This window comes from Ottowia sp., assembly GCF_035325765.1.
In the GTDB taxonomy this organism is placed as follows: Bacteria; Pseudomonadota; Gammaproteobacteria; order Burkholderiales; family Burkholderiaceae_C; genus Ottowia.
This window is the reverse complement of record NZ_DAOKZG010000011.1, coordinates 1-57,671: the sequence shown is the minus strand read 5'-3', so window position 1 is coordinate 57,671 and position 57,671 is coordinate 1. Positions and strand designations below refer to the sequence as shown.

At 67.1% G+C, this 57,671-nt stretch carries 46 protein-coding genes and 2 pseudogenes (1 of these 48 running past the window's edge); 38 read left to right on the top strand and 10 right to left on the bottom strand.

Annotated features, from left to right (window positions below; all coding sequences use genetic code 11):
* The 5 genes in view from PKA16_RS06075 to PKA16_RS06055 are tightly spaced (at most 40 nt apart) and all read left to right on the top strand, a layout consistent with a single transcriptional unit that may run on beyond the window.
* On the top strand, nucleotides 1–522 hold the end of the coding sequence (locus PKA16_RS06075) for an alpha/beta fold hydrolase (RefSeq protein ID WP_324401409.1). The gene continues 570 nt to the left of window position 1, outside the view; only the last 522 of its 1,092 coding nucleotides appear in the window; the start codon falls outside the window, past its left edge; it ends in the stop codon at nucleotides 520–522.
* Nucleotides 519–1,118: a GNAT family N-acetyltransferase gene (locus PKA16_RS06070; protein ID WP_324401407.1), complete on the top strand. Its 600-nt coding sequence runs from the start codon at nucleotides 519–521 to the stop codon at nucleotides 1,116–1,118. Before PKA16_RS06075 ends, PKA16_RS06070 begins: the two co-directional genes overlap by 4 nt.
* Before the next feature lie 33 nt (nucleotides 1,119–1,151).
* Nucleotides 1,152–1,922: a glucose 1-dehydrogenase gene (locus PKA16_RS06065; RefSeq protein ID WP_324401405.1), complete on the top strand. Its 771-nt coding sequence runs from the start codon at nucleotides 1,152–1,154 to the stop codon at nucleotides 1,920–1,922.
* 40 nt (nucleotides 1,923–1,962) lie between these two features.
* Nucleotides 1,963–3,549: a wax ester/triacylglycerol synthase family O-acyltransferase gene (locus PKA16_RS06060; RefSeq protein WP_324401403.1), complete on the top strand. Its 1,587-nt coding sequence runs from the start codon at nucleotides 1,963–1,965 to the stop codon at nucleotides 3,547–3,549.
* A 36-nt stretch (nucleotides 3,550–3,585) separates the two neighbouring features.
* On the top strand, nucleotides 3,586–4,038 hold the full coding sequence (locus PKA16_RS06055; RefSeq protein ID WP_324401401.1) for a phasin family protein: 453 nt from the start codon (nucleotides 3,586–3,588) through the stop codon (nucleotides 4,036–4,038).
* A gap of 368 nt (nucleotides 4,039–4,406) precedes the next feature.
* Here PKA16_RS06055 and PKA16_RS06050 read toward each other — a convergent pair whose 3' ends face one another.
* On the bottom strand, nucleotides 4,407–5,618 hold the full coding sequence (locus PKA16_RS06050) for a lytic murein transglycosylase (protein ID WP_324401399.1): 1,212 nt from the start codon (nucleotides 5,616–5,618) through the stop codon (nucleotides 4,407–4,409).
* Between the two features lie 855 nt (nucleotides 5,619–6,473).
* Between PKA16_RS06050 and PKA16_RS06045 the strand changes: the two genes are divergently transcribed.
* From PKA16_RS06045 to PKA16_RS05995, 11 genes and pseudogenes are all read left to right on the top strand, one after another.
* On the top strand, nucleotides 6,474–7,751 hold the full coding sequence (locus PKA16_RS06045) for a nucleotide sugar dehydrogenase (protein WP_324401397.1): 1,278 nt from the start codon (nucleotides 6,474–6,476) through the stop codon (nucleotides 7,749–7,751).
* A gap of 160 nt (nucleotides 7,752–7,911) precedes the next feature.
* Nucleotides 7,912–8,943 (top strand): NAD-dependent epimerase/dehydratase family protein, encoded by a 1,032-nt coding sequence (locus PKA16_RS06040; protein WP_324401395.1) that lies wholly within the window; start codon nucleotides 7,912–7,914, stop codon nucleotides 8,941–8,943.
* A 42-nt stretch (nucleotides 8,944–8,985) separates the two neighbouring features.
* Entirely contained in the window at nucleotides 8,986–9,945 is a 960-nt protein-coding gene (locus PKA16_RS06035; RefSeq protein ID WP_324401393.1) for a Gfo/Idh/MocA family oxidoreductase, read from the top strand.
* Nucleotides 9,946–10,119: 174 nt separating this feature from the next.
* The gene (locus PKA16_RS06030; RefSeq protein ID WP_324401391.1) at nucleotides 10,120–10,704 is read left to right on the top strand and encodes an acyltransferase; all 585 of its coding nucleotides are present in this window, start codon (nucleotides 10,120–10,122) and stop codon (nucleotides 10,702–10,704) included.
* Between the two features lie 6 nt (nucleotides 10,705–10,710).
* Nucleotides 10,711–11,871 (top strand): DegT/DnrJ/EryC1/StrS family aminotransferase, encoded by a 1,161-nt coding sequence (locus PKA16_RS06025; protein WP_324401389.1) that lies wholly within the window; start codon nucleotides 10,711–10,713, stop codon nucleotides 11,869–11,871.
* A 138-nt stretch (nucleotides 11,872–12,009) separates the two neighbouring features.
* The gene (locus tag PKA16_RS06020) at nucleotides 12,010–13,293 is read left to right on the top strand and encodes a glycosyltransferase (RefSeq protein ID WP_324401388.1); all 1,284 of its coding nucleotides are present in this window, start codon (nucleotides 12,010–12,012) and stop codon (nucleotides 13,291–13,293) included.
* Nucleotides 13,294–13,296: 3 nt separating this feature from the next.
* On the top strand, nucleotides 13,297–14,700 hold the full coding sequence (locus PKA16_RS06015; protein ID WP_324401386.1) for a lipopolysaccharide biosynthesis protein: 1,404 nt from the start codon (nucleotides 13,297–13,299) through the stop codon (nucleotides 14,698–14,700).
* Nucleotides 14,701–15,236: 536 nt separating this feature from the next.
* Complete coding sequence (locus PKA16_RS06010; RefSeq protein WP_324401442.1) at nucleotides 15,237–15,419, top strand: hypothetical protein; 183 nt, start codon at nucleotides 15,237–15,239, stop codon at nucleotides 15,417–15,419.
* Nucleotides 15,416–15,625 (top strand): annotated as a pseudogene (locus tag PKA16_RS06005) (UDP-N-acetylglucosamine 2-epimerase); the annotation flags it as partial. The gene PKA16_RS06010 and the pseudogene PKA16_RS06005, both read left to right, overlap by 4 nt.
* Nucleotides 15,626–15,750: 125 nt before the next feature.
* On the top strand, nucleotides 15,751–16,353 hold the full coding sequence (locus PKA16_RS06000; RefSeq protein WP_324401385.1) for a hypothetical protein: 603 nt from the start codon (nucleotides 15,751–15,753) through the stop codon (nucleotides 16,351–16,353).
* Nucleotides 16,354–16,712: 359 nt separating this feature from the next.
* Complete coding sequence (locus PKA16_RS05995) at nucleotides 16,713–17,438, top strand: hypothetical protein (RefSeq protein ID WP_324401383.1); 726 nt, start codon at nucleotides 16,713–16,715, stop codon at nucleotides 17,436–17,438.
* Nucleotides 17,439–17,519: 81 nt separating this feature from the next.
* Here the strand turns inward: PKA16_RS05995 and PKA16_RS05990 are convergent, their stop codons facing one another.
* Together PKA16_RS05990 and PKA16_RS05985 are read right to left on the bottom strand one after the other, a co-directional pair.
* Entirely contained in the window at nucleotides 17,520–18,278 is a 759-nt protein-coding gene (locus PKA16_RS05990) for an HIRAN domain-containing protein (protein ID WP_324401381.1), read from the bottom strand.
* Nucleotides 18,279–18,300: 22 nt separating this feature from the next.
* Nucleotides 18,301–19,227: a hypothetical protein gene (locus PKA16_RS05985; RefSeq protein WP_324401379.1), complete on the bottom strand. Its 927-nt coding sequence runs from the start codon at nucleotides 19,225–19,227 to the stop codon at nucleotides 18,301–18,303.
* A 182-nt stretch (nucleotides 19,228–19,409) separates the two neighbouring features.
* Between PKA16_RS05985 and wecB the strand changes: the two genes are divergently transcribed.
* The 3 genes from wecB (at nucleotide 19,410) to PKA16_RS05970 (ending at nucleotide 22,978) form a co-directional block, all read left to right on the top strand.
* Nucleotides 19,410–20,504 (top strand): UDP-N-acetylglucosamine 2-epimerase (non-hydrolyzing), encoded by a 1,095-nt coding sequence (gene wecB / locus PKA16_RS05980; RefSeq protein WP_324401377.1) that lies wholly within the window; start codon nucleotides 19,410–19,412, stop codon nucleotides 20,502–20,504.
* On the top strand, nucleotides 20,501–21,613 hold the full coding sequence (locus tag PKA16_RS05975) for a glycosyltransferase (RefSeq protein WP_324401375.1): 1,113 nt from the start codon (nucleotides 20,501–20,503) through the stop codon (nucleotides 21,611–21,613). Before wecB ends, PKA16_RS05975 begins: the two co-directional genes overlap by 4 nt.
* Nucleotides 21,614–21,916: 303 nt before the next feature.
* Nucleotides 21,917–22,978, top strand: a complete 1,062-nt coding sequence (locus PKA16_RS05970) for a hypothetical protein (RefSeq protein ID WP_324401373.1) — start codon at nucleotides 21,917–21,919, stop codon at nucleotides 22,976–22,978.
* 109 nt (nucleotides 22,979–23,087) lie between these two features.
* On the opposite strand, the gene PKA16_RS05965 is transcribed toward PKA16_RS05970, so the two are convergent.
* Nucleotides 23,088–24,047 (bottom strand): IS5 family transposase, encoded by a 960-nt coding sequence (locus tag PKA16_RS05965; RefSeq protein ID WP_324401371.1) that lies wholly within the window; start codon nucleotides 24,045–24,047, stop codon nucleotides 23,088–23,090.
* Nucleotides 24,048–24,120: 73 nt separating this feature from the next.
* On the opposite strand from PKA16_RS05965, the pseudogene galE (PKA16_RS05960) reads away from it, so the two are divergent.
* The 4 genes and pseudogenes from galE (PKA16_RS05960) to PKA16_RS05945 all read left to right on the top strand — a co-directional run bounded on the left by galE (PKA16_RS05960) (nucleotide 24,121) and on the right by PKA16_RS05945 (nucleotide 27,778).
* Nucleotides 24,121–25,140, top strand: a pseudogene (gene galE, locus PKA16_RS05960) (UDP-glucose 4-epimerase GalE).
* Between the two features lie 6 nt (nucleotides 25,141–25,146).
* A complete protein-coding gene (locus PKA16_RS05955; protein WP_324401369.1) occupies nucleotides 25,147–26,289 on the top strand; it encodes a glycosyltransferase family 4 protein in 1,143 nt (380 codons plus the stop codon).
* Nucleotides 26,286–27,218: an NAD-dependent epimerase/dehydratase family protein gene (locus tag PKA16_RS05950; protein WP_324401367.1), complete on the top strand. Its 933-nt coding sequence runs from the start codon at nucleotides 26,286–26,288 to the stop codon at nucleotides 27,216–27,218. Before PKA16_RS05955 ends, PKA16_RS05950 begins: the two co-directional genes overlap by 4 nt.
* Nucleotides 27,219–27,223: 5 nt before the next feature.
* The gene (locus PKA16_RS05945; RefSeq protein ID WP_324401365.1) at nucleotides 27,224–27,778 is read left to right on the top strand and encodes a sugar transferase; all 555 of its coding nucleotides are present in this window, start codon (nucleotides 27,224–27,226) and stop codon (nucleotides 27,776–27,778) included.
* A gap of 462 nt (nucleotides 27,779–28,240) precedes the next feature.
* Here the strand turns inward: PKA16_RS05945 and PKA16_RS05940 are convergent.
* A protein-coding gene (locus tag PKA16_RS05940; protein ID WP_324401363.1) for an IS3 family transposase occupies nucleotides 28,241–29,376 on the bottom strand; the annotation gives its coding sequence in 2 pieces (ribosomal slippage) (nucleotides 28,241–29,121 and nucleotides 29,121–29,376; 1,137 coding nt in all).
* Between the two features lie 207 nt (nucleotides 29,377–29,583).
* Here PKA16_RS05940 and galE (PKA16_RS05935) point away from each other — a divergent pair.
* From galE (PKA16_RS05935) to PKA16_RS05920, 4 genes are all read left to right on the top strand, one after another.
* A complete protein-coding gene (gene galE / locus PKA16_RS05935) occupies nucleotides 29,584–30,633 on the top strand; it encodes a UDP-glucose 4-epimerase GalE (RefSeq protein WP_324401361.1) in 1,050 nt (349 codons plus the stop codon).
* A 386-nt stretch (nucleotides 30,634–31,019) separates the two neighbouring features.
* The gene (locus PKA16_RS05930) at nucleotides 31,020–31,529 is read left to right on the top strand and encodes a hypothetical protein (protein WP_324401359.1); all 510 of its coding nucleotides are present in this window, start codon (nucleotides 31,020–31,022) and stop codon (nucleotides 31,527–31,529) included.
* 125 nt (nucleotides 31,530–31,654) lie between these two features.
* A complete protein-coding gene (locus PKA16_RS05925; protein WP_324401358.1) occupies nucleotides 31,655–32,161 on the top strand; it encodes a hypothetical protein in 507 nt (168 codons plus the stop codon).
* Between the two features lie 103 nt (nucleotides 32,162–32,264).
* On the top strand, nucleotides 32,265–33,707 hold the full coding sequence (locus tag PKA16_RS05920; RefSeq protein WP_324401356.1) for an O-antigen ligase family protein: 1,443 nt from the start codon (nucleotides 32,265–32,267) through the stop codon (nucleotides 33,705–33,707).
* A 264-nt stretch (nucleotides 33,708–33,971) separates the two neighbouring features.
* On the opposite strand, the gene PKA16_RS05915 is transcribed toward PKA16_RS05920, so the two are convergent.
* Nucleotides 33,972–36,017, bottom strand: coding sequence for a nucleoside-diphosphate sugar epimerase/dehydratase (locus PKA16_RS05915; protein WP_324401354.1), 2,046 nt, complete (start codon nucleotides 36,015–36,017; stop codon nucleotides 33,972–33,974).
* A 233-nt stretch (nucleotides 36,018–36,250) separates the two neighbouring features.
* Nucleotides 36,251–36,706: a VanZ family protein gene (locus tag PKA16_RS05910; RefSeq protein WP_324401352.1), complete on the bottom strand. Its 456-nt coding sequence runs from the start codon at nucleotides 36,704–36,706 to the stop codon at nucleotides 36,251–36,253.
* A 457-nt stretch (nucleotides 36,707–37,163) separates the two neighbouring features.
* Here PKA16_RS05910 and PKA16_RS05905 point away from each other — a divergent pair, with 457 nt between their 5' ends.
* The 5 genes from PKA16_RS05905 to PKA16_RS05885 all read left to right on the top strand — a co-directional run bounded on the left by PKA16_RS05905 (nucleotide 37,164) and on the right by PKA16_RS05885 (nucleotide 44,695).
* Nucleotides 37,164–37,952: a polysaccharide biosynthesis/export family protein gene (locus tag PKA16_RS05905; RefSeq protein ID WP_324401350.1), complete on the top strand. Its 789-nt coding sequence runs from the start codon at nucleotides 37,164–37,166 to the stop codon at nucleotides 37,950–37,952.
* Between the two features lie 384 nt (nucleotides 37,953–38,336).
* Nucleotides 38,337–40,688, top strand: coding sequence for a polysaccharide biosynthesis tyrosine autokinase (locus tag PKA16_RS05900; protein ID WP_324401348.1), 2,352 nt, complete (start codon nucleotides 38,337–38,339; stop codon nucleotides 40,686–40,688).
* 250 nt (nucleotides 40,689–40,938) lie between these two features.
* Nucleotides 40,939–42,477 carry a DnaJ domain-containing protein gene (locus PKA16_RS05895; RefSeq protein WP_324401346.1) on the top strand — a complete coding sequence of 513 codons (1,539 nt, stop codon included), beginning with the start codon at nucleotides 40,939–40,941 and terminating at the stop codon, nucleotides 42,475–42,477.
* Between the two features lie 9 nt (nucleotides 42,478–42,486).
* On the top strand, nucleotides 42,487–43,728 hold the full coding sequence (locus PKA16_RS05890) for a hypothetical protein (protein ID WP_324401344.1): 1,242 nt from the start codon (nucleotides 42,487–42,489) through the stop codon (nucleotides 43,726–43,728).
* A 154-nt stretch (nucleotides 43,729–43,882) separates the two neighbouring features.
* A complete protein-coding gene (locus PKA16_RS05885) occupies nucleotides 43,883–44,695 on the top strand; it encodes a CpsB/CapC family capsule biosynthesis tyrosine phosphatase (protein ID WP_324401342.1) in 813 nt (270 codons plus the stop codon).
* A gap of 97 nt (nucleotides 44,696–44,792) precedes the next feature.
* On the opposite strand, the gene PKA16_RS05880 is transcribed toward PKA16_RS05885, so the two are convergent.
* The gene (locus tag PKA16_RS05880; protein WP_324401340.1) at nucleotides 44,793–47,471 is read right to left on the bottom strand and encodes a bifunctional acetate--CoA ligase family protein/GNAT family N-acetyltransferase; all 2,679 of its coding nucleotides are present in this window, start codon (nucleotides 47,469–47,471) and stop codon (nucleotides 44,793–44,795) included.
* 237 nt (nucleotides 47,472–47,708) lie between these two features.
* Here PKA16_RS05880 and PKA16_RS05875 point away from each other — a divergent pair, with 237 nt between their 5' ends.
* Nucleotides 47,709–48,293, top strand: a complete 585-nt coding sequence (locus PKA16_RS05875) for a YceI family protein (protein WP_324401338.1) — start codon at nucleotides 47,709–47,711, stop codon at nucleotides 48,291–48,293.
* A 353-nt stretch (nucleotides 48,294–48,646) separates the two neighbouring features.
* Here the strand turns inward: PKA16_RS05875 and PKA16_RS05870 are convergent, their stop codons facing one another.
* Nucleotides 48,647–50,959, bottom strand: a complete 2,313-nt coding sequence (locus PKA16_RS05870) for an NADP-dependent malic enzyme (protein WP_324401336.1) — start codon at nucleotides 50,957–50,959, stop codon at nucleotides 48,647–48,649.
* A gap of 112 nt (nucleotides 50,960–51,071) precedes the next feature.
* Nucleotides 51,072–51,644, bottom strand: coding sequence for a 5-formyltetrahydrofolate cyclo-ligase (locus PKA16_RS05865; protein ID WP_324401441.1), 573 nt, complete (start codon nucleotides 51,642–51,644; stop codon nucleotides 51,072–51,074).
* A 21-nt stretch (nucleotides 51,645–51,665) separates the two neighbouring features.
* On the opposite strand from PKA16_RS05865, the gene PKA16_RS05860 reads away from it, so the two are divergent.
* From PKA16_RS05860 to PKA16_RS05840, 5 genes are all read left to right on the top strand, one after another.
* Nucleotides 51,666–53,693: a transglycosylase SLT domain-containing protein gene (locus PKA16_RS05860; protein ID WP_324401334.1), complete on the top strand. Its 2,028-nt coding sequence runs from the start codon at nucleotides 51,666–51,668 to the stop codon at nucleotides 53,691–53,693.
* 347 nt (nucleotides 53,694–54,040) lie between these two features.
* On the top strand, nucleotides 54,041–55,009 hold the full coding sequence (locus tag PKA16_RS05855; protein ID WP_324401333.1) for a complex I NDUFA9 subunit family protein: 969 nt from the start codon (nucleotides 54,041–54,043) through the stop codon (nucleotides 55,007–55,009).
* Between the two features lie 272 nt (nucleotides 55,010–55,281).
* Nucleotides 55,282–55,980 (top strand): glutathione S-transferase family protein, encoded by a 699-nt coding sequence (locus PKA16_RS05850; protein ID WP_324401331.1) that lies wholly within the window; start codon nucleotides 55,282–55,284, stop codon nucleotides 55,978–55,980.
* A gap of 96 nt (nucleotides 55,981–56,076) precedes the next feature.
* Entirely contained in the window at nucleotides 56,077–56,679 is a 603-nt protein-coding gene (locus PKA16_RS05845; RefSeq protein WP_324401329.1) for an FABP family protein, read from the top strand.
* A gap of 111 nt (nucleotides 56,680–56,790) precedes the next feature.
* Nucleotides 56,791–57,671, top strand: an 881-nt coding sequence (locus tag PKA16_RS05840; protein WP_324401327.1) for a multifunctional CCA addition/repair protein, incomplete at its 3' end; no start/stop codon positions are given.

Genomic DNA, 57,671 nt, shown 5'->3' with positions numbered 1-57,671 from the left:
GCCATGTCCGACGAGGCCACGTTCGACGTCGACGCCTTCGTCGAGCAGGTCGGCGGCATCGTGCCGGCCAGCATCGTCTCGGCCGGCTTCGAGGCGCTGCGCCCGGCCAGCCGCCTGGCCGGCCAGATCCGCCTGTGGGACAACCTCTGGAACGACCAGTTCGTCGCCGGCTTCCGCATGATGGAGCGCTGGGGCAACGAGACCCTGCCACTGCCCGGCGCCTACTTCAAGGACCAGGTCAAGCTGCTGATGCGCCAGAACGCCCTGTACGAGGGCGAGCTGCGCCTGCGCGGGCGCCTGGTCGACCTCTCGCGCATCACCATTCCGCTGCTGCACGTGGTGGCGCAATACGACCACATCGTGCCGGCCGGCTGCTCCAGGCCGCTGATCGAGCGGGTCGGCTCGCGGGACAAGGAAGAAGTCGTCCTGCCCGGTGGCCACGTCAGCCTGGCCGCCGGCGCCAACGCCATCAAGCGCCTGTGGCCCCGACTCGACGCCTGGCTGGAGAGCCGTTCCCTATGACCGAAGCACCCCGCACCTACCCGCGCCACGTCGACTGCGGCGCCGCCGCCGTCGCCATCGACCGCATGACCCCGGCCGACCAGGGCGACCTGGTCCGCTTCATCGCCGCCCTGCCGCCCGAAGACCTGCTGTTCGTGCCGCGCGACATCACCCACCCCAAGGTGATCGACGCCTGGATGCAGGCGCTCCAGACCGGCCACATCGCCAGCCTCACGGCCCGCGTCGACGGCGTGCTGGTCGGCTGCACCTCCATCTACACCGACCGCATGAGCTGGTCGCGCCACGTCGGCGAGCTGCGCGTGCTGGTGGCCGCCGGCACGCGCGGCCAGGGCATCGGCCGTGCCCTGATCCAGGAGTGCTTCCTGCAGGCGCTCGAGCTCGGCCTGGCCAAGCTGGTGGCCCACATGACCACCAACCAGGCGCGCGCCATCGCCGTCTTCGAGGACCTCGGCTTTCGCCCCGAGGCCCTGCTGAGCGGCCACGTCGCCGACCGCGCCGGCGCCCTGCACGACCTCGTCATCCTCAGCCACGACGTGCGGGCCGTGGCGGCGCGCCACGCCGCCTACGGCCTGGGCGACTCGGTCGCCGCGGGCTGACACCCACCCGGACACCAGGAACGGAGCACGACCATGGACCTTGGCGCCATGCTGGCCGGCAAGCGGGTGCTGATCACCGGCGCCTCCTCCGGCCTGGGCGAGAACTTCGCCCGCCTGTGCGCGCGCTGCGGCGCCCACGTGGTGATCGGCGCGCGGCGCCGCGATCGCCTCGACGCGCTGGCGCCCGAGCTGCGCCGGCTCGGCGCGCCCTCGGTGCGCGTGCTCACCCTCGACGTCGCCTCCGAAGCCTCGATCGAGGCCGCCTTCGCCGAGCTCGACGCCGCCGGCGAGACGCTCGACGTCGTCGTCAACAACGCCGGCATCTCCGGCGGCGCGCTCGCGCTCGACGTCGCCACCGCCGACTTCGACGCCCTGATGGCCATCAACGTGCGCGGCGTCTGGCTGGTCTCGGTGCATGCCGCGCGCCGCTGGAAGGCCGCCGGCCGCGGCGGCGCCATCGTCAACATCGCCTCCATCCAGGGCGAGCGCGTCGCGCCCGGCATCACCCCGTATTCCACCTCCAAGGCCGCCGTCGTCCACATGACCCGGAGCCTGGCGCTCGAATGGGCGCGCTGGGGCATCCGCGTCAACGCCATCGAGCCCGGCTACATCGGCACCGAGATGACCGAGGAGATGTGGAGCACCGACTACGGCAAGGCCATGATCAAGCGCATCCCCATGCGGCGCCTGGGCAAGCCCGAAGAGCTCGACGGCCTGTTCCTGCTGCTCGCCACCGAGGCCGGCTCCTGGATGACCGGCGCCTGCGTGCCGGTCGATGGCGGCCACCTGTGCTCGGCGCTGTGACGTCCGTCAACGCCTCCATCCGCATTTCAAGGGCCACCCCATGCAACACCTGAGCAACCTCGACGCCTCCTTCCTGCACTTCGAGACCCCCGAAACCCCCATGCACGTCGGCAGCCTGATGCTGCTCGAGCTGCCGCCGGGCTTCCAGGGCGACTTCTACGAGCAGGTCAAGGCCATGATCGGCGAGCGCGTGCACCTGGCGCGCATGCTCACGCGCAAGCTCGCGCAGATGCCGTTCGAGCTCGCCGAGCCGGTCTGGATCGACGACGACGACATCGACCTCGACTACCACGTGCGCAGCCACGTGCTGCGCCGCCCCGGCTCCATGGAGCAGCTCCACCAGCTCGTCGCGCGCCTGCATTCCAGCCTGCTCGACCGCAGCCGCCCGCTCTGGGAGATGTACGTCATCGAAGGCCTCAAGGACGGCCACGTCGCCTTCTACACCAAGGCCCACCACAGCGGCGTCGACGGCAAGTCCGGCGTCGAGATGGCCAAGGTGCTCTACGACGTCTCGCCCGAAATCCGCAAGGTGCCGCCGCCGCGGCGCCGCTACCAGCGCCGCGGCTTCGGCTACCAGCTCGGCGTCACCGAGCTGCTGCAGGCCGCCGCCGCCAACGCCGCCTCGCAATACCGCAAGATGGCCGACCTGCTGCCCGCCGCCGGGCGCGCCCTCGAGGCCGCCGGCCGCGTGCTCGCCACCCAGCGCACCGCCCCCGGCGAGCGCCCGCTCAACCTGGGCCTGGCGCCCAGGACCATCTTCAACGACTCCATCACCAACCAGCGCTCCTACAGCACCATGGCGCTGCCGTTCGACGACCTCAAGGTGCTCGGCCGGCGCGTCGGCGGCACCGTCAACACCATCGTCATGGCCATGTGCAGCGGCGCCCTGCGGCGCTACCTGCAGGCGCGCGACCTGCTGCCGCGCGAATCGCTCATCGCCGCCGTCCCCGTCAGCCTGCGCGCCGAGGGCAACGACGAGATGAACAACCAGGTCACCTCGGTGCGCGTCGACCTCGCCACCGACCTGGACGATCCGGCCGCCCGCTTCAGGGCCATCCACGCCTCCTCCGAGGCCGCCAAGGCCGTGGTGCGCGAGCTGCGCCCGGTGCTCGGCGTCGACCTGCCCTCCATCGGCACGCCCTGGATCATGACCAGCCTGGCCTCGCTGTTCGGCCGCTCCGCCCTGAGCCGCGAGCTGCCGCCCCTGGCCAACGTGCTCATCTCCAACGTGCCCGGCCCCGCCACCACCCTCTACATCGCCGGCGCGCGCATGCTCTGCTTCTTCCCGGTCTCCATCCCCTACCACGGCAACGGGATCAACATCACCGTGCAAAGCTACGCCGGCTCGCTCGACTTCGGCATCACCGCCTGCCGCCGCATCCTGTCGCAGGCCGAATCCTACGAGCTCATGGGCTACCTGCGCGACGCCCTGCACGAGATCGAGCAACTGCCCAGCGTCGACGGCGCCGAGGCCCCGGCCGACGCCCCCGCCGCGCCGCGCAAGGCCGCGCGCAAGCGCGCCGCCCCGCGCGCGGCCGCCAGCGCGCCCCCGGCCGCCGGGCGCGCCAGCCCGCGCAAGACGCCCGCCCGCAAGGCCGCCGGCAAGCGCGCGGCCCGCGCCGCCTGATCGCAGTCTTTCCACCCCGCCGCAAGGAGAGCTTCCATGGCAACCAGCAAGAAGACCACCCCGCGCAGCAGCGCTGCCGACACCCCCAAGCTGCCCTCGCTGGACGACTTCGCCAAGATGGCGCGGCAGTTCAAGCTGCCCGGCGTCGACGTCGCCGCCCTGGTCGAATGGCAGCGCAAGGACATGGAAGCCCTGGCCGAGGCCAACCGCCAGGCCTACGAAGGCATGAAGGCCCTGGTCGAGCGCCGCAACGAGATCCTGCGCGAATCCGTCACCGCCTGGCAGGGCTCCATGAAGGACGCCATGGGCCCCGACGCCCTGGCCAAGCAGTCCAAGGCCATCGAGCAGGCCATGAAGAAGGCCATGGCCGACTTCAAGGAGCTCGCCGCCCTCGAAACCAAGGCCCGCACCGACGCCTGGAAGGTCGTGCAGCAGCGCATGCAGGACAACATGAAGAACCTGCAGCAGCTCATGCAGCCGAAGAAGTAGGCCCCGGCGGCATCGCCGCCCACCCCAGGGCGCCGGCGCCAGCCGCCCGTGCCCGGCCTTGCTGCACGCCGCTGCGAGGCGCCAGGGCCACGCCGCCTCACCCCGTCATTGCGAGGAATTAGCCTTCAGCCGCGAGCGCAGCGTGGCGGAGAAGGCGACGCGGCAATCCAGTTCGTCGGCTTGCTGCGTCGTTCTGGTTCGGACAAGCGCGAGGGTTGCGACGGAAAGACACAACGGCTGAAGGCCACCCGCAGCACTGGATCGCCGCACTTCGTTCGCGATGACGGATCCGGAGCGGATGCCGCAGTCCCGGTGGCTGCCTGCCCGCCGCCGCTCCAAGCCTCCGTCCCCACAAACCCCAACACCCCCTACCGCAACGCCTCCAGCAACCGCTGCCCCGCGCGCCCATCCACCTTCATGCCCAGCCGCTGCTGCTCCGCCTTGATCGCCGTGCGCGTCAGCGCCCCGATCATGCCGTCGGCGCTGCCGATGTCGTGGCCGCGCGCGATCAGCAGGATCTGCAGCTCGCGGTTCTCCGCGCGCGACAGGCCCGGGTCGTCGGTCGGCCAGGGCGTGACGAAGGCCAGCGGCGCATCCGCGTCCGCCACCAGGTCGGCCAGGTGGGCGATCGCCAGCGCGTAGTTCTCGCTCGCGTTGTAACTGTACAGCGCGTCGAAGTTGCGCCCCACCAGAAACGCCGGCCCGCCGCGCGCCGGCACCATCAGTCCGGCCGCCGGCAAGTCGTCCGGCAGGGGCCCGCCATCCGCCCGCGTCAGCCCCAGCCGGCGCCACTCCGCCATCGGCCGCCTGGCCTTGCGCCCCGTGCCGCTGGTGTCCAGGCCGCGTGGCAGGCGCACCTCGACGCCCCAGGGCTCGCCGCGCCGCCAGCCCGCGTTCTGCAGGAACTTCGCCGTCGACGCCAGCGCGTCCGGCACGCTGCCCACGATGTCGCGCCGCCCGTCGCCGTCGAAGTCCACCGCGCTGCGCAGGAACGTGCTCGGCATGAACTGCGTCTGCCCGAACGCCCCCGCCCACGACCCGGTGAGCTGCTCCGGCACCACGTGCCCCTCCTGCAGGATGCGCAGCGCCGCCGCGAACTCGCCCCGAAAGTACGTCTGCCGCCGGCCAAAGCACGACAGCGTCGCCAGCGACTGCACCAGCGGCCGCCCGCCCAGGTTCTGGCCGAAGTTGCTCTCCACCCCCCACACGCCCACCACGATCGGCGCCGCCACGCCCGTCTGCTGCTCGATCCGCGCCAGCGTGTCGCGCCATTTGGCATACGCCGCGCGCCCGTCCGCCACGCGCTCGGCATCCACCAGCACCGCCAGGTAGTCCCACACCGGCATCGTGAACTCCGGCTGCCGGTCCAGCAGCACCAGCACCGACGGGTCCGGCTCCAGCCCGGCCGTGTGCGCGGCAAAGGTCGCCGGCGTGATGGCACGAAACGCCGGCGCGTCCTTCAGCCCGTCCAGGCAGGCCCGAAACTGCGCCGGGTCGGTCGGCGGCGGCGTCTCCTGGGCCAGCGTCAGCGCGGGGGCCGCCAGCCACAGCGCGGCCAGCCAGGTCAGGGCAGGGTGCATGCAGTTCTCTCGGGTCATCGGCTCAGCCTAAAAATGGACACGTTCGCCAGTGCCGCAATCGGCGTGCCAGGCAAGACGTGGGGCGGCCGCACGCGGGTCTTACCGCGCGCCGCGTGGCAAACTCGCGCAGCCCCGCCCCAGGCCCCGATTCTCGCCGCACGCGCCGCCGGCCTGTCGGCGATCGCGGCGCCTTGCCCCACCCGCGCCCGCACCCCGTGCCAGCGCCCCGCGCCCCAACCCGTTGCAAACCCCCAACACGCACCCGGCCAGACCGCAACCCAGGTTAATTCAACCTGAAAACGGCAGTTGGACGCGTTCGCCAGTGCCGTAATCGGCGTGCCAGGCAAGGCGCGAGGACGCGGCAGGCGCGTGCCTGCAAGGACGAGCAACGCCGCATGGCGCGGCGAGTGCGGTGCTGGCGAGCGCGTAGCGCTCTTACCCAACAGGTGGAGGTGATCGAAGCAGCGGAAGTCAAGGTTCATGCGGCGCTCGTGAGCTCGTGAAGAAGGCAAGCGGTCAGCTGCCGTTTTCAGGTTCAGCGCCCCACGCCGCCCCGCGCACCATCCAAACGGCCAAACCGTGCGAAAAGTCCTTGTAAAATTCACACTCCCTCACAGGCCAGGCGCCAGCCGTTTTCGCGCAGGGGTGTGAAGGCGGCCCAGGAGCGTGTACGGCAGAAGGTGCGCCGGCTGCCGCCCACGCTCCTTGATCCCCCTTGGCTTTCGTGCAACCGCCCGCATGCGGCGGTTTGCAAGATATTTGCTCGGTCTGACTGACTACTTTCGTTTTTATTGACGCAACGCCACCGGCCCACCCCGGCCGGGCGGCGGGCGGCAGCTTTTCTCCCCTGTCTTGATGAACCTGGACCAAGCAACCATCGCCGTCATCGGCCTGGGCTACGTCGGCCTGCCGCTGGCGGTCGAATTCGGCAAGCAGCGCCCCGTGCTCGGCTTCGACGTCAACCCCGCGCGCGTCGCCGAGCTGCAGGCCGGCGTCGACCACACGCTCGAATGCACGCCCGAGGAGTTGCAGGCCGCCACCCACCTGCGCTACAGCGCCGACCCGGCCGACCTCAGGGCCTGCGGCGTCTTCATCGTCACCGTGCCCACCCCGGTCGACAGCGCCAACCGCCCCGAGATGGGCCCCCTGGTCGCCGCCAGCCGCACCGTCGGCGCGGCCCTCAAGCCCGGCGACGTCGTCATCTACGAATCCACCGTCTACCCCGGCGCTACCGAAGAGGTCTGCGTGCCCGAACTCGAGCGCGCTAGCGGCCTGGTCTTCAACCGCGACTTCTTCTGCGGCTACAGCCCCGAGCGCATCAACCCCGGCGACCGCCTGCGCCGCCTGACCAACATCAAGAAGGTCACCAGCGGCAGCACCCCCGAGGTTGCCGACGCCGTCGACCGGCTCTATGGCCAGATCATCACCGCCGGCACCCACCAGGCCAGCTCCATCCGCGTCGCCGAGGCCGCCAAGGTCATCGAGAACGTGCAGCGCGACACCAACATCGCCCTGGTCAACGAGCTCAGCCTGATCTTCGCGCGCCTGGGCATCGACACCCTGGAGGTGCTCGAAGCCGCCGGCACCAAGTGGAACTTCCTGCCGTTCCGCCCCGGCCTGGTCGGCGGCCACTGCATCGGGGTCGACCCGTACTACCTCACCTACAAGGCCGAGCAGGTCGGCTACCATCCCGAGGTCATCCTCGCCGGCCGCCGCGTCAACAACAACGTCGCCCGTCACGTTGCCAGCGAGACCATCAAGCTCATGGTGCAGCGCGGCCTGGTGTCGCAGGAGAGCCGGGTGCTGGTGCTGGGCCTGACCTTCAAGGAAAACTGCCCCGACCTGCGCAACACCAAGGTCGTCGATGCCGTCAAGGCCCTGGTCAGCTACAACGTCCACGTCGACATCTACGACCCCTGGATCGACCTGGCCGAGGCCGAGCGCGAATATGGCCTGCCCTGCCTGCGCGAGCTGCCCGCTCCCGGTCAGTACGCCGGCATCGTCCTCGCCGTCGGCCACGACCAGTTCCTGAAGCTGGGCGTGGACGGCATCAGGGCCCTCGGCCAGCCCGGCGCCGTCCTGTTCGACGTCAAGGGCATCCTCCCCCTGGGCGCCGCCGACGCGCGGCTGTAAACGCCACCATGCCCCTCACCGCGCGTTGCCGCCGCTCCGCCCCATCGTCATTGCGAGGCGGCAAAGCCGCCGCGGCAATCCAGCCCCACCGCCTGCCGCCCACCCGCCGCATCCACCCCTGCCCGCGCCACGCCAAGCCGGTAAACCCCCAGCTCAACCCGTGACCGTCTTCATCACCGGCACCGCCGGCTTCATCGGCTTCCACCTGGCCAAGCTCCTGCTCGACCAGGGCCACGTCGTGCACGGCTACGACGGCATGACCGACTACTACGACGTGCGCCTCAAGCGCGCCCGTCACGACCTGCTGCGCCAGTACCCCCAGTTCACCGCCACCGAGGCCATGCTGGAGGACGACGCCACCCTGCAGGCCGCCGTCGCCGCCGCCCGCCCAAGTGCCATCGTCCACCTGGCCGCCCAGGCCGGCGTGCGCTACAGCATCGACCACCCGCGCACCTACCTCGACGCCAACATCATCGGCAGCTTCAACGTCATGGAGGCCGCGCGCCGCCAGCAGGTCCGGCACCTGCTCATGGCCTCCACCTCGTCGGTCTACGGCGCCAACACCGACATGCCCTACCGCGAGACGCAGAAGTGCGACACCCAGATGTCCTTCTACGCCGCCACCAAGAAGGCCAGCGAATCCATGGCCCACGCCTGGGCCCACATCCACGGCGTGCCCATCACCCTGTTCCGCTTCTTCACCGTCTACGGGCCCTGGGGCCGGCCCGACATGGCCCTGTTCAAGTTCACCAAGGCCATCCTGGCTGGCCAGCCCATCGACATCTACAACCACGGCGACATGTGGCGCGACTTCACCTACGTCGAAGACCTGGTGCGCGCCATCGCCCTGCTGGTGGACGCAGTGCCCCCACAAGTCGCCGAGCGTGCCAATACCCAAGCGGTGGAAGGCGACAGCCTCTCCCCCGTCGCCCCCTGGCGCGTCGTCAACATAGGCAACTCCGACAAGGTGCGTTTGCTCGACTTCATCGACGCCATCGAGCAATGCCTGGGCAAGCCCGCCATCCGCAACTATGTAGACATGCAGCCCGGCGACGTGCCCGCCACCTGGGCCGATGCCAGCCTGCTGCAGCGCCTGACCGGCTACCAGCCCCAGACCAACCTGCGCGAAGGCATCCAGCGCTTCGTCGACTGGTATCACGCCCACTATTCTCCCGCCCAGGCGACAGTCTGAGTTCTTCCCTCGCTTTTCAGTCAACCAAGGAAATCGTCTCCCGTGACCGCCAAGAAGTTCGCCCTCATCGGCGCCGCCGGCTACATCGCCCCGCGCCACATGGCCGCCATCAAGACCGCGGGCCACCAGCTCGTCGCTGCCTACGACCCCAACGACTCCGTCGGCATCATCGACAGCCACTTCCCCGAAGCCGACTTCTTCACCGAATTCGAGCGCTTCGACCGTCACATCGACAAGCTGCGTCGTGCCAACGGCGGCACCGCCATCGACTACGTAGCCGTCTGCTCGCCCAACTACCTGCACGACTCGCACACCCGGTTTGCCCTGCGCAGCGGCGCCGACGCCATCTGCGAGAAGCCCCTCGTGCTCAACCCCTGGAACATCGACGGCCTGCTTGAAATCGAGCGCGACACCGGCCGCAAGGTCAACACCATCCTGCAGCTGCGCCTGCACCCGGCCATCATCGCCCTGCGCGACAAGATCCGCAGCGCTCCCGCCAGCAGCAAGCACGAGGTCGACCTGGCCTACATCACCAGCCGTGGTCACTGGTACCTGCGGTCCTGGAAGGGCGACATCAAGAAGTCCGGCGGCATCGCCACCAACATCGGCGTGCACTTCTTCGACATGCTGCACTACATCTTCGGCGCGCTGCAGCACAACCGGGTGCACCACGCCTCGGACACCAAGGCCGGCGGCTATCTCGAATACGAGCACGCACGCGTGCGCTGGTTCCTCTCGGTCGACGTGAACGACGTCCCGGCCGACGTGCTGACCAAGGGCCAGCGCACCTACCGCTCCATCACCGTCGACGGCGACGAGATCGAGTTTTCCGGCGGCTTCACCGACCTGCACAACCGCAGCTACGAGGAAATCCTCGCTGGCCGCGGCTTCGGCCTGGAAGAAAACCGCACCGCGATTGAAACCGTGGCCGCCATCCGCACCGCCCAGCCCGTGCGCGACGAGTCGGGCGAGGTCCACCCCTTCGTCGCCCGCCTGTCCTGAGGTGCCGCCCGTGCCTGCCATGCCGGTCATGACGTTGGATCGCTACCCGGCGGCGTCGTGCCCACCTCGTCATTGCGAGGCGCCGCAGGCGCCGCGGCAATCCAGTCCCGCCGCCTGCTGCCGAACCGCGGTATCCGCTCCGTCTGCCACACCCGACCGCCCCCGACAGCACCCATGACCGCCCCCACCATCCACCCCACCGCCATCGTCGACGAAGGCGCCCAGATCGGCCCCGGCAGCCGCATCTGGCACTTCGTCCACGTCTGCGCCGGCGCCCGCATCGGCCAGGGCGTGTCCCTGGGCCAGAACGTCTTCGTCAGCAACGATGTCGTCATTGGCGACAACTGCAAGATCCAGAACAACGTCAGCGTCTACGACGGCGTCACACTGGAAGAGGGCGTCTTCTGCGGCCCCAGCATGGTCTTCACCAATGTCTACAACCCGCGCTCGCTGATCGAGCGCAAGAGCGAATACCGTCCCACCCTGGTGCAAAGGGGCGCCACCCTGGGCGCCAACTGCACCATCGTCTGCGGCACCACCATCGGCGCCTTCGCCTTCGTCGGCGCCGGCGCCGTCGTCAACAAGGACGTGCCCGCCTACGCCCTCATGGTCGGCGTGCCTGCGCGCCAGGTCGGCTGGATGAGCGAATACGGCGAACAGCTCGACCTGCCCCTGCAGGGCAACGCCCGCACCACCTGCCGGCACACCGGCGCCACCTATGAGCTGAGCGGCCACACCGTCCGCAAGCTGTCCGCCTGAGTCCCCATGCAATTCATCGACCTCCAAGCCCAGTACCAGCGCCTCAAGGCCCAGATCGACGCCAACATCCAGAAGGTGTTGGATCACGGCCAGTTCATCCTCGGCCCCGAAGTGGCCGAGCTGGAAGAACGCCTCGCCGCCTACACCGGCGCCAGGCACTGCATCACCGTCGCCAACGGCACGGACGCCCTGCAGATCGCCCAGATGGCGCTGGGCATCGGCCCCGGTGACGAAGTCATCACCCCCGGCTTCACCTACATCGCCACCGCCGAAACCGTCGCCCTGCTGGGCGCCAAGCCGGTGTATGTGGACGTGGACCCTCGCACCTGCAATCTGGATCCGGCTCTGCTGGCAGCTGCCATCACCCCGCGCACCAAGGCCATCATCCCGGTCAGCCTGTATGGCCAGTGCGCCGACATGGACGCCATCAACGCCATTGCGGCTCGGCACGGCATCCCCGTCATCGAGGATGCCGCCCAAAGCTTCGGCGCCACCTACAAGGGCCGCAAGAGCGGCAACCTCAGCACCATCGCCTGCACCAGCTTCTTCCCGAGCAAGCCGCTCGGCTGCTATGGCGACGGCGGTGCCATCTTCACCAACGACGACGAACTGGCCACCGTCATGCGTCAGATCGCCCGCCACGGGCAGGACCGCCGCTACCACCACGTCCGCGTTGGCGTCAACAGCCGCCTGGACACCCTGCAGGCCGCCATCCTGCTACCCAAGCTGGCCGTGCTGGATGAGGAGATTGCGCTCCGCCAGCAGGTCGCCCAGCGCTACGAAGAGTTGTTCACGTCACTGCGAGGCACCGCAGCCGCCGCGGCAATGCAGACAACATCTCCAGCCAGGGCCGACTCTGCCATCCAGCTCCCGCTCGTCGAACCCCACAACACCAGCGCCTGGGCCCAGTACACCCTCCAGGTTCCCAACCGCGAACAGGTGCAAACCCACCTGAAGGCCGCCGGCATCCCCACCGCCGTGCACTACCCCATCCCCCTCAACCAGCAGCCCGCTGTGGCCGACCCTGCGGCGCACCTGCCGCTGGGCGACGCCGTCGCGCGGCGGGTGGTGAGCTTGCCCATGCATCCTTATCTGGACGTAACTGCCCAGCAGCGCATCGTGGATGCCGTGCAGCATTCCCTATCAGCGGTACCAACGCACGCCTGAAATGGGTTCACAACTCTGCCCAATGACGCTGTCCATACGCCAAACGGGCGCTTAACGACTGCGTGCCGCCATGTCGACATTGTCTTCACGCAACTTGGGCGAGCTGGCAAACAATTGGCCCGATCCAGAAATAGCAAGATGCACAAGGCAACGATCGCAATATTCACGAGCACCTTCCCCTATTACCCCGGAGAGCAGTTTATCGAACCGGAGATAGCGCACTGGTCGAATCTGGACTGGGCTCATGTCGTCCTCTGCCCTTATACAGCTCGGGGGGATGCGCGCAGCGTTCCTGATGACATCGAGATTTTCATAGGCCGTCGCGGTCAGAAGCTGCACAAGCTCTGGTGCGCTGCGCTGGCGTTGAAGTCGGCCCTGTTTTGGCGGGAGCTGCACTATCTTCGCTCAATAGGCAAGCTATCTCTCGCTACCGCAAGCCAGGCGATCCGCGCAGTAGCAAACACCTTGGCCGCAACGGCAAAGATGAGACAAATCAGTCATCACTTGGGACATATTGATATTGCATATTGCTACTGGAATGCTGAGCAGGCTTACGCAGCGTGTTTGCTGAAAAGGCAGGGGAAAATCTCTACGGTGCTGTCGCGAGCACATAGATTTGATCTATATGAACAGCGACGTCCCAGAGAATACATGCCGCTGAAGCGGCAATTCATCAGTGATTTTGATGTGGTTTACGCGATCTCGGAACAGGGGAGGCGATATCTTGCAGATACATATGGATTCTCCGAAGATCGCTTGTCAGTTTCTCGCCTCGGTGTGAATGTCGCAAAGCCACAGGCGCGGGCCAGCGGTGATGGCGTGAGCCGCATGCTCTCAGTTTCTTTCTGCGTTCCCGTGAAGCGCATTGATCTGATCATCGATGCTATTTACGTCGTTGCCAAGATGCAGCCAAACAGACGATTCGAATGGGCACATATTGGAGATGGTCCTCTGCGCGCGGAGCTCGAGACCTTGGCCAAAAAAAGATTGAGTACTCTGTCCAATGTCGACTGGCGGTTCACGGGGATGCTGTCGAACGAGAATGTTTTGTCCTTTTATGACGAAAATCCCGTGGATATTTTCATCAACTGCAGTGAATCGGAGGGCGTGCCAGTCTCCATTATGGAGGCAATGGCTCACGGTGTTCCGGCGATTGCCCCACGTGTTGGCGGTATTCCGGAGCTTGTGGACGCAACTTGCGGTGAATTATTGTCGCTGGATTTTAAATCGACCGATGTCGCAGCAGCGATTGCACGGTTGACGGGTGAAGAAGCACTCCATTACAGACTTGCTGCGCGCGGGCGAGTGAGCGATTTATACAACGCGAGCAAAAATTTTTCTGGTCTTGTGGCTGACGTTAAGAAGCTGTCGGAGGTGGCTTTGACGCGACGCAGTGACGAGACTGCGCTGGGGCGAGTCTGAGCCGTGGATCGTCGCACCATCCTCGGCTTTGCGGTCGGTCCGATCGGAGCAGCAGCCCTGAGTTTTATCAGCTTGCCATTGATGACGTGGATCTTCCCTCCCCATGCGATTGGCAAGCTTTCCATGTTGCAGGTGACGCTCCAGCTTTCTACACTGCTCTTCTGTCTTGGACTCGATCAGGCTTACGTGCGTGAATACCATGAAAGCACCAACAAGCCGAACTTGCTTCTGAACGCGACGGCACCTGGTCTTATGCTTCTGTCGCTTGCTCTGCTGGTGTTGTCTTTATTTTTTCCGACGGCCCTGTCCAATGTGCTCTACGGTGAAGATAAACCGATCTTGGCACTAGTCACTGCCGGTTGTTTGCTCATTGCATACCTGTCGCGCTTTCTATCTCTTATTCTGCGAATGCAGGATCGTGGACTTGCCTTCTCCATGAGTCAGCTCTTGAGCAAGGGGTTGTTGCTTGCAATCGTGATCACCTATGCATTTCTGCCAGTCACACGTAATTTTACCATGCTCTTGTTGGCGCAAGCAGCAGCGTTGTTGCTGACTCTGTTGGTGTTCGCATGGAATACAAGAGAGGATTGGTTGCCTGCACTGCAGAGAAGACTAGAGTACCCGCTCCTGAAGCAACTCCTTGGTTTCGGATGGCCGCTGATATTCGGTGGCATCGCATCATGGGGGCTGAATACGATGGATCGAATCTTCTTGCGCAGCATGTCTACCTACGAAGAATTGGCGATCTATTCCGTCGCTGCCAGTATTGCGTCAGGGGCGGCCATTGTAGCGGGAATCTTCAATACCATTTGGGCGCCGCTGGTGTTCAAGTGGGTGGCTGACGGTGTTGATACCACGAGGGTCGATGTGATTGCAAGGCAAGTTTCTGCGGTGCTCGTATCGCTCATTTGTCTGCTTGGCGCCTTCTCTTGGATCTTGCCGTACCTGCTACCTGACGACTATGCCAAGGTTATGTATTTGGTTGCGGGTTGTATGGTTGCTCCCCTTCTTTATACTCTCTCGGAGGTAACTGGCGTCGGTATTACTGTGAGCCGACGTACGGGATTTGCGTTGATGGCTTCCAGCGTTGCGGTTGGAGTAAACTTGATCCTCTGTGCATTGCTGGTTCGCCCGATGGGTGCTGTAGGCGCGATGATCTCGACCAGTTGCGCATTTTGGGTGTTCTATATAGTGCGGAGCGAATTTTCTGCGATTGCGTGGCGGCCGATCCGACGAGGAAGAGTCTATCTATATAGCACCATTGCTTTCTTGGCGACTGTGATATTTGGTCTGATTGGTAGCCAAGCGCCTGCGTACGCGATAGGGAGTTGGGTAGTACTTCTGATCTTGTTTATCTTTCTTGAGCGTCCAATATTGCTGGAAGTCTGGGCCTTGCTTAGACGTTAGATCAAGCGAGGCACCTTGGAATTGATACTAAAATCAGATTGGATATAGATATGGTGAAGTGAGTATTGATGGACGATTTGGCATCTTGTGCGGACGAATGGGGACGGCTTATTTTAAATGCGCCGGGGTGGCGTAGGTGACGTCTGCATTGGCCTTGGCGCTGGTGCCGAATTTCGTGGGAGTTTGCTCAGCGGTGGATTTTCGTTCATATTGCTCCTTTGAGACTGTAACTCAGAGGAAGCGCACATCGAAGGCGGCGTGTCATCCTCTTCCAAGTGGCTATAATCGAAATTTTGGCCGGGGCTTCGGGAGAATGGACGTGTTCGTTGGCATCTCCGACTTCCCGATGACTGGCATCATCCCCGGCAGGTTGCAGGGGCAGGACGCTCGTCCCCTCTCGATTCTGGGCTTGTCTCCAGCACGCACTGCGCAGTTGTGCCGCACCCTCGGCTTCGCCGCCCATGCCGCTAGCTATCTACCACCACCGCAATATGCCCGATTGGGCTGCGCGAGACTGCGCTCAGCAAGGCTGCAACGTGCACATCTTCGACCCGCGGCCGAGCCTGTGCTGCGGCGGCGCTTCCCAGGGCGCGGACTGCGAGGCGTCGCGCTATTACGACGACAACTACCTCTGCGAACCGGTCAAGCGGCAGCTGGTGCCGCTGTACATCGCCGTGCTGCAACCCCTGCCCACCAGCGCAAACCCGTTGGTGGTCTGAGCCCACCCACGAAGAAAATCCTCACCGTCCTGGGCGCGCGCCCGCGGTTCATCAAGGCCAGCGTCGTCTTTCATGCCATTGAGCAAACGCCCGGCTTGGCCGAGGTGCTTGCCCACACCGGCCAGCACTTCGACGTCAACATGTCTGACGTGTTCTTTGACGGACTGGGCATACGCAAGCCTGATCACCTCCTGGATATCCACGGTGGCACCAAGTTGCTGCAACTCAAGGACGCGTGCCGTGCCGTTGGCGGCTCCTTGACGCTGCTGTGGCACGATTCGGAATTTACCGACCAGGAAAAGAAGCGCTTGTATCAGGAGGTACCGGTAGCGTGACTATGACTGCGATCTGTGAACAGTCGGTGGACGATCGGCTCTGGCGTGCATTGACCATCGCGCCGTTGGGCAGCCTGTCAAAGCGGGAGATGGAGATTGCCATCATCCAGGCCGCGATCGACGCGGGCAAGGTCGAGAGCAGCCCTGCAGCGGTTGCAATGGCCTTTCGGATCACGTTGCGCGGGGCTCAGGCGTATCTCACGGACCTGGCGCTGCGCCGTCCGGCGCTGGCAGATGCCGAGGCGTTGATGCGGCTCCGCCGCCTGCTGGCCCAGATCGAGGTATCCGCAAGTGCAACATATCTCAGCTTTGCTGTCCATGATGCGGCGCTGCGCATCTGGCTGGAGCGCAAGATGGTCACATTACAACTGCACGGCGGCGATTCGCTGCGCCTGGAAACCGTGCGCCTGACGCCAAACGGCCTGGCTCGCCTGCTCGCCGCAACAGATGGTGCGCGCACGCCGTATGGCGCCTTGCGCGCCTTGCCGGCGGAGATGCACGGCCATCCGTGGTTCAAGGAGGCGAAGAAGACTTGGCGCAAAGACATGTCCTGGCCGGCCGCGCTTGATGCCTTGGCCAATGGAACTACGGTTGCCTAAGCGTTGTCGAGACTTGTTTCTTTGTTCTGATGGAATGGACGGCGGCGACTCGTCTGGTTCAGGATTCAGTGCGCGAGCAGGCTACGAATCTTCGAAGATGCCGTTCCCAGTGGCTCGATCCGGTGTCTCGTCCTGGAGCCGTTTCGTTCTGCCCGGCATTGCCGGGCTGCGCGTCTGGAAGCGTTTGCTGTGATGCTGGCTGACCCCGACGTGCACAGTCCCTTTGGCGGTCTGGGAGTGTCGAATAAATTCAAGCCCATTCTTGGCAGGCAGTGGTAGAGAACAAACTCTATGTCAGCGTGAGAGGGCACGATTTGTTTCGAGCCAAGGTTCAGCGGGCCGCGCGTGCAAGGAACCGCGTGACTTCCGGAGAGGTTGACGTCCTTCTGGATTTTTATGCGCCGCTGGACCATGCGACGTATTTTTATTCAAGCGATCATCTGCGCCGAATCGGACCGGAATTCAATGCCATTTCCTGGCATTCATTCGGGATTGAAAAAGATGGGCAGGTCAGCGTGCCGAAGGTGCATTTCAAGGACGGCAGTCGGCGCGTGTGCGTCGATAGCCATGATTACGTCAAGTCTGCGGATGTCATTGCTTATCCGGTGGTGAGTGCCGTCGTGTTTGGGCACGGAGAGCCTGGCCCATCTTCATTGCGCCATGGTCGGGAACGGATTGGCATCGAACTCGATGCCGAACCCCCTTATTGTGTGGATCTGTTCATACTGCCGAATGGTATTTCTGGAGGTGATTACCTCGGTTATGATGCCTCAATTTATCTGTTCACGGCAGACAATGGCATATTCATGCCGGCGCTTGGTCATGCTGATGAGCGATGTCGATACAGAGATAAACAATTCGGAGTCCTGACATTTGCCGAAGTCAATGGCTGGACGTGCTTTGTACGACTGACCGACCCTCCAAATTATGCGCGGCATCTCGCTTCGGATTTCGGCGTGATATCTTTTGATTTGCGTACTGTCGTTTCATCTCTGCTGGATCGGCGGATCATTTATTTGACGGACGATCCGAATGTCGTGCATGAGACGACTTTCCGTCAACGGTTGCGAGCAACGCCGCGCTGATCGGCCGGGCTCGGCAGTCAGTGGATGGGCCCGCACCAGCCGGTGCTTGCCATCCGTGGAGGTGGCGACGGCGACAGGTTGCTACACGGCGTACGCCGGTCGAGCCGGAGTTGCCGCCGAGTGATCATGATCGGGGGCACTGGAGTCATCGCTGCCGAACCGCAAGAACACGTAAACCAGTGGGCGCTCCGGCGTGCCGTTGACGCGCTCGACGTGGGCGGACAGGGTGCCCCGATCCATCCACCTGCGCACGCCCACGGCCTGCTGGCGCGGCACGTGACCGATCTTGCGGCCCTGCGTCAGCATGACCACGGCATTGCGATCATGCGGATTGTCGGGTTCGGCCACCAACTGCACCGGCGATCCGACCGTGATCTCGTCCAAAGGCACTTGCGACGTGTGGCGAAAGCCCGCCACCTCGATGATGACCTCGCTGGGCGCGGTCACCTGGTCGAGTGGGTCGATGATGCTGAAACCGTCGCCCGGGAGCTTGGCGCCGGTGTAGGCGAGCAGGGCGAAGTCGCTGATCTCGGCGCCCGGCCGCAGGCGAAACTGCTCCAGATAGCGTGCGTAGTCCCCGCGTGAGCGCGGTGGCAACCGGCGCATGAAGGTTTCCAGCACGCCTTGCTCATATTCCTGGTCAAGCTTGCGAAAGGCCGGGAACCCGATGAAGCCCTCAGCGCGCGCGCCTGCCACGTCGGTCAGATAGCGCAGGCGTACGCTGCCGCCCGGATGCCGCAGCAGCTCCGCCACCGTGTGCCGCACGCGCGACGATCCCTCCGGCCCCTGCCAGACGAGCAGCAGCCGGGCGGGCTCCCGAACGTGTTCAATGAAATTCATCGGTCAAAGTCCTGTCTCGACTTCAAGGGCGCAAGGCATCCAGTAGATGCTGCTGCCGTGCCGCAAGCAGACTCATCATGAACCGGGCGCGTCCCGCGTCAAGTGGCACCGCAAGCGCCAGGTCGCATAGAGGCATTATTGCTCGTTCCAGTTCCGGGGGGTCGAACCGCAGCACGGAGAGCATCGTCTGACGGCACTGCGGCGCCTGCTGCAGCAGCTTTTGCAGCAATTCGAGATGGCCGCAACGCTCCGCGTCGTGAAGCTGCCATCTCAGGTGGTGCCGGCCCTTGTCGATGTAGCGCTGGCGGTAAGCGGCCTGCGCGAAGCGCTCGAATTGGTTTGCCGGCCGCTCGTGACCCAGGCTGGTGCCGTTGTCGAAGGCGGGTGACAGGGCGAAGGCCCGGGGGGCACCCGCTTCGGTGCGGGTGTAGACGAAGCCCCAGTTTTCCTGGTGTCGGTCGGTGTTGCCGATCAGTGCGTCGAAGGTCAGCATGCGTGCCCAGTCCAGCAGCCAGTCGCCGTCAAGTAGTGGACTGGATGTGCTCGTGCCACGGGCTCGCGAAAACGCACGGCACAGAAGCTGGATGTGGGAAAAGTTGTGCTGTGTGCCCCGTTGGTAGTCGAAATCCTTGATCAGCGCCTTCATGAACAGCCCGCCGGACACGAAGCCCTGCGGCGGTCCGCCCGGGTAGCCCCAGAACCATTCGATCAAGGCAGCACAATCGCCACTGGCCGAATCCCAGGCCGCATAGGCCGGCGGCACCGGCACGCCGGTGAGTCGCCCCAGCCGGCTGGCCACGATTTCGGCCCAGAACTGGTCGGGGTAGACGGGCCGCGATTCCTTGAAAAGGTAGCGGTGGCCTGCGACCAGCCACGGCTGCGGGGGCGGATCAGGGCAGCGCAACAGCCGCTTGTCGCGCGAACCCTCGGGGAAATAGGGGTGGTCCACGTCCGGTGGCCACCGTGCGACGTCCAGCTCTTCGCCAGCGGTTTGCCAATGTGCGCTGCGCATGCAGGGAAGAATACACGGGCGCGCGCTTGGGTCGGCGACAATTGGGCCCTCGTCAAGCACGAAGTCATCCTCCCGCGCGCCCGCCTCGCCATCCTTGGCGCGGGCGACACATCTTATCGATGCCAAAGATCCTTACCGTCCTGGGCGCCCGCCCGCAGTTCATCAAGGCCAGCGTGGTCTCGCACGCCATCGCCCAGACGCCCGGCCTGACAGAGGTCGTAGTGCATACCGGGCAGCACTTCGACCCCAACATGTCCGATGTGTTCTTTGACGAACTGGGCATGAGCAAGCCCGACTATCACCTGGATATCCATGGGGGTACGCACGGCGCGATGACCGGGCGCATGCTGGAGGCGGTCGAGCAGGTGATGCTGAAGGAGCAGCCCGACATCGTGCTCGTCTATGGAGACACCAACTCCACCCTGGCCGGCGCCCTGGCCGCCGCCAAGCTGCACATCCCCGTGGCGCACGTCGAGGCCGGGCTGCGCAGCTTCAACATGCGCATGCCAGAAGAGATCAACCGCATCCTGACCGACCGCATCTCGCACTGGTTGTTCACCCCGACCCAGGCCGCCACCGACAACCTGCTGCGCGAAGGCGTTGCGCCCTCGCAGATCCACCAGGTCGGCGACGTCATGTACGACGTGGCCCTGCACCACGGCGCCCGCGTGCAAGCGGGTATGGGTCTGATGGCGGCACTGGGTCTGAAGGAGAAGGGCTACGTCTTGGCTACCGTCCACCGGGCCGAGAACACCGATGACCCGCAGCGTCTGGCGGCCATCGTGCAGGCGCTGGCCCACACCGCCTGGCAACTGCCCGTGGTCTGGCCCCTGCACCCGCGCACCCGTGGCGTGCTGCAAAAGGCAGGGCTGCTGGAAACCTTGGCCCAACAGGTCAAGCTGATCGACCCCGTGGGCTATATCGACATGGTGCAGTTAGAAAAATTTGCCGCCCTGATTGCCACCGACAGTGGCGGCGTGCAGAAAGAGGCCTTTTTCTATCAAGTCCCCTGCGTCACCTTGCGCGACGAGACGGAATGGGTGGAGCTGGTGGAGGCGGGCTGGAACCGACTGGCGCCGCCGGTGGATGCGGGGGCCTTGCAAGCGGCAATCAGTGGGGCGCTGGGTAGTCGGGGGCAGGATGTGCAGCCGTATGGTGCTGGGGATACGGCGCGGCGGGTGGTGCAAATGTTGAGCAAAGGCACGATCCAATGAGTAACGCAGATAAAAAACCACGGATATTGCACAGTGCCGCGCTGCTGTCGCCGCCATCGGGTATTTTGGCGCAAATGGATTGGGAGCAGGAGGCGGCTAATACGCTGGATATAGACTGGCAGGTGCGTATGTATTGTCCAAAAAATACCCCGAATACTGCAAGTGTATTACATCAGGACGCTGCAATAGACCACGAAAAAATGAAATCCTCTGCCAGTAAATTAATGGCTTGGATTCGGTTGCGAAGAAATTATCACCGCTGGCTCTTGCAGCAACAGGAAAAGGTGGATATCTATTTGCTGCGGTACTACGTGCACGACCCTTACCAACTGGAATTTGTGGGTGCATGTAAGAAGCCGGTTTATTTTATACACCATACCCTAGAAGTACCGGAATTGGCCCTGCCAGGAGGGGTTTCAGGGTTTGTGCGCTCCGGCTTGGAAAGCGCTATTGGCCGCTATTGCATACGCAAGGCAGAGGGCATTATTGGGGTGACACAGGAAATTGTGGACCACGAACTGAGACGGGCAGGCTGCCTGCAAAAGAAGTCCTATGTCTATCCCAATGGAATCATCTTTAAAGACCTGCCGCTGGAAGACAAGCGAAACCAGGATGTACCCGAACTGCTTTTCGTGGCCAATTTTGCCCCGTGGCATGGATTGGATATATTGCTGGAAGAGGTCGCCAAAAGTCAGGAAAATTTCATTCTACATTTGGTGGGCAAGGTACCGGATGATTTACTGGATTTTACCAAAGATTCCCGCGTCCGAATGTATGGTGCCATGAATCAGCAACAGATAATTGAGCTTAGTGCGCAATGTTGGGTTGGTCTTTCTTCATTTGCTTTGAAAAGAAAGGAAATGAAACAGGCTTGTCCGTTGAAGGTGCGGGAATACTTGATGCTGGGCCTGCCGGCGTATGGGGATTATCAGGATGTTTTTTCTGATGATTTCCCGTATTTCAAAAAGGGGTCGGAGGATTTGGCGGAGATTTTGGGGTTTTGTTGGGCCGTGAGGGGTTTTGATAAGAGCGTGGTTTCTGAGGAGTCTCGGGATTTTGTTGAAAAAATTGGTTTACTGAGAAGGGCGTATGAATTTTTTTTGAAATAGATATTGTGATTTTGCTCGGCGATTTTAATTATGTATGAATTTTTGATGCTGCTCTTGTTTTCTATAGGAGCGATTTTATTTTTTTTGTCGATAAATAAAAAAAAATATATAGGCATTATCGACTTTGGATTTTTATTAAGTTCTTTTTTCATATTTTATCGACCGATATTTCTGAACTATTGCGATAATTTCATAAATAAAAAAATTTATTTGTGGGATAACGGTGATTATATATACGGGACGGTTTTCTCTGCGATTGCAATCATTTTATTTTATCTGAGTTATAATTCATCAATTAAAAGAGTGAAAATTACCGATTCATTTTCTTTGATTGCCCTGAGAGAGAATCCGCAGTTGCTAGCGTGGTTTGTAAAGGTTAATCGAATTATTGTTCTACTCTATTTGGCATTGATGGTTTTTGTTTACGGTTTCATTGGTGCGTCGTGGGGTAGTGGAGAGCAGCTTTCTGGGGCGATGTCCGTGAGGATTCCGGGCTTCGAGTTCGTGTGGCCATTCATTAATTTCTTTTTATTTCTTGGTGTTTTTTTATCCGTGATACTGCTTTATATTAAGAGGAGACGGATTTATTTATTGCAGTTTTTGATTATTGTTGGTGTCGCTTTGCTCTTGGGGCGAAGGGGGGCGCTTGTGTCCCCAATTCTATTGTCGATATTTGTTGTTTCTATCGGGAGGGTGAGGATTTCTTGGCGCGCCATTCGTCATTTTAAGGGAAGAGGTCTTTTGTTCATTGGATTGTTGGGGTTCATTTTATTTTTTGGAAAGGGATTAACGAATTATTTGTTTGAAACCAGGGCTGTTAATTATGCGGCGACAGAAGATGATACTCCATTTGCATGTGTGATTGTTAAAAAAGGACACCAAGAATTTGATTTGTTTTGGCCGGCGGTGATTGCAGAGTCAAGCTTGAAAAATATTGCGGCAATTCCAGGGGCATTGTTGGGGAATTTTATATCTCACCAAGAACGCTTGGATAACTTTGAGAATTTCTACAGTAGCACGGATCATCTCATGATGAAATATAATGGGGGTGCATATCGCGACTTGAAATTCGGTATTTCTCCAAATTTTCATCAATATTATTATTATTATTTTGGCATCTTGTCTGTTCTAATAATAATTTTCTTGGGGAAGATTGGTTTCATCTTTGAAAAAAGAATAATTGCTTGCGTAAGGAGCGCGCAGATTTTTAAGATGTATTTCCTTTACATTTTCTGGATTTTGCTAAATTCCCCTTGGGATACGACTTTAAAATATTTTTTATTCAATTCATTTATTTTATTTGTTTTCTCATGGTTTGTGAAGATTGTTGTTGGCAAGCCTAAATTGAATAATTGCCATCATTAAGGAACCTCTGCGCAATGCACATTGAGGTGTGCTGATGCGGCCAGATCGGGCGAGCTTCCCAATTCGGCGCTCTGCACAGCCGATTTTTGGCGCCCGTTGGCAGGCGCACTCATGCCTCGGCTCCCATCAACGCTCGCCGCGCCATCCACAGATTGGACAGCGCGAACAGGGTGTGCAGTTGCGCGGTGTTCTTGACCAGCCCACGGTAGCGCACCTTCACATGCCCGAACTGGCGTTTGAGGACTCGGAGTGCATGCTCGACCCTGGCCCGGATGCTGGCTTTCAGGCGTTCGAGTTGCTCGGTCAGTTCATCGACCAATCTGCTCTTGTCCAGTTTGCGGCGCTTGCCCGGGCGCATGGCGATGTTCCAGCACACGCCAGGCTTGGCATCGGGGCGCTTGTCCGCCCCCTGGTAGCCGGCGTCTGCCCAGGCTTGGGTTTCCTGACCGTGCAGCAAGCTGTTGGCCTCGATCACAGCGCCCACGTTGCCAGCGGTGCCGCGCACGGTATGCACCAGCCCCGAGGCCGCGTCCACTCCGATGTGTGCCTTCATGCCGAAGTACCACTGCTGGCCCTTCCTGCTTTGGTGCATCTCAGGGTCACGCTGGCCTTGCTTGTTCTTGGTCGAGCTGGGCGCGGCAATCAGCGTCGCATCGACTGCGGTGCCAGCGCGCAGCAGCAGGCCTTTGGCGCCCAGCAATTCATTGACCAGCGCCAGAATCTGCTCGGCCAGCCTGTGCTCCTCCAGCAAACGGCGAAACCGCAGGATGGTGGTCTCGTCGGGTATGGCCGTGTCCCAGTTCAACCCCGCGAAGTCTCGAAACAGCGGCACGTCGTGCAACGCTTCTTCCATCGCCGGATCGCTCAGCGTGAACCACTGCTGCATGAAGTGAATGCGCAGCATGGTCTGCACAGCAAAGGGCGGGCGCCCGCGCCTGCCTTCTGGCGCGTAGGGCTCGACCAGCGCCACCAGCGCCGCCCAGGGCACCACGCGCTCCATCTGCGCCAGAAATTCACGCTTGCGCGTGCGCTTGGTCGTCAGGTTCAGGCCAAGATCAACTTGCTTCATGGACTCGATTGTCTGCCCGCATCGCCCCAATCGGGCACGGCACAGTGCGATTTGTGCAGACTTTCCTTAATGTATGAAAATATTTGTTTCTGGCGGAGCTGGCTATATAGATTCTCATGCTGCACTTGCTCTGTTGTAAACGACATGTGATGTCGTGGTTTTGGATAATTTCCGTAATAGCTCATCAGAATCAACAAAACGGGTGAGGAGAATTATCGGGTGTGAACCTGAATTTGTTGTTGGGGGTGTGTGTGATAAGGTATTATTGCAAAGCTCGTTCTCGAAACATGATTTTGATGCCGTATTGCACTTTGCGAGCCTCAAGGCGGTGGGCGAGAGCGTGCAGCAACCCCTGCGCTATTGCGACAACAATGTGGCAGGCACGTTGGCGCTGTGCTAGCCTATGCAGGCGGCGGGGGTGTTCAAGCTGGAGTTCAGTTCATCGGCCACGGTGTATGGCGATGTGGAGCAGATGCCCATTACGGAGGCCACACCCACGGGCATGCCCACCAACCCCTATGGCCGTAGCAAGCTGATGGTGGAGCAGGTGCTCGCCGATGTGGCGCAGTCTGACCCGCGCTGGCGCATGGCCGTGCTGCGCTACTTCCACCCTGTGGGCGCGCACGAAAGAGGCTTGATGGGCGAAGACCCGAATGGCATTCCGAATAATTTGCTGCCTTACATCAGCCAGGTGGCGGTGGGCAAGCTCCGGCAGCTTTCCGTCTATGGCAAAGATTACCCGACGCCCGATGGCACTGGTGTTGGTGATTACATCCATGTGATGGATTTGGTGGACGGGCATCTGAAGCCGCTAGCAGCCTTGGAGCGGTGCAGCGGCTGGAATGTGTGGAATCTGGGCACTCGGCAGGGGTGTAGCGTGCTGGAGATGATTCGCGCCTTTAAAAAAGCGGCAGGCCGCGCCGTGCCTTATCAAGTCGTTGCCCGCCCGGCGGGTGATACTGCCCAGTGTCGGTCAAACCCCGGCAAGGCCCAACCAGAACTGGGCTGGCGTGCCCAGCGGGGGCTCGAGCAGATGATGGAAGATGTCTGGCGCTGGCAGCAGGCCAATCCGAATGGATATGGCAAGAAATAATCATCTATGAGTATCAAGAAAATTGTATTGCTCAGCACCATAGGAAAAGATACCTTGCTGTTTCGTGCGGAGTTCATTGCCGGTTTGGTAAGTGCCGGGCATGTGGTCACAGTATGCTGCACGGATTACACCCCAGAATCCGCTCAGGCCATTCGTGATCTGGGGGCGCGGCCAGTAGACTATCGGCTTGACCGTGGTGGAATGAATCCGTTGGCGGATTTGTTTTGTATTTTTGGAATTAAAAAATTATTAAATCACTTGCAACCTGACATAGTGCTCTGCCGTGCAGTCAAGCCGACTATTTATGGGGCTATTGCCGCTTATCTTTCTGGGATAAAAAGGCGAGCGGCCATGCTGGAAGGGCTAGGCTATGTGTTTACCGATCTTCCGCAGGGGCTGGGTTTTAAGCAGGCAGTCTTAAGAAAAATTCAGGTCTTTTTGTATCGCCTGTCTTTGCCGCTGTTGCATGAGTTGATTTTTTTGAATCATGATGACCCGGTGGATTTACTTAAACGCCATCAATTGAGAGTAAGGTCTTATAAGGTATTGGGTGGTATTGGTTTGGATTTGGCGAAATTTCCATACTCGCCAGCACCTTTGGATCCAATGCGTTTCATTTTTATTGGGCGCTTGCTGGCAGAAAAAGGTATCTTTGAATACGTTGACGCTGCAAGGCAGGTTAAAAAGAGCTATCCAAACGCAGAATTTGTTGTGTTGGGCGCGGTGGATGACTGCAACCCTGGGGCCCTAAAGCAGCAGCAGCTTCAACAATTGCTGGATGAGGGGGTTATTCACTACCCAGGCTATGTATCCAACGTATCAGATTGGGTGGCCCAAAGCAGTGTGTTTGTGCTGCCTTCGTACCGAGAGGGCGTACCCCGCAGTACCCAGGAGGCGATGGCCATAGGGCGCGCCGTCCTCACGACGGATGTGCCTGGCTGCCGCGATACGGTGGATGATGGCGTGAATGGTTTTTTGGTGCCGCGCTGGAATGCGCAGATGTTGGCTGAAAAGATGATTTTTCTGATTGAAAAGCCGGAAGTCGTTCAGCGTATGGGCGAAGCCAGCCACCGCATGGCTGTGGAGCGGTTTGATGTGCATCAGGTCAATATCCGGCTGATGGCGTGGCTGCTGGGAGATGAGGCATGAGCCCGGCGTTGATTACCGGGGCCTCTGGCTTCGTAGGTCGTGCGCTTTTGATGTCGCTAGGCCTGCGCGGTTTTGCATTGCGCCCGGTGTATCGCTCTGCCACTCAGGCGGCTGGCGTTGCCGGGGCAGTGGTGGTGCTTAGTCTGGATGACGACACCGATTGGTCTGCCGCCTTGCAAGGGGTGGAGGTGGTGATCCACACGGCAGCGCGCGCACATCTCACGCAGGATGCTGCACTGAATCCGATGGCCGAATACCGACGGGTGAATGTCGAGGGGACGTTGAATTTGGCGCGACAAGCTGCGGTGGCGGGTGTGCAGCGTCTCGTCTTTATCAGTTCCATTGGAGTCAACGGTCTGGCGACGCATGGGACGCCGTTTACCGCTGACGATGTGCCTGCACCCGTAGAACCTTATGCAGTCTCAAAATGGGAAGCCGAGCAGGGTTTGTATGCCATCGCTGCGGAAACAGGGATGGAGGTGGTTGTTATTCGATCTCCTTTGGTCTACGGTCAACATGCACCGGGAAATTTCGGCCGGTTGATTTCTTCCGTGCGACGCGGGGCTTGGCTTCCGCTGGGTGCGGTGCATAACCGTCGCACGTTGGTGGCGTTAGAAAACCTGATTGATTTGTTGGTCGTATGCGTTCATCATCCGGCAGCAGCAAATCAGACATTCCTCGTCGGCGATGCGGAGGATGTGTCCACTACCGTGCTTCTCCAGCGTATTGGGCGGGCGATCGGCCGACCAGCACGGTTGCTGCCTATACCTGTGCCACTGATACGGGCGGGCGCTCGGTTGTTCGGGAAGGCGCAGCTTGTGGATAGAGTCTGTGGAGATCTGCAGGTAGATATTCGAAAAACCGAGTCATTGCTCGGTTGGAGGCCGATAGTGGATATGCAAACGGCTATGCGCTCCTGGAAAAATTAGGGGGCATGATGTTGCGTTTGCTAGATATCTGTTTTGCCATCCTGGGATTGGTGCTCGGGTTCCCGTTGTTGTTGGCGGTTTACCTGATCGGGTTGCTCGATACAGGGTCGCCGCTGTTCCGACAGGAGCGTGTGGGGCGGCACCAGAAGCCATTCACCCTCGTCAAATTCAGAACGATGCGGGTCGGGACTGCGTCGGTGGCCAGTCATCTGGCCGACGCCAGTGCCATCACGCCATTCGGTCAGTTTCTGCGCCGCACCAAGCTCGACGAACTGCCGCAGCTCTGGAACGTGCTGTGGGGCGACATGAGCCTGGTCGGCCCTCGGCCGGGTTTGTTCAATCAGGCGGAGCTGCTGCAGGCGCGCGAGCGCCACGGTGTGTTTTCTGCACGTCCGGGCATCACGGGGCTGGCCCAGGTCAGCGGGATCGACATGTCGACACCTGAGCTGCTGGCGGAAACGGATGCGCGCATGCTGGCCTCGCTCACGCTCGTCAACTACTTTCGCTGGATCGTGCAGACGGTCGTGGGCGCGGGGCGTGGTGATGCGGTGAGGCAGTAAAGCGGTCGTGGGAATGCGAAGCCCAGCGGTCTCGGCGTGCCGCCAGCACCAGTCATCCCGATGAGCCGTCGTGTCCATGCCTGGTCGCGGTGACCGATCAAGCTGTCGTTGTGTCTTCAGACGTCGAACTGGATTGCCACAGCGCCTTCGGCGCTTCGCAATGACGGGTTCGAGCGGCGCGCCGGTAACCGCCCGCACCGCCACATCCGCCTCCCGGCCGTCATCGCGAGGCCGTAGGCCGTGGCGATCCAGTGCTGCGCGTCGTGCGTCCCTGCGGCATCTTCCCAGCTAACCGTGGCACTTGATCCGGTCGTCGTTGTGCCTTCGAGTCGTCGAACTGGATTGCCGCGTCGGCCTGCGGCCTCCTCACAATGACGGGTGCAGGCGCGGCGGCGGCATCCGCCTCGCGTGACCTGCCCCCTTCTGCCGTACCAGGGTTTTGGAAGGAGTCCGGGTTGAAGGTTACGTGATCTCGTTGGTTGTTGGGATCTGGTGAGCAGCACCGCCGGCATGCCGGCGGTGCTGCTCGGCAAACTGCGCGGGCGGGATGCGTCCGATGCTGCTGTGCGGCCGAACCTCGTTGTAGTCGCGCCGCCAGGTGGCGATCGTCTGGCGAGCCTGCTGCAGTGACTGGAACCAGTGTTCGTTCAGACACTCGTCGCGGAACTTGCCGTTGAAACTCTCGATGTAGCCGTTTTGCATGGGTTTGCCCGGCTCGATGAGTAGGTGTCGGATGTGGTGCTGCTGCACCCAGGCGATGAAGGCGCGGCTGGTGAACTCCGGGCCGTTGTCCGTGCGCACCGCCAATGGGTAGCCTCTGAACAGCGCTGCCTGGTCGAGCAGTCGGGTGACGTACTGGCCCGAGATGCCCCAATCCACGCAGATGCTCACGCACTCGTGGCTGAAGTCGTCGGCCACCGCCAGGCACTTGATGCGCCGGCCGGTGCTCAGGCTGTCGCTGACGAAGTCCATGCTCCACACCTCATTGACCGTCTTGGCCAGCTGCAGCGGCACGCGCTCGTTGATCGGCCGCTTGACCTTTTTGCGTTTGCGCACGGCCAGGTTGGCCGCGCTGTAGAGCCGATAGACCCTCTTGTGATTCACACCGGGGAAGTCAGGGCGCAGCATGTCGTGGATGCGCCGGTAGCCAAAGCGCCGGCGCACCTGGGCGATCTCGACGATCCGATCGGCCAACTCGCGCGTGGCGGCATCCAGCTCGGGCGGGTGACGGTAACTGTCGCGGGAGAGCCCCACAAGGCCACACGCGCGGCGCTCGGACAGGTGGTGTTCGTTGACCATCTGGGCGATCGCCTCGCGCTTGACCTGTGGGGCTAACGCTTTACCCCAAGCACGCTCTTGAGCGCATGCATGTCCAGGTGCGCCTCGGCCAGCAGCTTCTTGAGCTTGGCGTTCTCCGCCTCAAGCTCGCGCAGTCGCTTGGCATCGGACGCCTCCATGCCGCCAAACTTCGAGCGCCACTTGTAGAACGTCGCGTCGCTGAAGCCGCTCTTGCGGCAGATCTCCGCTACCGGCATCCCGGCCTCGGCCTGCCTGAGAAACCCAATGATCTGTTCCTCGCTGTACTTGCTCTTCCTCATGTCCGCCATTCTCCTGGTGAGCGGACTGCGCTTCCTTTACCTTGGTACGGCTGGTGGGGGGCAGGTCACGCGGGGCGGCGGGCCGTTGCCGTCCGCAGCGACGGCTTGCCGTGACGTCGCGCGATGGCGCGGTGCGCCCGCACAGGCATGGCCGCCCACCCAGGCGATGGAAAATGCCGCCAGTCCAATGCCAGCGGCCCCCACACCATGAGCGACCAACCCACCATTCTCGTCACCGGCGGCGCCGGCTACATCGGCTCGCACACCACGCTGGCGCTGCTGCAGGCGGGCCACGCGGTGCTGGTGCTGGACAACCTGGCCAACAGCTCGCGCGAGTCGCTGGCGCGGGTGGCGCGCATCGCCGGGCGCGCGCCGGCCTTCATGCAGGGCGACGTGCGTGACGCGGCCCTGGTGCGGGACCTGCTGCGGCGCCACCGGGTGGGGGCGGTGCTGCACTTTGCCGGTCTGAAGGCGGTGGGCGAGAGCGTGGCGCAGCCGCTGCGCTACTACGACAACAACGTCGGCGGCACGCTGGCGCTGTGCCAGGCCATGGCCGACGCGGGCGTGTGGCGCCTGGTGTTCAGCTCGTCGGCCACGGTGTATGGCGGCCCGGCCACCATGCCGATCAGCGAGGCCACGCCCACTGGCCGGCCCACCAACCCCTACGGGCGCAGCAAGCTGATGGTGGAGGAGCTGCTGCGCGACCTGGCGCGGACCGACGCGCGCTGGCGCATCGCGGTGCTGCGCTACTTCAACCCGGTGGGCGCGCACGACAGCGGCCTGATCGGCGAGGACCCGCACGGCATCCCCAACAACCTGCTGCCCTACATTGCCCAGGTGGCGGTGGGCCGGCTGCCCGAACTGGCGGTGTTCGGCGGCGACTACCCCACGCCCGACGGCACCGGCGTGCGCGACTACATCCACGTGGTCGACCTGGCCGCGGGCCACCTGAGCGCGCTGGCCGCGCTGGACGCGCGCAGCGGCTGGCACGTGTGGAACCTGGGCACCGGCCAGGGCTACAGCGTGCTGCAGATGGTGCGCGCCTTCGAGCAGGCCTCGGGCCGCGCCGTGCCCTACCGCATTGCCCCGCGCCGCCCGGGCGACGTGGCGCAATGCTGGTCCGACCCGGGCAAGGCGCAGCGCGAGCTGGGCTGGACGGCCGAGCGCGGGCTGGCGCAGATGATGGCGGACACCTGGCGCTGGCAGTCGGGCAATCCGCGCGGGTACGCGGGGGCGGGGGCAGAGGCAGAGGCGTAGGAGCGTGGGCGGCAGAAGGCGCGCCGGCTGCAACCCACGAGAAACCGGTCCATCGCGGTGCTGCCGACCGCACCCAGGGGGCCATCCTGGGCTTGTCGGCAGCACCACGCCGTCCTCGCTTTTCGCACGTTTCGCTTCGACGCCTTCTACCGCCCACACTCCTGGGCCGCCATCGGAGTGGCGCAGCCACGCCGTCCGCGCGGCGCAGCGGGGCGACCCGGTGCGGCGGCCGGCGCGCCCAGCGCCGTGCCGGGCGCGCCCTGCGGCCCGCCCGATCCGTGCCAAATTGCGGATGACGCGCCCCGCGCGCGGCCGCGCGACCCCGCCCACACGTTAAAATCTCTTACAAGCCGGCCCAGGCGGGGCGCGGCAGCACGGGACGCGCCATGCGCGGCCCGGTCGAGGAGAAGATGGTGAACAAGCTGATTGGCCTGGCCCTGGGGCTGGGCGTGGTGCTGGCGGCCGGCGCGGCCGAGCCCAACGTGGGCACGCTGCGCAACGTCAAGGGCGGCGTGATGGTGGTCGCCAACGACCAAGTGGCGCGGCCGGCGACGGATGGCATGGCGCTGCCCGAGGGCGCGACGATCCTGTCGGCGCGCGACGGCACGGCCACGGTGGTACTGAACAACGGCTGCGTGGTCGGCCTCCAGCCGAGCCAGCAGCTCACGGTGCGCGGCGAACTGGAATGCAAGGCACTCGTGGCGTCGGTGCAACAGCTCCTGCCGGCCGGCCAGGCGGCGCCGGCGACGGCCGGCGCGGCCGAGGCGGGCACGGCGGCGGCCGGCGAGGCGGGCGTGAACCCCGCCGTGGTCGCCGCCGGCGTGGCCGGCCTGGCGCTGCTGGGCGCGGGCGGTGGCGGCGGCGGGGGCGACGACACGCCGGCGTCCGGGCAGTAAGGGCCGGGCCGCCCACGCTCCCAGGCACCGCAATACGCGCATTGGGCCGTCGGAGAAACACCACGCCCGCGCTGGAATCGGCCCCGGCAATGTGGTAAAAACTGCCATTCATTGAGGAGTCGAGCATGAAAAAGTACGCAGCCCTGGCGCTGGGACTCGGTTTGGCCTTGGGTGCCGCGGCGGCCGAGCCGGTGGTCGGCACGCTGCACGACGTGCATGGCGCGGTGACGCTGACGAGCGCGCAGGCGGTCAAGGTGGCGGCCGACGGCATGGCCGTGCCCGAGGGTGCGTCGATCCTGGTGGCGCGCGACGGCGCCGCCACCCTGGTGCTGAACAACGGCTGCGTGATCGGCCTGGCGGGCAGCCAGCACCTGACGGTGCGCGGCCAGCTCAAGTGCAGCGAACTGCAGGCCTCGGTGCGCCAGCTCATGCCGACCTACCAGTTGGCGCAGGCACCGCTGGGCGGGGGCATCACGCCGCCCGCGGCCGAGGTGCAGAAGGCCGGCGCCGCGTCCAGCGGCGCGCTGGGCGGCGGCATCGCCACCGACGCGCTGGCCGCGATCGTGTTCGATACCGGCATCGTGATCGCCGCCATCGTCGACAACAACCACGGCCCGGCGTCCGGGCAGTAACACCGCAGCAGCGGCCCGCGTGCGCGCGGGCCCGGAGTCGGGCAGCACGTTGCACAGACGATCGGCCACCAGAACCAGTTGGGACTTCCAACTGGTTTTTTTGTTGCTGGCGCTGCTGCTGGTGCTGGCGCCGCTGGTGCGTGGCGGCAACCGCGAGGTGGCGCTGTCGGTGCTGCTGGCGCTGGCGCTGGCCCTGCTGGCCCTGCTGCTGGGGCAGGCCATGCAGCAGCGCCTGGCGCCGGGTGCGGCGGCCATGGCGCGACCGCCCGCGTGGTGGTGGGTGGCGGTGGGGGTGCTGGCGGCCAGCCCGGCCTGGCTCGGGCTGCTGCAACTGGTGCCGCTGCCGCTGCACTGGTGGTCCGCCCTGGCCGGGCGCCAGGACTACCTGGAGGCGCTGCGGGCGGGCGGGGTGGCGGCGCCGGCGCGGCTGCCGCTGTCGCTCAACCCCTGGGCCACCTGGGCCTCGGTGTGGTCGGGCGTGCCGCTGGCGGCGGCCTTCGTGGCGGCGCTGCGGCTGCCGCGCGCGCAGATCGATCGGCTGATGGCCCTGCTGCTGGGCGTGGGCGCGCTGCAGGTGGTGCTGGCGGTGGCGCAGTTCGCCGGCGGGCGGCAGTCGCCGCTGTACTTCGGGCTGCCGGGGCAGGGCTTCGTCGGCAGCTTTGCCAACCGCAACCACCTGGCCGACCTGCTGGCGATGCTGCTGCCGGTGTGGTTCTACGCCTGGCTGCGGCTGCGCCGCGGCGGCGACGGCGAGGCGCGCGGCCGGCTGCACGGGGCCGCGCGGCCGCTGTTGCTGCTGCTGGGCTTCGGCCTGCTGGTGGTGCTGCTGAGCACGCAGTCGCGCGGCGGCATCCTGGCGTCGCTGGTGGTGCTGCTGCTGGCCGGCGGCCTGCAGCTGCGCTACCAGGGCGCGGGCCTGCGGCGCTGGCAGCGCTGGGCGCTGGTGGCGCTGTTCGGCGTGTTCGTGGCGCTGGCGCTGGCCTCGATCGACCTGCGCGGGCTGGCCAGCCGGCTGGAGCAGGGGCGCCTGCAGAGCGACGCCGAGGTGCGCCACACCATGGCCGCCGCCACGTGGCAGGCGGCGGGCGCGCTGTGGCCCTGGGGCAGCGGCCTGGGCACCTTCGAGTCGGTGTTTCCGCGCTACCAGCCCCCGGCCACGCCGGTGTACGTCAACCACGCGCACAACGACTACGCGCAGATGGCGATGGAGCTGGGCGCGCCGGCGCTGCTGCTGGTCGGGCTGGCGCTGGCGCTGGCGCTGCGCCAGCTCGTGCTGCTGGCGCGCGCGCTGCGCGCCGAGCGGCGCCTGTCGTCCGAGCTGGCGCTGCGCTGCCTGGCCGGCCTGGGCGTGCTGGCGCTGCTGCTGCACAGCTGGGTCGAGTTCAACATGCACATCCCGGCCCTGGCCATCGTGGCGAGCTTTCTGGCGGGGGTGTACCTGCGCCCGCTGGAGGCTGGGGAGGGGCGGCTGGAGGCGCGCACCGATGCGTCCCGGCGGCGCGTGCGTGAGGTCGGGGTGCAGCACGGGGGTGGGTGGATCAGGTGAGGGAGTGAGGTGCTGCGCGGGCTGTGGTCCGCGCCTTTGCATCCATGCCTCCGCCGCCGTCGCGAGCGGCGTGGCCGCGTGGCGACCCGGTCGCACTCCAGAGCCGTCATCGCGAGGCCGCAGGCCGTGGCGATCCAGTGCTGCGCGTTGTGCGGTCCCGCGGTCTCCATGCCAGGGCAGTCATCGCGAGCGCAGCGCGGCGATCCTGTGCCGCGGGTGGCGCGCGCCCGGGGTCGCCCCGAGGCGGGCGGCGCCCGGCGCCGCTCAGGCGACTGCGCTGGCGACCGCCGGCAGCGCGGTCGGGGCGAGTTGCGGTTCGACCGGGCTGGCGGGGACCGGGACCACCAGGATTTCGTTGGCGGCGCCGGGCAGGCCGCCGCGCTGGCGCTGCACCCAGTCCACGATCGGGCCGGTGGGGCGGTAGCCCTCGACCAGCGCCAATAGCTGCTTGCGCACCTCGTCGTGGCGGCGCGCCTGCATGTGGCGGGCGAGCTGCTCGAGCTCGCCCTGCAGGATGTCCCAGTGCAGGAAGTCCTCGTGTGCCTTCAGGATGCGCGGGTGCGCGGTGGGCTGGGTGTTGCCGCCGATCAGCAGCTCCTCGAACAGCTTCTCGCCGGGGCGCAGGCCGGTGACGCGGATCTCGATGCCGGCGCCGGGGTGGGCGGCGTCGCGCACGCGCTGGCCCGAAAGCTCGATCATGCGGCTGGCCAGGTCGTGGATGCGCACCGGCTCGCCCATGTCGAGCACGAACACGCCCCCGCCGTGCGCCATGGCGCCGGCCTGGATGACGAGCTGCGCGGCCTCGGGGATGGTCATGAAGTAGCGCGTGATGTCGCGGTGCGTGACGGTGACCGGGCCGCCCTGGTTGATCTGGCGCCGAAACAGCGGCACCACCGAGCCCGAGGAGCCGAGCACGTTGCCGAAGCGCACCATGGTGAAGCAGGTGCCGCCGGACTGGCAGCTTGCGTTGTCGAGCGCCTGCAGCACCATTTCGGCCAGGCGCTTGCTGGCGCCCATGACGTTGGTGGGGCGCACCGCCTTGTCGGTGCTGATGAGGACGAAACGCCCGATGCCGTGGCGCGCGGCGGCCTGGGCGCACACCAGGGTGCCCCAGACGTTGTTGCGCAGGCCTTCCAGCGGGTTCTGCTCGACCAGGGGCACGTGCTTGTAGGCGGCGGCGTGGTAGAGGATGTCGGGCCGCCAGGTGCGCAGCACGGTGTCCATGCGCGTGACGTCGAGCACCGAGCCGAGCAGGGGCACGACCTCGACGGGGGGCTGCCCGGCCTCGCGCGCCGCGCCGGCGAGCTCGCGGTGGATTTCGTAGAGCGCGTATTCGCTGCGCTCGAACAGCAGCAGCACGCGCGGGCGCCATTGCAGGATCTGGCGGCACAGCTCGCTGCCGATCGAGCCGCCGGCGCCGGTGACGAGCACCACCTTGCCCTTGAGGTGCGCGGCCATGAGGTCGGGGTCGGGGCTGACCGGGTCGCGGCCCAGCAGGTCCTCGATGTCGAGGTCCTGCAGGTCGCTCGGGTGCACGCCGCGCTTGACGAGCTCGGCCAGGCCCGGCAGGGTGCGCACGTGCACGCCGTGCGGGCGCAGCAGCTCCATGATCTGCTTGCGCCGCTCCATGCTGGCCGACGGGATGGCCAGCAGCACCGAGCGCACCTTGAGCTTCTCGACCAGGTCGGCGAGCTGCTCGGGCGCGTGCACCGGCAGGCCGTCGAGCCGGCGGCCCTGCAGCAGGGGGTTGTCGTCGAGGTAGCCGACCAGGCGCTCGTCGTCCATCTTCTGCAGGCTGGCGGCGAGCTGCATGCCGGCCTTGCCGGCGCCGTAGATCAGCACGCCGGGGGCGTGGGCGCGGGCGTGGAGCTGGCGATACAGGTCGCCCATCCACAGGCGCACCGCGACGCGGCTGGCGCCCAGGGCGATGAACATCAGCAGCGGCTGCAGGATGCCGATCGAGCGCGGCACGCCGGGCACGCCGATGATGCTGAACACCAGCATGTAGAGCAGGCCGTAGATGGCCGAGGCGCGGCCGAGCGCGAGCATGGCGTTCCAGCCCGCGTGGCGGAAGATGCTGGCGTAGAGGCCGTGGCGCGCGAACACCGGCAGGCCCAGCAGCCAGGCGCCCGCCGTGGCGGCGACCTGCGCCGGGCCGAAGGCCACCCATTGCTCCAGCCGCAGGTACCAGGCCAGCCAGACCGTGAGCACGCACAGGCTGGCGTCGAGCAGCAGCGCCAGCAGGCGCTTGGCAGCCCGGGGCATGCGCAGCAGCCAGTCGATGAGCGAGGCCTCCTGCATTTCAGTCATCCATTGGGCCGGGCGTCACCCACGCCGCATGGGACGGCGTGCTTCCAGAGGCCGCGGAGCAGGCCAGGCGGGGGCACCCGTGGCCGGGGTCCCCCTGGACACTGGGTGCGTCCCCCTTGCAGGGGGCTGAGGCCCGCGGCTCCAGACCTGCCTGCGCAGGTCTGGACGGGCCGAAGAGCCGCCGCCTCTGGCGGCGAGCACGTGGAGCGCAGCGACACAGGGGGTGTTTCATCTCAGGACAGGCGTTGCCGCAGCGCGGGCGGGTGCGGCAGGAGGCGGGCGAAGGCCAGGGCGCCCAGCAGCAGCCCGGCCAGATCGGCGGCGAAGTCGCCCAGGCTGGCCGAGCGGCCGGGGATGTAGTGCTGCAGCCACTCGGTGGCGACGGCCAGCGCCACCAGGCCGAGCAGCATGTGGCGTCGCTGGCGCGCCAGCGGCCAGGCCCGCAGGCCCAGCAGGGCGAGCGTGAGGAAGATCGCCGCATGCACCCACTTGTCGGCGTGCTGCAGGGCGTCCGCGCGGTCGAGCTCGCCGGCCCAGGGCAGCCAGGCGCTGACCCAGACCTTCAGTTCGAGCAGGGTCGAGGCGGGCGCCAGCAGGCCCAGCAGCGCCACCGCCAGGGCCGCCAGGAACAGCAGCCGCCAGGCGCCAGGCAGTGCCGGCGCGGGGCGAGAGGGTGGGGACAAGGCCATGCGGGGAGGGGTGACGGGCGCGAATGAAGGCTGGATGGAGGGCACTGACGGACGGACGGACCGGCGCCACGCGAGACGCTGCGCCGGCTGGGAGTCTCCGGGGTCTGGCCCCGGCTTCTGCTGCGCTGATTGTAAAAGACTCAACTTCTCGCAACGGCGTTGGGACGGAGCCGCGGCCGAGCTGTTGCATTAATGCCAAAGCGTTCATCGGCCCGCTTCGAGCGGGGTGGACTGGCCGTTGGCGGGTGTGGGCGCGGTGGCCGAAGCACGATAGGCCAAGATTAACCTGAATGGGGTAGCTGTTCCGGTAAAATGGCAGCGGGTCTCGTTTCGAATCCTTTCTTTCAGGGTCGCCATGTTCTTGCCTGTTCCTGCCGGGGGCGTTCGCTCCGGGCGAAGCTTTTTCTGGCGCCTGCTGTCGCGTTGTTTGCTGGCAACAGGTCTGGTGGGGGGATCGATGCTGTCCGGCATGGCGCTGGCCCAGACGGCCGCGGTGGCGCCGCTGGCGGCCACGGCCGCCATGCACGCGCCGGTGACCCAGGTGTCGGCGGCGACGCAGACGGCGGCGGTCCAGCCCTCGGGCGGCGGCTATGCGGCCGGCGGCGCGCCGGTGGCGGCGGCGCCCGGGGATGCCCTGTCCGAGGCGCGGCCGGCGACGATCGACACCGACTACCGCATCGGCAGCAACGACCTGCTGGAGATCGAGGTGTTCGGGGTGGAAGAGCTCAAGCGCACGGTGCGCGTGAACTCGGGCGGCCAGGTGTCGCTGCCGCTGATCGGCATGATCCCGGTGGCGGGGCTGTCGCCGGCCGACGCCGAGGCGCTGATCGAGCAGCGCTACGGCGAGAAATACCTGCAGGATCCGCAGGTGTCGATCTTCATCAAGGAATTCACCAGCCAGCGCATCACCGTGGACGGCGCGGTGGCGCGGCCGGGCATCTACCCGCTGACCGGGCAGATCACGCTGCTGCGCGCGCTGGCCATGGCCGGCGGCGGCGGCGCGCTGGCCAATCTCGAAGAGGTGATGCTGTTCCGCCTGGGCGCGGACGGCCAGGCGCTGACCGAGAAGCACGACGTGATGAAGATTCGCACCGGCGAGGCACCCGACCCGCTGCTGCAGGGCGACGACGTGGTGGTGGTGAACCGCAACGGCGCGCGCGCGGCACTGCGCGATTCGCTGTTCAGCGACATCATCGGCACGCTCAACCCGTTCTCGTCGATCTATCGCAACGCGGCCACACCTTGAGAGGCTGTGACAACCGACCTGACGCCCGACCTGCCGGCCGAGACCCCAGCACCGGTGCTTGCGCATGCGCGCCGCGGCCAGCCACCCCGATCGGCGGCGCCGGGGCCGGCTGCCGGACATGCACGGCCCCTGGGTGCCCATGCATGACCGATGCACGTGCATCGGGGTGCCCTGGACGGGCGGCGGCGCCGAGACGCCGTGGCCGGGTTGCCTGATTTCTGCCGATGGCGCTGCCTGCTTCTGACCGTGCCGATTTCCTGCTGAACCCACACCCGGGCGCGCCTGCCCGGACTTTTCGACCGGCGCGCGGCAACGCGGCCCTGCTGCGAGGCGCAGCCCACTGACTGACCCATGGCCAACAACTCCTTCCCACCCGATCGATCCATGCCCGTTCCCGGCCGCGGCCCGGGGCCCAGCTACCCGCTGGGCATGCCGGCCCAGTACGGGCTGGGCCAGCCCTGGCAGATGCAGGGCCGCGGCGACGAGGAGGACGACGACGTCATCGACCTGGCCGACCTGTGGCGCATGGTGCTCAAGCACAAGTGGCTGCTGCTGTCGATGGCGCTGGTGGGGCTGCTGGCGGCGCTGCTGGTGAGCTTCGTGCGCACGCCGCTGTACCAGGCGGCGACCACGCTGCAGGTGGACAAGCGCGCCGCCTCGGTGGTGAAGTTCGGGCGCGAGATCGACCCGGAGACCGACCTGGACGACCGCACCGGCATGGGCACCCAGCTCGAACTGCTGAAGAGCCGCGTGCTGGCCGAGCGCGTGGTCGACGAATTGCGGCTCGACCGCCTGCTGGCGCGCAGCCAGCCGGCGCTGGCCGACGCCACGCCGGCGCCCGCCGACGCGGGCGCGGCAGGCGCGGACGAGGCGGCCGAACCGGGCGGCCTCGGCAAGTGGCTGGCGCGCATCGAGGATAGCTGGAACAAGCTGCGCGAGCCGGCGGTGGCGAGCGCCGCGCAGCTCAGCCGCGAGGAGGTCCTGAAGATCTTCCAGAACACGGTGCGCATCGAGCAGGTGCGCAACTCGCGCATCATCAAGGTGACGGTGGACAACCCCGACCCGCAACTGGCGACGCGCATCGCCAACACCATCACGCGCGCCTTCATCGCGCTCAACCTGGAGCGGCGCCTGGAGTCGTCGACCTACGCCAAGAGCTTCCTGGACGAGCAGCTCGCGCAGACCAAGGTGCGGCTGGAGCAGTCCGAGCGGCGCCTGAACCAGTACGCGCGCGACAACCACATCCTGACGCTGGACGAGAAGACCAACGTGGTGAACCAGACCTTCACCGAGTTTTCCACCGCGCTGGCCAACGCCGAGCAGGAGCGCATCAAGTTCGAGTCGGAGTACCAGGCCATCGAGAAGGCGCCCGACACCTCGCGCCAGGTGCTGGAGAGCAAGACCATCCAGGAATACAAGACGCAGCGCATCAAGCTGGACGCCGAATACCAGCAGAACCTGAAGATCTACAAGGAAGACTTCCCGCGCATGGCGCAGCTGCGCGCCCAGATCGAGGACCTGGACCGGAAGATCAAGGTCGAGGTGAACAGCATCCTGCGCTCGGTGGCCAACCAGCTCGCCACGGCCAAGCGCCAGGAGTCGCTGATCCGCCAGCGCGTGGCGCAGACGCGCGGCGAGATCGTGCAGGGCCAGGACCTGCGCGTGAACTACAACCTGCTCAAGCGCGAGGTGGACACCAACCGCGAGCTCTACGACGGCCTGCTGCAGCAGGTCAAGGAAGTGGCGGTCGCCGGTGGCGTGGAGACCAACAACATCCAGGTGGTGGACAAGGCCGAGGTGCCGCTGTTCCCGTACAAGCCGCAGATTCCGCTGAACGCGGCGATCGGCCTGCTGGCGGGGCTGACGCTGGGACTGATGCTGATCTTCCTGATGGAGTCGCTGGACGATTCGATCAAGTCGGCCGACGAGGTGGAGAAGACCTTCATGGTGCCGCTGCTGGGGGTGATCCCGAACGTGAAGGAGAAGAGCAACCTGCCGAGCCTGGCCCTGCTGGCGCACCAGGACCCGCGCAGCAGCCTGGCCGAGTCGTACCGCTCGACGCGCACGGCGCTGCAGTTCTCGACGCCCGAGGGCGCGCCGCGCCGGCTGGTGGTGACCAGCACCAGCAAGGGCGAGGGCAAGTCGACCACGGCGCTGGCGCTGGCGATCAACTTCGCCCAGCTCGGCAGCAAGGTGGTGCTGGTGGACGCCGACATGCGCAACCCGGCGATCCACAAGTACCTGGGCGGCCGCAACGCCTATGGCCTGTCGAACTTCCTGTCGGGCCACGCGTCGGACCAGCCGCTGGTGCAGGACACCAAGATCGCCGGCCTGTCGGTGATGACGGCGGGGCCGGCCGCGCCCAACCCGGTCGAGCTGCTGATGGGCCCGCGCTTCGGCGACCTGCTGGACCGGATGCACGACGAGGGCTACGAGTACATCATCATCGACGGGCCGCCGGTGCTGGGACTGGCCGACGCCATCGTGCTGGGCAACCAGGTGGGCTCGGTGCTGTACGTGGCGCAGGCCGGCCACACGCGCAAGAGCCACATCAAGGACGCCTTCCGGCGCCTGCGCATGGCCGGCGTGGTGCCGCGCGGCATGGTGCTGACCAAGACCACGGCGCAGAACACGGCGTACTACGCCTACGAGAACTACTACGGCTACGGCGCCAACCCGAAATCCGACAAGAAGCTGGCGACGACCAAGGTGGAGCCGGCGCTGCGGGCGGGCTGAGAGGGGCGAACGCAGCCCCATGCGCGCCTTGACCGCCATGATCCGACCGCTCTGCGTTGCTTGCGCGCGCCGTGGCCGGGGCTTGCCCTGGCGGGGCGCGGATCGGCCAGAGGCCGGTCTGCTGCGTGCCATCCGGCGCCACGCCGGCGCCCCTCGGGCCGCGGCCCGCCGCCCTGGCTGGACGGGTCTTGCCGGCCCGCTCGGCCACGCCGGGCCTGGCCGCGCCCGCTGAGCCCCGTTGACGCGCGCCATGGCGGAGCAGCCCCAGGACACGGCGGAGGCCCAGGACCGGCTGGCGCGCCTGCTGCTGGACTTCGCGCGCGCGCCGGGGCGCTATGCGATTCGCCTGGGCGAGCCGCGCGCGCTGTTCCAGGAGCTCGACACGGTGGCCCAGTGGGCCCTGGGGCGCGTGCCGGCGGGCGAGGCGCGCGAGCTGGTGGACGCGGCGGTGCTGTTCATCCAGCGCGCCTGCTTCGACCGCGACAACACGCACTACCAGGTGCTGGGGCTGACGCCCGAAACGCTGGCGCCCGAACTGCTGCGTGCGCGCTACCGCACCCTGATCCGCCTGACGCACCCCGACATCGGCGTCGGCGGGCTGGCGGCGGATGCGGCGGGCATGGTGAACCGCGCGCACGACGTGCTGCGCGACGCGGCGGCGCGCCGCCGCTACGACGAGGAACTGGCGGGCCGTGCGGGCGCGCGCGCCGGCACGCCGGCGCCGTTTGCGGCCGAGCCCGCGGCCGGCCCGGCGACCGGGTTCGGCGCGGCCGGGTTCGGTCTGTCGCAGGGCGCCGAACTGGGCCCCGACATTGCCGCCGCGCCCGGCCTGCGCGAACGCTGGGCGACCTGGACGGCGCGCTATCCGCGCCAGTTGCGCGGGGTGCTGGTGGCCGGCAGCGCCGGCCTGCTGCTGGCCGGCATCGTGGCCTGGACCGCCATGGAGACGGTGCAGAGCGCCGGCAGCGTGCTGGTGGCGGCGCGCTCCGCCCCGGCGGCGCCGGCCGATGCGGCCGGGTCGAACGCAGGTGCGCCGCCGCCGGCCGAACCCGCGCCGGTGCTGGCGCGTGCGGAGCGGCCGGCCGAGCCGGCGCCCACGCCGCCGGCGCCTGAGCCGATGGCGGCGGCCCCGCGACCCGCGCGCACGCCGGCCGAGCGCCCGCAGGCGCGGGCGACGCCGCCGGCGGAGGCAGCGCCGCCGGCAGCGCGACCGGTGGCGCGCGCGCCGACACCCGAGGCCGCGCCCGCGCCCGCATCGCGGCCTGAGCCGGCGCCCACCGCCGCGCCCGAACTCGAGCCCAGCCGGCCGGCGAAGCGGGACGCGCCGGCCGAACCCGCGACGCAGCGCGTCGCGGCGCGGCCGCAGCCGGCGCAGCCGAGCTCGGACATGGCGGCGGTGGCGGCCATGACCGAGGTGGCCGCCCACGTGCCAGCGGGCGCCTGGCAGGTGGACGTGGCGGGTTCGCGCGGCTACCTGCAGGACATCGTCGCGGCGCTGGAGGAGGCGGGCGAGACGCGGCGCCTGAATGCCTACCTGGCGCGCATGAACGTGAAGGGCTCGCTGCTGCGGCCGGTGGCCGAACTGCACGCGCGCTCGCCCCGGCTGGCGGTGGAGCGCAGCGCCTGGAGCGAGGCCAGCGAGCCGGGCGTGCTGAACATCCGCTCGCTGCTGATGGTGCAGGGGCGCGCCGCCGGCACCGACGTCGCGGTGTACCAGCTGGTGGCGCAGTTTCGCGGCACGCCTGAGGGCACGGTGCTGGAGCGCCTGGACCTCCAGCACGGGCGCTGAGGAGTGGCCATGGTCGGCTCGCGTGCAAGCTGGTGGCGGCGCCTGCCGGGCTGGGCCTGGGCCCTGCCCTGGCTCGTGCTGGCGGCCCTGATGTGGGCCTGGGCCTGGCCGATGCAGTGGCAGCGCGCCTGCTGGATGGGCGAGTGGCCGTTCGAGGAGGGCTGTCCGCGCGTGCCGCGCGGCGCCGCCGTGGACAACCCGCCCGAGGTGTATCGGCACTACCTGGCGCAGAACGTCGGCGACAGCCGGGCCCTGGTGTGGCTGGCGCGCGCGCTCTGGAACACGCACGACGCGGCGGCCCGGCCGCTGCTGCCCTGGGCGCTGCGGCTGGCGCCGCAACACCCGCACGCGCTCGCGATGCAGGCCGACGCGCAGTTGCAGGCGGGCGACTGGACGGGCGCGGCGGGCACGCTGATCGACCTGGTCGAGAGCGGCCAGCCACAGGCCCGGCAGGCGCTGCTGGCGCTGATGGCGACGCCGGCCACGCAGGAGGCGGTGCTGGCGCGCCTGACGCCGGACGCGCGCTGGCTCGATCCGCTGCTGGCCGGACTGGACCGCGCCCGCCCGGTGCAGGCGCTGCTGCCCTTCGTCTCGCGCGGGCAGGCGCTGGGTCTGCTGAAGCCGGCCACCCTGCTCGGCATCATCGACCGCCTGAAGGGCGAGCACGCCTGGATCGACGCCTACGCGCTGTGGGTGAGCTGGCAGGGCGAGGTGCGCGCGGGGCTGTACAACGGCGGCTTCGACCAGCCCATGCTGCGGCGCGGCTTCGACTGGGAATGGGTGGAGCAGCCGGCGGCGCGCCAGGGGCTGCGCATCGAGCAGTTGCCGGCCCTGCCGAACCCGGGCCAGATGCTGGAGCTGCGGCTGACCGGGCGCGCCGCGCTGCCGGTGCCCCTGCTGGCGCAGACCCTGGTGCTGCCGGGGCCGCGCTATCGCCTGCGGGGCCAGTACCTGGCGCGCGACCTGGTGACCCAGGAAGGCCTGGTGTGGGCGCTGCGCTGCGCCAGCGGCGGCGAGCGCTGGGCGCAGAGCGCGCCGCTGCTGGACACGCGCGGGCGCTGGCAGGGCTTCGAGATCACGTTCCAGCCGCCGCCCGAGTGCGGCGCCGCGGTGGCGCTGCGGCTGGAGCCGACGGCCCCCTGGGAGGCGCGCGCCGGCATGCTGGGCACGGTGCTGCTGGACGACTTCACGATCGAGAGCATGCCCTCGGACCTGGACGCCGGGGCCGCGCCCCGCGCGAATCGGTCATGATGCGCAGGGCGACGCCGGATCGGTGCCGCGCGCGCGGCACGGCCCTGCCCGGAGCGGCCGGCGCCGCGGCAGCGCGGCGCGACCGCGGCGCCGCCGGGGGTGCCCCGGCCGTGCCCGGCGTGTCGCGTCGACATCGGGCAAGATGGGCTTGGCCATGATCGACCTGCACACCCACCTGCTGCCCGGCATCGACGACGGCGCGGATTCGCTGGAGACCGCGCTCGAGATGGCGCGCATCGCCGTGCAGGACGGCACCACCGTGCTGGCCTGCACGCCGCACATCTACCCGGGGCTGTACATGAACGACGCCGCCGGCATCGGGCGCGAGCGCGACAAGCTGCAGGCGGCGCTGGACACCTTCGGCATCCCGCTGCGCCTGACGATCGGCGCCGACGCCCACCTGGTGCCCGAACTGCTGGACGGGCTGCAGACCGGGCGCGTGCCGACCCTGGCCGGATCGCGCTACTTCCTGCTGGAGCCGGCGCACCACGTGGCGCCGCCGGGCTTCGAGCAGCTCGTGCTGGAGATCCTGCTGGCCGGCTACGTGCCGGTCATCACCCACCCGGAGCGCCTGACCTGGATCGAGGACCACTACCCGAGCTTCGTCAACCTGGCGTGCCAGGGCTGCTGGCTGCAGCTCACGGCGGGCTCGATCGTCGGCAAGTTCGGCAAGCGCGCGCGCTACTGGAGCGAGCGCCTGCTGGACGAGGGCATGGTGCACATCGTCGCCAGCGACGCACACACCACCGGCCGGCGCTCGCCGCGCATGTCGGACGCGATCCCGGTGCTGGAGCGCCACGTGGGCGCCGAGGAGACGCGCCGCCTGCTGGAAGCGCGCCCCCAGGCCATCCTGGACGACCGGCCCGTCGACCAGGTCGCGCCGCCGCCCGGCCTGTCCGGCGACGCCCGCACCCGCCCGGCCGGGCGCGGCCTGGCGCGCCTGCGGCGGCTGCTGGCGCGGCACTGAGCCTGTAAACGGCCGTTGACCGCTTGCCTTCTTCACGAGCGCCGCATGAACATCGGCCCGCGCGGCTTCGCTGCGCTCACCCGTTGGGGGGCGCGCCCTAGTGCAGCTCCAGCGTGATGTGCCGCAGATCCCGGTCCTCCGGCAGCGTGGTTTCGACGAAGCCGAGGCCCTGCGCCAGTTCGCGCATGCGCCGGTTCTCGGTGAGGACGATGGCGACCAGGCGCTCGGTGCCGGCGGCGCGCAGGTAGGCGATCAGCTTGTCCATCAGCATGCGGCCCAGGCCCGTGCCCTTGAGCTCCGGACGCAGGATGATGCCGAATTCGGCCTCGATGTTGTCCGGGTCGGCCAGGGCGCGCACCACGCCCAGGGTGCGCTCGCCGCCGGCCGGGTCGGCCGCGGTGGCGATGAAGGCCATCTCGCGCGTGTAGTCGATCTGCACCATGCGCGCCAGCTCGCTGCGCTCCAGCGTGCGGCGGCTGTGGAAGATGCGCATGCGGATGTCGTCGGGGCTCAGGCTTTCCAGGAAGGCGCGGTGCTGCGCCTCGTCCTCGGGGCGCACCGGGCGCAGGGTCAGGCGCTGGCCCTGCCAGTCCACGGTCTCGATCAGTTCGGCCGGGTAGGGCGCGATGGCAAAGCGCGCGGCGCCGGCCGGCCGCGCGCTGCTGACGCGGATGCGCGCGTCCAGCGCCACCGCGCTCTCGTGGTTGACGATCAGCGGGTTGATGTCGAGCTCGGCCACCTCGGGCACGTCGGCCAGCAGTTGCGACACCGCGGTCAGGGTGTCGATCACGGCGTCGACGCGCGCCGGCGGCACGTCGCGGTAGCCGGCCAGCAGGCGCGCCACGCGCGTGCGCTGGATCAGCGCGCGCGCCAGCGGGGCGTTCAGCGGCGGTAGCGCCATGGCGCTGTCCTTCATCACCTCGACCGCGGTGCCGCCCTGGCCGAACAGGATCACGGGGCCGAAGCTGGGGTCGATGCTGGCGCCGATGATCAGCTCCTGCGCCTGCTTCAGGCGCACCATGGCCTGCACCGTGAAGCCCTCCAGCCGCGCCTGCGGGTGGCTCTTGCCGATGCGCGCCAGCATGGCGTGCGCGGCGGCGCGCACGTCGCCCTCGTCCTGCAGGTTGAGCACCACGCCGCCGACGTCGGACTTGTGCGAGATGTCGGCCGACAGGATCTTGATGACGACCGGAAAGCCGATGCGCGCGGCCTCGGCGGCCGCGGCCTCGGCGTCGGCCGGCACCGTGCGCGTGGTGACCACGGGGATGTGGTAGGCCTCGCACACCGCCTTGGCCTCGGGCTCGGTCAGCATCTCGCGCCCGCTCGCCAGCACCTCGGCGACGAGCTGGCGCACGCGCGCCACGTCGGGCGCGGCGCCGGCGCCGGGGGCGCGCGCGGGCGGCGCCTCGCTCAGCTCGGCCTGGTTGCGCGCGTAGGCCTGCAACATGCCGATGGCGGCCACGGCCTGCTCGGGCATGTCGTAGCAGGCGATGCCGGCCTCGGTGAACAGGTGCCGCGCCTCGGCCACCGCCGGGCCGCCGACCCAGCTGCTGACCAGGGGCAGCGGGCGCTGGCCGGCCGGGCGCACCACCGGCACCAGGGCGCGCGCGATGTCGGTGGAGGGCACGATGGCCGTGGGCGCCTGGATGAACAGCAGGGTGCCGCTGTCCTGCGGATGCCGCGCCAGCACCTGCAGCGCGTCGACGTAGCGCTGCGTCGGCGCGTCGCCGATGATGTCGACCGGGTTGCCGCGCGACCAATTGGCCGGCAGCACGGCGTCGAGCTCGCGCAGCAGCGCGGGCGTGAGCTCGGCCAGCGGCACGTCGTGCGCGGCGGCGGCGTCGGCCGCCATCACGCCGGCGCCGCCGCCGTTGGTGAGGATGGTCACGCGCTCGCCGATCGGCCCCTTGAAGCGCGTCAGGATCTCGGCCGCCAGGAACAGCGCCTCCAGGCTGTCGACGCGCAGCATGCCGGCGCGCGCGATGGCGGCATCGATCACGTTGTCGGCGCCGGCCAGCGCGCCGGTGTGCGAGGCCGCGGCCTTCTGGCCCTGCTCGCTGCGCCCGGCCTTGACCACGATCACCGGCTTGTTGCGCGCGGCCGCGCGCGCCGCCGACATGAACTTGCGCGCCTCTTCGATCGACTCGATGTAGAGCAGGATGGCGCGCGTGTGGGCGTCGCTGGCCAGGAAGTCGAGCATGTCGCCGAAGTCGACGTCGGCGTGCTCGCCCAGCGAGACGAAGTGCGAGAAGCCGATGTGGCGCGCCTCGGCCCAGTCGAGCATGGCGGTGACCAGGGCGCCCGACTGCGACACGAAGGCGAGCTCGCCCGGGCGCGCGGCGATGTGGGCGAAGCTGGCGTTGAGCCCGGCGTGCGGCGCCAGCAGGCCGACGCAGTTGGGGCCGAGGATGCGCAGCAGGGTGGGACGCGCGGCGTCCAGCATGGCCTGCTTCTGCTCGGCCGTGAGACCGGCGCTGATGACGACGGCGGCGCGCGTGCCACGTGCCGCCAGCTCGCGCACCAGGCCGACCACGGTGGCCGGCGGCGTGCAGATCACGGCCAGCTCGGGCACCTCGGGCAGGTCGGCGATGCGCGCATAGCAGCGCTGTCCCGAAAGCTGGTCGTGCTTGGGGTTGACCGGGAACACCGGGCCGGCAAAGCCGCCGCTGCGCATGTTGCGCCAGAGCGTGCCACCGACCGAGAATGGGCGCTCGGAAGCGCCGATGACGGCGACCGAACGGGGGTCGAACAGGGAATCGAGGTTGCGGATGCTCATGGGCCTAAGCGATGCCGGATCGCACTGAAAGTGCCACCGGGCGCCGGCGCGCGGTGGCAGGGATTGATCTGTCGCAAACCCGGGCGAAATGCCGGCTGCGGTTCATGGCGCGTTCATCAAGGTCAGGGTAAACCCTAGCCCAGGTGCCCGGCCTGCCGGAAATCGTATCCCACCCGGGAGCCGGCCGGTCCGGGGCAGTCGATTCCTGATCCCCCCATCCTCGAAAAGGAGCTTCTCATGTCACTTCACGCCATCACCCGGGCGACGCTTGCCGCCCTGCTGGGACTGGGCCTCGCCGCCGCGCAGGCCGCGCCGGCGGACTACAAGATCGATGACGACCACACCTACGCCACCTTTGCCATCGACCACCATGGCGCCTCCGTGAACCGGGCGCGCTTCGACGACGTGAGCGGCACGGTGCGCTTCGACCAGGCGGCCAGGTCCGGCGCCATCGACATCACGGTGCAGGCGGCCAGCGTCTACAGCGGCTCCAAGGGCTTCGACGAGCACCTGCGCTCGGCCGACCTGTTCAACGTGGCGCAGCACCCGACCCTGCGCTTCGTCTCCGAGCGCCTGGTGTTCGACGGCGACACCCTGGTCGAGGTGCCGGGCCAGCTCACCCTGCTGGGCCAGACGCACCCGGTGACGCTGAAGGCGCTGCAGTTTCGCTGCTACCCGAACCAGCGCGCCAAGACCGAGGCCTGCGGCGGCGACTTCGAGGCCGTGCTGGACCGCACGCAGTGGGGCATGGACTACCTGGTGAAAGCCGGCATGCCCAAGACCGTGCGCATCGGCGCCACGATCGAGGCGTTCAGGCAGTAATCGGGGGCGGCAAGTAAATCCGGACGCGAAACAGGCCTTGACGGCTGGTCCTTGCTGAAGCGGCACGCGCGCAGGGCATCCGACCCGAGCCAACCAGGCGCCGAGGACGCAACAGAGAATGAGATTTCTTTCGCGTCCTACGCGTGATCTTCGTGTCCTTCGCGTCCGGCTGCTTGCCCTAGGAGCGTGGGCGGCAGAAGGTGCGCCGGCTGCAACGCGCGAGAAACCGGTCCATCGCGGTGCTGCCGACTGCACCCAGGGGGCCACCCTGGGCTTGTCGGTAGCACCACGCGGCCCTCGCCTTTCGCACGTTTCGCTTCGGCGCCTTCTGCCGCTCACGCTCCTGGCGCCCTTCAGCGCGCCGCCTTGCGCGCCTGCGCCTCGGCCACGGCCAGGGCGGTCATGTTGACCAGGCGGCGCACGGTGGACGAGGTGGTCAGCACGTGCGCCGGCGCGGCCGCGCCCAGCAGCATCGGCCCGATGGTGACGCCGCTGCCGGCCACCATCTTGAGCACGTTGTAGAGGATGTTGGCGGCGTCCAGGTTGGGGCAGACCAGCAGGTTGGCCTCGCCGGCGAGCGTGCTGTCGGGCACGAAGCTGCTCCGCAGCTCGGCCGACAGGGCGCTGTCGCCGTGCATCTCGCCGTCGCATTCGATGCCGGGCGCGATCTCGCGGAACAGGTCGCGCGCGCGCCGCATCTTGCGCGCCGAGGCGTCGGTCGAGGAACCGAAGTTGGAGTGCGACAGGAAGGCCACCTTGGGCGGGATGCCGAAGTTCTGCACTTCCGCCGCCGCCATGCGCGCGATGCCGGCCAGCAGCTCGGGGCTCGGGTCCTCGTGCACGTAGGTGTCGGTGATGAACAGCGTGCGGTCGTGCAGCATCAGCGCGTTCAGGCCCGCCAGGTCGGGCGCGCCGGCCTCGACGCCGATGATCTCGCGGATGTGGGTGAGGTGCTGGTGGAAGCGCCCGACCACGCCGCACAGCATGGCGTCGGCGTCGTGCAGGCGCACCATCAGCGCCGCGATCACGGTGTTGGAGCGCCGCACCGTGGCCTTGGCGGCCTCGGTGCTGACGCCGTCGCGGCACATCAGGCGGTGGTAGGTCTCCCAGTACTGGCGGAAGCGCGGGTCGTCCTCGGGGTTGACGTTGTCGACGTCGTGGCCCAGGCGGATGCGCAGGCCGGCCTTCTTGATGCGCTGCTCGATCACCGCCGGGCGGCCGATCAGGATCGGGCGCGCCAGCTTGTCGTCGACCGCCACCTGGGCCGCGTGCAGCACGCGCTCGTCCTCGCCCTCGGCGTAGGCCACGCGCTTGCGCGCGGCACTGGCGGCGCGCGCGGACGTCAGCACCGGCTGCATCACCATGCCGGTCTGGTAGATGAAGCGCATGAGCTGGGTGCGGTAGGCCTCCAGGTCGGCGATCGGGCGCGTCGCCACGCCCGACTTCGCCGCGGCCTGCGCGACCGCCGGCGCGATGCGCAGGATCAGGCGGGGGTCGAACGGCGTCGGGATGATGTAGTCGGGGCCGAACTGCAGCTCCTTGCCGGCATACGCCTGCGCCACCTCGGCCGTGGCTTCGGCCTTGGCCAGCGCGGCGATCTCGCGCACGCAGGCGATCTTCATCTCCTCGGTGATCTTGGTCGCGCCGCAATCGAGCGCGCCGCGGAAGATGTAGGGGAAGCACAGGACGTTGTTGACCTGGTTGGGGTAGTCCGAGCGGCCGGTGGCGATGATGCAGTCCGGGCGCGCGGCCTTGGCGTCCTCGGGGCGGATCTCGGGCTCGGGGTTGGCCAGCGCCAGGATCACCGGCTGGTCGGCCATGGTCTTGACCATCTCGGGCGTCAGCACGCCGGCGGCCGAGCAGCCCAGGAACACGTCGGCGCCCTGCACCACGTCGGCCAGCGTGCGCAGGCCGGTGTCGGGCTGGGCGTAGCGCGCCTTGGATTCGTCCACGTTGGCGCGGCCCTTGTAGACCAGGCCCTTGGAGTCGCAGGCGTAGACGTGGGTCGGCTTGACGCCCAGGGCCACCATCACGTCCAGGCAGGCCAGCGCGGCGGCGCCGGCGCCGCTGACGGCAACCTTGACCTCGCCGATCTTCTTGCCCACCAGCTCCAGGCCGTTGAGCAGGGCGGCCGAGGAGATGATGGCGGTGCCGTGCTGGTCGTCATGGAACACCGGGATGTTCATGCGCTCGCGCAGCTTCTTCTCGATGTAGAAGCACTCGGGCGCCTTGATGTCTTCCAGGTTGATGCCGCCCAGGGTCGGCTCCAGCGCGGCGATGATGTCGACCAGCTTGTCCGGGTCGCGCTCGGCCAGCTCGATGTCGAACACGTCGATGCCGGCGAACTTCTTGAACAGGCAGCCCTTGCCCTCCATCACCGGCTTGCCCGCCAGCGGCCCGATGTCGCCCAGGCCGAGCACGGCGGTGCCGTTGGTGATCACGCCGACCAGGTTGGCGCGCGCCGTGAACTCGGCCGCGCGCGCCGGGTCGGCCTGGATGTCCAGGCAGGGGTAGGCGACGCCGGGCGAGTAGGCCAGCGACAGGTCGAGCTGGTTGGCCAGTGGCTTGGTCGGCGTGACGGAGATCTTGCCGGCCGTGGGGTTGCGGTGGTATTCCCGCGCGGCGTCGCGCAGCGCCGCCTCGGCGGGCGAAAGGGACTTGCTCATGATGTCTCCGGGGTTGTTGTGCTGGTGCAGGCCAAAGCCTACTGCAATTCGCGGCGCTTGCGGCACCGCGCGGCCTTGCTGGAGGGCCGGCCGGGACGGGCGCGCAGCGGGCTCATACTGGCCAGACCACGCCGTTGTCGTTCAGGATGGCGTCCAGCGGCTGGTCGTGCGGCTCGGGCTGGAAGTCGTCGATGAAGCCCTGCGTGAAGCCGAGCCCGATGGTGACCGGCCGCGGCTTGAGCTGGGCCAGCGTGCGGTCGTAGAAGCCGCCGCCGTAGCCGAGCCGGTAGCCGCCCGGGCCGTAGCCGACGCAGGGCACCACCAGCAGGGTCGGCACGATGCGCTCGGTGTCCCTGGGCTTGGGGATGCCGTAGGCGTCTTCTTCCATCTGGCAGCCCGGGTACCAGACGTGGAAGCTGAGCGTCTTGGTCTGCTTGTCGACCACCGGCAGGCCGATGCGCCGGCGCTGCGGCTCGTCCATCAGCTCGCCGTCTTCCTTCCAGCGGTGCAGCGCCGGCAGCGGGTCGAATTCGCCCTTGATCGGCCAGTAGGCGCCGATCACGGTCTCCGGACGGCCGAGCAGCCAGATGCGCAGCACGTCTTGCAGCGCGGCGCTGCGCGCCAGGCGATCTTCCAGGTGCTGGCGCTCGTGGATCAGGCGCGCGCGCAGGGCCTTTTTTTCCAGCGACTTGTCCATAATGGATGCATGCGTAGAGCAAGCATTCTGACAGTTCTGATCGCCGCCGGGTTGGCCTGGGGCGGCGTCCCCGCGCGGGCGCAGGCAGCGGCCGCGCCGGAGGCGGTGGCGGCAGCCGCCACGGCGCCGGACGACGGCGTCATCCTCGAGCTGCGCGACGCGTTCCGGCGCGGCGACAAGGCACGCCTGCAGGCCTTGCTGCCCGCCGCGCGCGGCCATGCGCTCGAGCCCTGGGCGGCCTACTGGACGCTCAAGGCACGGCTGGAGGACGCCAGCGAAGCCGAGGTGCAGGGCTTCCTCGCGCGCTGGTCCGGCACCTACCAGGAAGACCGGCTGCGCAACGACTGGCTGCTGCTGGCCGGCAAGCGCCGCGACTGGGCCGCGTTTGCCGCGGAATACCCGCGCTTTCGCATGCGCGACGACCCGGAGCTGCGCTGCTACGACGCGGCGCGCCGGGTGCAGCAGGGCGAGCCGCTCGACGCCGCCGCGGTGGACGCGGTGCGGCGCGACTGGCTGGCCGAGCGGCGCGAGGGCGACGGCTGCCTGCTGGCGGCCGAGGTGCTGCACCAGGGCGGCCAGTTGCCGGCGGTCGACCTGTGGCTGAAGGCGCGACTGGCGCTGGAGGCGGGGCGCACCGGGCTGGCGCGCAGCGCGGCGGCGCTGGTCGGCCCCGAGGCCGCGGCCGGCGTGGCGCAGATCGGCAACAGCGCGCAGCGCTACCTGGCGCGCGGCGCCAGCGCCGACACGCGCACCGGGCGCGAACTGGTGGTGCTGGCCCTGGTGCGGCTGGCGGTGCAGGACCCGGACCAGGCGGCGACGCAGTTGCAGGGGCCCTGGCGCGAGCGCCTCGCGCCCGAGCAGCGCAACTGGGCCTGGGGCGTGATCGGCAAGCAGGCCGCGCTCAAGCTGCAGGACAACGCCAGCGACTATTTCGCCCGCGTCGAGCGTCCCGCCGAGCTGAGCGACGACCTGCTCGGCTGGGCCGTGCGCGCGGCGCTGCGCCAGGGGCAGTGGCAACGCGTGGCCGCATCGATCCAGGCGATGGGCGAATCGGCGCGCCAGCAACCCGTCTGGAGCTACTGGCTGGCGCGCGCCGAGCGTGCGCTGGCGCCGGACGACGCGGCACGCGCGCGCGCCGACCAGCGCTTCGAGCGCATCGCCGCCGACGACGGCTTCTACGGCAAGCTGGCGCTGGAGGCGCTGGGCCGCCCGCTGGCGGCGCCCCCGGCGCCGGCGCCGCTCACGCCGGAGGAGCGCCAGGCGGCGCGCCAGCACCCGGGGCTGCAGCGCGCGCTGCGGGCGATCGAGCTCGGCCTGCGCAGCGAGGGCGTGCGCGAGTGGAACTACTGGACCAACCTGCACGAGGCGGGCGGCATGGACGATCGGGCGCTGTACGCGGCCGCCGACCTGGCCTGCCAGCACGAGGTCTGGGACCGCTGCATCAACACCAGCGAGCGCATCCAGGGCTTCAGCGACATGGCGCAGCGCTTTCCCATGCCGCACGAGAGCGCGGTGGTGCGGCAGGCGCGGGCCACCGGCATCGACCCCGCCTACGTGTACGGCCTGATCCGCCAGGAAAGCCGCTTCGTGACGAGCGCGCGCTCGCACGTCGGCGCGTCCGGCCTGATGCAGATCATGCCGGCGACGGCGCGCTGGACCGCGCGCAAGATCGGCCTGGAGGGCTTTACGCCGTCGAAGATCAACGAGCTCGACACCAACGTGCTGATCGGCACCAGCTACCTCAAGCTGGCGCTGGACCGCTTCGAGGATTCACTGCCGCTGGCGGCCGCGGCCTACAACGCCGGGCCGGGGCGCCCGCGTGCCTGGCGCGAGGGCCGGGAGCTCGAAGGCGCGATCTGGGTCGAAAACATCCCGTTCGGCGAAACGCGCGACTACGTCAAGAAGGTGTTGTCCAACACGGTCGACTATGCCTTGCTGCTGCCGGGCGAGTCGGCCTCGCTGCAGGCGCGGCTGGGCCGCGTCGGGCCGGCGCCGGCGGGGGCCGAAGAGACCCTGGCCACGCGCGACATGCCATGAGGGCCGGACCGGGATGGCGTGCAGGCGCACAGGCGCGACCCCTTCCCTTCATCCGGCGGCGGCGACCGGCGCCGCGTCAGCCGCTGAGCCTGAAAGCGGCAGTTGACCGCTTGCCTTCTTCACGAGAGCCGCATGAACCTTGACTGCCGCTGCTTCGATCACCTCCACCTGTTGGGTGAGAGCGCTACGCGCTCGCCAGCACCGCACGCGCCGCGCCATGCGGCGTTGCTCGTCCTTGCAGGCACGAGCCTGCCGCGTCCTCGCGCCTTGCCTGGCACGCTGGTTGCTACACTGGCGAACGCGTCCAACTGCCGTTTTTGGGATGAGAGAGCAAGAGGAGTGAGCACATGGCGTTGAAAGTCCTGATCCTGGGGGGCTCCGGTTTCGTCGGGCGCCACCTGATCGAACACCTGCAGCGCGCCGGCGCCGAGGTCACCGCGCCGACGCGCCGCCTGGCCTCGGCGCGCGAGATCTGGCCACTGCCCTGCGTGACGGTGCTGGAGGCCGACGTCACCCAGCCCGAGACGCTGGCGCGCCTGCTGCCGGGCCACGACGCGGTGGTCAACCTGGTGGCCACCCTGCACGGCAGCGCGGCGCGCTTCGAGCACCTGCATGTCGAGCTGCCGCGCCGCCTGGCCCAGGCCTGCGCCGCCACCGGCGTGCGCCGCCTGGTGCACGTCAGCGCGCTCGGCGCCGCGGCCGACGGCCCCTCGCGCTACCAGCGCAGCAAGGCGGCCGGCGAGGCGGTGCTGCAGGAGGCGGCGGTGGCCGGCCGGATCGACCTGACGGTGCTGCGGCCGAGTGTGATCTTCGGCGCCGACGACCACTTCATGACGTTGTTCGCGCGCCTGCAGCGCTGGTTTCCGCTGATCCCGCTGGCTGGCGCCGACGCGCGCTTCCAGCCGGTGTGGGTGCGCGACGTGGCCGACGCCCTGGTGCGCTGCCTGCAGCGCGCCACCACCATCGGCCAGACCTACGAAGCCTGCGGGCCCGAGGTCTACACGCTGCGCGAACTGGTGCGCCTGGCCGGCCAGTGGGCGGGCGTGCGCGAAGGGCGCGGGCGCCCGATCCTGGGCCTGCCCGGACCACTGGCCTGGCTGCAGGCGCTGGCCATGGAGTGCCTGCCCGGCCAGCCGCTGCTGAGCCGCGACAACCTCGATTCGATGAAGGTCGACAACGTCGCCAGCGGCCAGTCACCGGGGCTGGACGCCCTCGGCATCACCCCGGCCTCGCTGCTCGCGGTGGGCCCCTGGATGCTCGGCACGGCCGGCAATGCGGCGCGGCTGGAGGTGCTGCGCAGCTACGCTGGACGATGAGGTCCCCCGAGTCGCAGCTCGCCTGACCCTGTCCGGAAGGGGGATGCGCCCGTGGCGATGGCGCCCTGGCGACGGGTGTCCCGGGAGCGCCGGCCCGGCGGCTGCCGGGGCCCTCGGGTTTCGTGATATCCGGGGCGTCGCCCCGGATGACGAATGACCGGTCTCGCAGTGCCGGTTGGCCGCGCGTCGCAAAATCCTGAGCCTGGATCCGGCAGTTGGATCCAGGCCGAATCCGCGCCCGCATCCGGCGGGGCGTGTCCTGGAGTCCCGTCATGCTCAAGCTCTACATTGGCAACCGCAACTATTCGCCCTGGGCCATGCGCCCCTGGGTGCTGATGACGCAGGCCGGCATCGCCTTCGAGGAGGTGCTGGTGCGCATGGATGCCTTCACCCCCGAGTCGGGCTTCAAGCAGCAGCTCGCCAGCGTCACGCCGGCGGGCAAGGTGCCGGCGCTGCTGGACGGCGAGCTGGCGGTCTGGGACAGCCTGGCGATCGCCGAATACCTGGCCGAGAAATTTCCGGAGCGGCAGCTGTGGCCGCGCGCCGTCGCCGCACGGGCCCATGCGCGCAGCGTGTGTGCCGAGATGCACAGCGGCTTCGGTGCGCTGCGCGGAGCCTGCGGCATGAACATCGAGGCGCGCCTGCCCGAGGTCGGCGCCATCGTCTGGCGCGACCGGCCGGACGTGCGCGCCGACGTGGCACGCATCGCCGCCATCTGGCGCGACGCCCTGGCGGCCTCGGGCGGCCCGCTGCTGTTTGGCGACTTCAGCATCGCCGACGCGTTCTATGCCCCCACCGTGTTGCGGCTGGAGACCTACGCGCTGCCGCTGCCCGACGACGTGCGGCCCTACATGGCGCGCGTGCGCGCGCTGCCGGCGGTGCAGGCCTGGATCGCGGCGGCGCTGGCCGAGCGCGACTTCCTCGCGCACGAGGAACCCTACCGCATCGGGCCAGGCACCGCGCGCCCATAGCCTGCACGCTATCGGGCCGATGCAGACAAGTCATTTGTCATGTGCCCGCGCGAGGACTACCGTGAGGGCTCCTGCAACCAACACAAGGAGACCGTCATGGCCAAGGAAATCCTGGGCCCGCAGCGCCTGGGGCCGCTGACCCCGCTGGTGGGCGAATGGGAGGGCAACGTCGGCGTCGACCTGTCCTACCACAACGAGGACGACGTCACCGCCGAGACCGGCTACTTCGAGAAGGCGTGGTTCCGCCCGATCCCGAAGACCGAGAACGGCAAGCAGGCGCTGGAGGGCCTGACCTACCAGATGACCGCCTGGCGCCACGGCGAGGAGGCGATGAACCCGTTCCACGACGAGGTCGGCTACCTGCTCTGGGAAAAGGCCACCGGCCAGGTGATGCGCGCCGTGGTGTTCGGCCGTGGCATCGCCGTGCTGCAGGGCGCCACCGCCAGGCCGCGCGACAGGACGATTGCCTTCAAGGCCACGCCCGGCGACCCGTCCTACGGCATCCTGCAGAACAAGTACCTGCTCGAGCGCGCCGAACTGCGCTCGTTCGCCACCACCTTCACCTTCAACGCCGACGGCACGGTCAGCTACAGCTCGGACCTGGTGCTCAAGCTGGCGGCCCAGGGCGGCCAGGAAATGCACCACACCGACCGCAACACGCTGCATCGCGTCAAGAGCTACGGCGGCGCGGAGGGTTGAGACGAACGCCCCTGCGTCGCTGCGCTCCTTCCCCTCAAGGGGGACGCACCCAGTGGCCAGGGGACCTCGGCCACGGGGATCCGCGCCGCCGACCTTCTAAACTTGTCGACCATGGAAATCTTCATGGTCGGCGGTGCCGTGCGCGACCGGCTGCTCGGCCTGCCGGTGCAGGATCGCGACTGGGTGGTGGTGGGCGCCACGCCCGAGCAGATGGTGGCGCGCGGCTTCGTGCCGGTGGGGCGCGACTTCCCGGTGTTCCTGCACCCGGACACGCACGAGGAGCACGCGCTGGCGCGCACCGAGCGCAAGAGCGGCCCGGGCTATCGCGGCTTCACCATCCACGCCAGTCCCGAGGTGACGCTGGAAGAAGACCTGGCGCGCCGCGACCTGACCATCAATGCCATTGCCGCGCGGCCCACGTGGTCCGGCGCCGGCGGCGCGGACGATTCCGAAGCCGCGCTGACCGACCCCTTCGGCGGCCGGCGCGACCTGCAGGCGCGCGTGCTGCGCCACGTGACGGCGGCGTTTCGCGAGGACCCGGTGCGCATCCTGCGCGTGGCGCGCTTCGCCGCGCGCTTCCACGACTTCAGCGTGGCGCCCGAGACCCTGGCCCTGATGCGCGAGATGGTGGCGGCGGGCGAGGCTGACGCCCTGGTGCCGGAGCGTGTCTGGCAGGAGCTGGCGCGCGGCCTGATGGAGCAGCACCCCGAGCGCCTGTTCGAGGTGCTGCGCGCCTGCGGCGCGCTGGCCGTGGTGTTGCCCGAACTGGATCGCCTGTGGGGCGTGCCGCAGACCGCCGCGCACCACCCCGAGATCGACACCGGCGTGCACGTCATGCTGGTGCTGCGGCTGGCGGTGCGCCTCGCGGCGCCGCTGCCGGTGCGCTGGGCCTGCCTGATGCACGACCTGGGCAAGGGCACGACGCCGGCCACGCAGTTGCCGCGCCACATCGGCCACGAGCAGCGCGGCGTGCGCCTGCTGCGCGCCGTCGG

What these genes read in the sequence shown, in the direction of transcription:
- PKA16_RS05875 (WP_324401338.1), top strand. Translation starts at nt 47,709, where the DNA reads ATGTCACTTCACGCCATCACCCGGGCGACGCTTGCCGCCCTGCTGGGA.
- PKA16_RS06055 (WP_324401401.1), top strand. Translation starts at nt 3,586, where the DNA reads ATGGCAACCAGCAAGAAGACCACCCCGCGCAGCAGCGCTGCCGACACC.
- PKA16_RS06065 (WP_324401405.1), top strand. Translation starts at nt 1,152, where the DNA reads ATGGACCTTGGCGCCATGCTGGCCGGCAAGCGGGTGCTGATCACCGGC.
- PKA16_RS05915 (WP_324401354.1), bottom strand. Translation starts at nt 36,017, where the DNA reads ATGACTGAAATGCAGGAGGCCTCGCTCATCGACTGGCTGCTGCGCATG.
- PKA16_RS05890 (WP_324401344.1), top strand. Translation starts at nt 42,487, where the DNA reads ATGGTCGGCTCGCGTGCAAGCTGGTGGCGGCGCCTGCCGGGCTGGGCC.
- PKA16_RS05870 (WP_324401336.1), bottom strand. Translation starts at nt 50,959, where the DNA reads ATGAGCAAGTCCCTTTCGCCCGCCGAGGCGGCGCTGCGCGACGCCGCG.
- PKA16_RS05990 (WP_324401381.1), bottom strand. Translation starts at nt 18,278, where the DNA reads ATGAATTTCATTGAACACGTTCGGGAGCCCGCCCGGCTGCTGCTCGTC.
- PKA16_RS05855 (WP_324401333.1), top strand. Translation starts at nt 54,041, where the DNA reads ATGGCGTTGAAAGTCCTGATCCTGGGGGGCTCCGGTTTCGTCGGGCGC.
- PKA16_RS05880 (WP_324401340.1), bottom strand. Translation starts at nt 47,471, where the DNA reads ATGAGCATCCGCAACCTCGATTCCCTGTTCGACCCCCGTTCGGTCGCC.
- PKA16_RS05930 (WP_324401359.1), top strand. Translation starts at nt 31,020, where the DNA reads ATGCGCGGCCCGGTCGAGGAGAAGATGGTGAACAAGCTGATTGGCCTG.
- PKA16_RS06045 (WP_324401397.1), top strand. Translation starts at nt 6,474, where the DNA reads ATGAACCTGGACCAAGCAACCATCGCCGTCATCGGCCTGGGCTACGTC.
- PKA16_RS06020 (WP_324401388.1), top strand. Translation starts at nt 12,010, where the DNA reads ATGCACAAGGCAACGATCGCAATATTCACGAGCACCTTCCCCTATTAC.
- PKA16_RS06025 (WP_324401389.1), top strand. Translation starts at nt 10,711, where the DNA reads ATGCAATTCATCGACCTCCAAGCCCAGTACCAGCGCCTCAAGGCCCAG.
- PKA16_RS05905 (WP_324401350.1), top strand. Translation starts at nt 37,164, where the DNA reads ATGCTGTCCGGCATGGCGCTGGCCCAGACGGCCGCGGTGGCGCCGCTG.
- PKA16_RS05925 (WP_324401358.1), top strand. Translation starts at nt 31,655, where the DNA reads ATGAAAAAGTACGCAGCCCTGGCGCTGGGACTCGGTTTGGCCTTGGGT.
- PKA16_RS05885 (WP_324401342.1), top strand. Translation starts at nt 43,883, where the DNA reads ATGATCGACCTGCACACCCACCTGCTGCCCGGCATCGACGACGGCGCG.
- PKA16_RS05910 (WP_324401352.1), bottom strand. Translation starts at nt 36,706, where the DNA reads ATGGCCTTGTCCCCACCCTCTCGCCCCGCGCCGGCACTGCCTGGCGCC.
- PKA16_RS05955 (WP_324401369.1), top strand. Translation starts at nt 25,147, where the DNA reads ATGAGTATCAAGAAAATTGTATTGCTCAGCACCATAGGAAAAGATACC.
- PKA16_RS06060 (WP_324401403.1), top strand. Translation starts at nt 1,963, where the DNA reads ATGCAACACCTGAGCAACCTCGACGCCTCCTTCCTGCACTTCGAGACC.
- PKA16_RS05845 (WP_324401329.1), top strand. Translation starts at nt 56,077, where the DNA reads ATGGCCAAGGAAATCCTGGGCCCGCAGCGCCTGGGGCCGCTGACCCCG.
- PKA16_RS05950 (WP_324401367.1), top strand. Translation starts at nt 26,286, where the DNA reads ATGAGCCCGGCGTTGATTACCGGGGCCTCTGGCTTCGTAGGTCGTGCG.
- PKA16_RS06070 (WP_324401407.1), top strand. Translation starts at nt 519, where the DNA reads ATGACCGAAGCACCCCGCACCTACCCGCGCCACGTCGACTGCGGCGCC.
- PKA16_RS05895 (WP_324401346.1), top strand. Translation starts at nt 40,939, where the DNA reads ATGGCGGAGCAGCCCCAGGACACGGCGGAGGCCCAGGACCGGCTGGCG.
- PKA16_RS05900 (WP_324401348.1), top strand. Translation starts at nt 38,337, where the DNA reads ATGCCCGTTCCCGGCCGCGGCCCGGGGCCCAGCTACCCGCTGGGCATG.
- PKA16_RS05850 (WP_324401331.1), top strand. Translation starts at nt 55,282, where the DNA reads ATGCTCAAGCTCTACATTGGCAACCGCAACTATTCGCCCTGGGCCATG.
- PKA16_RS05965 (WP_324401371.1), bottom strand. Translation starts at nt 24,047, where the DNA reads ATGAAGCAAGTTGATCTTGGCCTGAACCTGACGACCAAGCGCACGCGC.
- PKA16_RS06050 (WP_324401399.1), bottom strand. Translation starts at nt 5,618, where the DNA reads ATGCACCCTGCCCTGACCTGGCTGGCCGCGCTGTGGCTGGCGGCCCCC.
- PKA16_RS05945 (WP_324401365.1), top strand. Translation starts at nt 27,224, where the DNA reads ATGATGTTGCGTTTGCTAGATATCTGTTTTGCCATCCTGGGATTGGTG.
- PKA16_RS05860 (WP_324401334.1), top strand. Translation starts at nt 51,666, where the DNA reads ATGCGTAGAGCAAGCATTCTGACAGTTCTGATCGCCGCCGGGTTGGCC.
- PKA16_RS06030 (WP_324401391.1), top strand. Translation starts at nt 10,120, where the DNA reads ATGACCGCCCCCACCATCCACCCCACCGCCATCGTCGACGAAGGCGCC.
- PKA16_RS05975 (WP_324401375.1), top strand. Translation starts at nt 20,501, where the DNA reads ATGAGTAACGCAGATAAAAAACCACGGATATTGCACAGTGCCGCGCTG.
- galE (WP_324401361.1), top strand. Translation starts at nt 29,584, where the DNA reads ATGAGCGACCAACCCACCATTCTCGTCACCGGCGGCGCCGGCTACATC.
- wecB (WP_324401377.1), top strand. Translation starts at nt 19,410, where the DNA reads ATGCCAAAGATCCTTACCGTCCTGGGCGCCCGCCCGCAGTTCATCAAG.